Source organism: Sporosarcina sp. P32b, from assembly GCF_002743335.1.
Taxonomy (GTDB): Bacteria; Bacillota; Bacilli; order Bacillales_A; family Planococcaceae; genus Sporosarcina.
Genome location: NZ_PDZB01000005.1, coordinates 114,223 through 162,744, shown reverse-complemented (window position 1 = coordinate 162,744; position 48,522 = coordinate 114,223). Strand labels below are relative to the sequence as shown.

Genomic DNA, 48,522 nt, shown 5'->3' with positions numbered 1-48,522 from the left:
CAAACTCTCCATAAGAGAAATTCGATTAGCTCGAGTTTCATTTGCTGGCATCAATTAAGATACTCATTTTGTTTGTGTCACCGTTAGGTGCACAAACTGTATTTCGTTAACGTTTTGCTGTTCAGTTTTCAAGGATCATTTTCTTTTAAAAATAATGGAGCGGGTAGGGAGAATCGAACTCCCATCATCAGCTTGGAAGGCTGAGGTTTTACCACTAAACTATACCCGCATAAAAGTTGTAATTATATTGTAATGGTGAGAATGTTTGGTGCGGTAAAGAGGATTTGAACCTCCACGGGGTTAACCCCCACTAGGCCCTCAACCTAGCGCGTCTGCCGTTCCGCCACTACCGCTTTGTTTCAGCGACAATTACTAGTATACACCTTCAGTTTAATAAGTCAAGAACTTTCTCGAAAACTTTTTAAAATGAATGGTGAGCCGTACAGGATTCGAACCTGTGACCCTCTGATTAAAAGTCAGATGCTCTACCAACTGAGCTAACGGCTCGTATTAAAATGAAAGGAACAAATCGTTCCAAATACCTTTGATCTCTCTAGTGCGTGTAACACGCAGTAAAAATGGCTGGGGTAGCTGGATTCGAACCAACGAGTGACGGAGTCAAAGTCCGTTGCCTTACCGCTTGGCTATACCCCATCAATGATAACCTACTATCAAATCTTCAGGGATTTGTTCGTTTTATTGAAAGTGACCCCTACGGGATTCGAACCCGTGATACCGCCGTGAAAGGGCGGTGTCTTAACCGCTTGACCAAGGGGCCTTTATTATATTGTCGCTTCAGCAAGTAAATCGTTTGTTGCGCTTGTCTTAGTCGACTTTTACTATTATAGACAGGGTCTTGCCATTCGTCAACCTTTTTAAGCAATCTTTTTAAAATAACTTTTCGATATGCTTTAAAACACTGATGCGACAACCTTTCCACTTGAAATATTCTTTAATGAAATTGCCTTCTTTCACTTCTGTTTGCCTAATTATATAAAAGGCATCCAATCGCTATGATTGAATGCCTTTTATGCCTTACTTCACTTTTGTGATCTCCCCAGCACATTTTCCACAGCGATATTTCGTACAATCCATTCTTCTACGCCTGGGATAATCTAACCCACAAGCTGTACAGCGATATAGATGGATGATTGTACTTTTCGCTCTGCGTTCCGTAAGCGGCTTGCAATGACGGGGGGAATTTGTCTCTTTAAGGAGCTCTTTAAAGTCTGGATCTCCATGTTTATATCCCTTACCTTCTATATGAAGGTGATAGTGGCAGAGTTCATGTTTAATGATCCCGACTAATTCTTCCTCATCATGAAGCTTAATAACTAACGGATTAATCTCTATAAAATGATTGCTTAATTTATAGCGACCACCCGTCGTTCGCAGTCTGCTATTAAAAATCGCTTGATGGACAAACGGCTTATGGAAGATTTCCAATGAGATCTGCTCAACCAGCTGCTGTAAATGTTCTTCTGACATGCTGATTCTCTCCTTTATTTCTTAAGAGGAAGCATAGATAATGCAATACGCCCTTTTTGACGATCGACAGAATCAATCCATACTGTAACAATGTCACCTGATGCAACTACATCTAATGGATGTTTGACATACCCATTTTTCATTTTGGATATGTGTACTAATCCGTCTTCTGAAACGCCAATGTCTACAAATGCACCGAAATCCACTACGTTGCGTACTGTTCCCTGCAGTTCCATTCCTTCATGTACATCTTTGATATCAAGTACATCCGCCTTCAATAAAGGCTGTGGATAATCGTCACGCGGGTCACGATTCGGACGCTGCAATGTCTGTATAATATCTTGCAACGTGATTTCCCCGACGTCTAGCTGCGTAGCAAGTTGTGGAATATCCACGTGTTCTAGAGCAGTCGTCGCTTCTTCTGTGCCGAGCTGGGATTTGTCGAGTTGCAACTCTTTCAATACTGCTTCCGCTACTTTATAACTCTCTGGATGAATGCCCGTCGAGTCAAAACGCTCTTTTGATTCTGGTATGCGCAAGAAGCCAATTGCCTGTTCGTAAGTTTTCGCACCGAGTCTCGGGACCTTTTTCAACTCTGTACGTTTCGTGAACTTACCTGCTTCCTCTCTTGCTTTTACAATGTTCTCCGCCACCGCTTTTGATAGACCAGAAACATACTGTAACAACGAAGATGAAGCAGTATTGACATTAACCCCCACCCGGTTCACCGCAGTTTCTACAACAAATGATAAAGATTCAGTCAGATTCTTTTTCGCTACGTCATGTTGGTATTGTCCTACACCAATAGATTCCGGGTCGATTTTTACGAGTTCAGACAGTGGATCTTGTAGCCTTCTCGCAATAGATACCGCACTTCTTTGCTCTACCTGCAGATCAGGGAACTCTTCTCGCGCTTTTGCAGATGCTGAATATACACTCGCTCCTGCTTCGTTGACAATTACGTAGGAAACAGGTTCGTCCACTTCTTTAATTAGATCAACGATGAACTTTTCTGTTTCACGTGATGCAGTTCCATTACCAATCGCAATAATGGATATCGGGTATTTCTTTAATAGATCCAGTATTACTTTTTTTGATGCTTCTTTCTGTGGTTTCGGTGGGTGAGGATAGATGACAGAGATATCATGAAGCTTTCCCATTTCGTCCACTACTGCCAGTTTACATCCCGTTCTGAATGCCGGATCTACACCTAGTACTGTTCTACCTTTTAACGGTGGTTGTAATAGAAGGCTACGAAGATTTTCCGAAAACACATGAATTGCCTGCGTTTCTGCTTTTTCGGTTAATGTCGTGCGTACTTCTCTTTCTATTGAAGGAGCGATTAATCGTTTAAACGAATCTTCTAACGCTTCTTTTATATACGTTGTAGATGAAGAAGGGTGTCGTTTTAGATACATACGCTCGAGATCCCCAACGATGCGATCTGTTGGGAAACTCACCCCTACACGTAATACATCTTCTTTTTCTCCTCGATTAATAGCTAAAACACGGTGAGGCACTATTTTACTGAGAGGCTCTTCATATTCGTAATAGTTTTCAAAAACTTTCCGTTCATCTTCCGCGCCTTTTTTTAGGACAGCCGTCAGTTTCCCAGAGGCCCATGTGATTTTACGGATTTTCTCACGCATCGTTGCGTCTTCCGATACTCTTTCCGCAATGATGAACTTAGCACCTTCTAATGCATCTTCAATTGTATGGATTTCTTTTTCAAGATTGATATAGGTTTGTGCCGCAGCTTCAATATTCGCTGATGACTGTTGCATTAATTGGTCAGCAAGAGGTTCCAAGCCATTTTCAATCGCAATCATCGCTTTCGTACGTCGTTTTTGTTTATAAGGGCGGTACAAGTCTTCGATTCGTTGCAATACCGTCGCACGCTCAATATCTGCCTTTAACGTGTCATCTAACTTTCCTTGTTCATCGATTAAACGCAAGACTTCTTCTTTCCGTTGTTCAAGCGACTTAATATAATGATAGGCATCTTCAATATCTTTGATCTGCACTTCATCGAGCGAACCTGTTGCTTCTTTTCTGTAACGCGCAATAAAAGGTACAGTGTTGCCTTCTTCCAACAGAGCGATGACACTTGCCGTTTGGCGTTTACTGATTCCCGCTCGGCTTGCTGTTGCTTCCATAAAATCCTTTGACAATTCAACCACCCTTTCTTCTTTCCATATAATAGCATGTTTCCAATGCAGTTTCCTTCTGCAACCATTTGTTTTCAGACACAAAAAAGCCGCTTCAACTTAATGAAGCAGGCTAGCTGCGATGAATGTCGCATCATCAGTATCTTCAATCGTACGTTCCACCTTTTTATACAATTGATAAGGAGTAGAGTTTTCTTGTAAGTACTTTTTAGGACTTCGCAAGTTTACGCCATCAGAATGAAGGAAGAACCGGTCGTTCTTATTATAAGGATATCTTTGTGTACGGGGCGACTGTGGTCGTCCAGAAAGATAACCCATTACCGGTAAAGGATAAATCATCTGACCATTTGATTGCAGAATATAGATACGGATGTTACCAACACAACTATATTCTAGGGTTTGCTGTTCGAAATACACTTTAACAATCCCCACTGCTGCACCACGTTTATGCAACATCTGTTTATTGCAGCGTAGTAACAAATCGTCAGGTGATTCATGATGATACAACTTTAAGACTTGTGGAATTATTTCAGCAGATTCTTTCGCTTCCGTTCCACTACCCAATCCGTCTGCAATCGCACATATGAAATAATCTTCTTCTGAATGAATGTAGTATGCATCCCCAGAATCTTTATTACCTTTTTTGGACTGTTGGTATATATATGCCTCTACATAGTCATTCTCAAAAGTTTCCACTAATTTGCACCACCGCTCGTTAGGATTACTTCTCGTAACTTCTTGATAGCTTTACGTTGCAATCTTGAAACATGCATTTGGGAAATGTCTAGTAATTCCCCAGCTTCTTTCTGGCTCATTTGATCGATATATGTATATTGGATAATCTGACGTTCGCGGTCACTTAAAACGTTCAGTGCATTCAAAACAAGCATGCGCTGATCTGTTTTCTCAAAACCCCCATCAGTCTCACCGATGATATCGAGCAGTGTAATGGTTCCACCTTCTGAATCCGCATCTAGTGTATGGTCAATTGACAGCGCCTGATAACTTCTGCCCATCTCCATCGCTTCAAGCACTAATTCTTCGTCGGTACCAAGATATTCTGCTATTTCATAGACCATTGGCGAACGTTGAAATTCAGTCGTTAACGTTTCAACAGCCGCTTTTATTTTAGGCCCTAACTCTTTGATTCTTCGCGGTACGTGAACAGCCCATGTCTTATCACGCAAGAAGCGTTTAATTTCCCCTATTATTGTCGGTACAGCAAACGCTTCAAAGTTCCGTCCTTGTTCAGGATCATATCTTCGAATCGCTCCTAGTAATCCGAGCATTCCGGCCTGGACGATATCCTCATGGTGAGATTGCCCACGGGAATATTTGCGCGCGATAGAGTGTACCAGTCGCTCATAATGCAGGACTAGTTGTGTTTGCGCATCGTCGTCATTATTCTTTTGATATTCATGTATCCATTTAAGGACTTGTTCTTTTGTCTCGCTGTCACGAGAAGACTGTTGATTTGACATGGTCCTCTCCCCGCTCTCTGCCCAAATATTTGGTCATGAAAACAATGACACCCTCCCCATGGTCAACTTTGACTTCATCCATTAAAGTTTCCATCAAGTAAAGTCCTAAGCCACCTTCTCTAAGTGGTGATTCCTCATTCCAATCTTGATAGGGTCCAATTTTTTTCTTTGTTTCTTCAAAATCAAAACTCTGACCATGATCCGTCACGACAATTTCCAAGCGGTCTTTATAAAGGGCGCATCCTAAAATTACTTCACCCGTTTTTTCATCATTGTACGCGTGTTGCACAGCATTCGTCACCGCTTCACTAGCAGCGATCTTCAAATCTTCAATTTCGTCGTATGTAAATCCAATACGACTCGCAAGACCAGATATAGCTAAACGTGCGACACCTACGTACTGGGCTTTTGCCGGAACTTTTATTTCGATATAATCAAACGCCTGCATTATCTTCGCCACCTTTAGATTGTTCTATCTCCATAATCTCACTGAGGCCCGTGATTTCAAACAATCGGTAAAGGCGTTGGTTTAGTCCTGTAATAACTAATTTCCCATTATACGCTTTCACTTCTTTATAGTATCCGACAAATACGCCTAGGCCTGTACTGTCCATGTAATTTACTTCGGATAGATCTAATTCTACTTCGATTCCTTCTACCAATTCTAATGTAGCCAAATGCTCTTTCAATTTTGGCGCTGTATATATATCAATCTCTCCGATAACTTTAAAGTTATGCACGAGATCTTTATCGACTTGCTCAACTTGTAAATTCATTTCGCCACCCCGATCGTTTTCTCTATTTTCTATGAATGTATAGCGTGATAATACCCACTACACACTCATTGTTTTATACCCAAACAAAATCTTTTTAAACCTTCATTTTGTTTTTTTCAAAATTACAAGTGTGAAATCATCATGCAATTCATAATTCTGCATTTTAGAAAGCTCGCTAAATAAATAGTCAACCATCGCTTGCGCACTTTCCGAACGCACTTCGCGCAATAAGTTTTCTATAACATTCATTTCAATGAAACCCTTATCGGTCCTAGTTTCAGTTACACCATCCGTCATAATCACAACAAAATCATTGTTTTCAAGACGTACTGTCCGTTCTTCATATACCGCTTCTTCTTGAACGCCAAGCAATAGTCCTTTGCTTTCTAGTAAACTGTAAGCGTCTTCTGAATCACGATAAAAAAGAGCCGGCTCATGTCCTGCCGAAGAATAGCGGAATACAGAGTTTTCCGTATCGTATTTTCCGTAAAACATGGAAATAAACATAGAATCAGCAATGCTCTGTTCTACCATTTTATTAATAAAGCTCAACACTTCAAAAGGATCTCGCTTCTCATATCGCAGACTATCCATACCAAATTTCACCATGGACATGTGCATAGCTGCAGACATGCCTTTTCCAATGATATCAGCAACTGCCAAACAAACTTCTTGTTCTGTTTCCTTTAGAAAGTATACATAGTCACCGTTCATTTGCTTCGATGGTCTGGAAATCCAACCTATGTCCAGACCCTCCAACACAGGAGTTGTCGTTTGCAACAAAGTATTTTGTACTCTAACAGCAATATCCATCTCTGTTTGAATAGCTTCTTGTTTGCGGATCAAGCTCTGATGCTCTTTAAGTGCTAAACCGTAATGAATCATCATTTCGATTAAAAAATCGAAAGACACGCTGACGTCGGCAGGTAGATCTTTAATTAACTCTTCAATAGACGTTTTATGAATACTGATGACATCTTCCGGTGCGATACTTTTTTCTATGAAGCTGCGGCTGAATTGCTGTCCCAAATAGAGATCTTCTTCTCCTTTGGAGTGCAGATAATTCTCCAGCATTTGCTTATACTGCTTACCCGCCTCTTGTGGCAATACCCTTCAACTCCTAGTGCAACCATTTAGTTGCTGTAATAGTGGTACCTACGCCCACTTCTGTTTCTACAGTAAAATCATCCATTAATCGTTTGACTCCCGGCATTCCTGCACCCAGTCCTCCTGAAGTCGTATATCCATCTGTCATAACTTTTTGCAAATCAGCAATTCCTGGTCCTTCATCAGAAGCAGTAATTAGTAAACCCACCCGTACACCTACTGTAATAGGCACAATTTCAATACGACCTTTTCCTGCGTAAAGATATATATTTCTTGCCAACTCACTAATGGCAGTCGTAATTCTAGCTTGGTCGACTGTCCCAAAACCCGTACTTTTCGCCTCATTACGGCCTAACTGTCTAGCGGCAACAATATCCCACTCTGTCTTGATCTCTATAGAAGACCTGTGTTCCATGGTCAGGCCTCCAATTCTCTAGTCAATTTCTCTAGCCCATTCTCTAGATCTAATGCAGTTGTCACGTTCTCTAAACGGATACCTAATTCAATTAGTGTGATGGCTACAGATGGTTGAATACCTGTGATGACAACTTTCGCCCCCATTAGACTTGTCATATGAATAACATCCCCAAGCACTTTTGCAATGAATGAATCAATGAAGTCGATTGGTGTCAAATCAATCACAACGCCCCGTGCAGACGTTTTATGCAACTGATTCAATAAATCTTCTTGGAATTGTAATGCCGTCTGATCATCAAGCTCCACTTGAATAGATACAATCAATGTGTCTTTTAGCTTTAGAATCGGAATTCGCATCTTCATACTACTTTTCCTCCTCCACAATTGTCCGACCTGTCATTTCAAGCGCTTTCTGCATACCTCTGCGCAACGTGCTTGTTGTTGAGAAATCTGTAAGGTTAATACCAAGCGTTACAATAGTCTGCGCAATTTCTGGACGAATGCCAACTAGCATACACTTTGCCCCAACTAAACGTACCGCGTCTGCCGCTTGGATAATATGATGGGCAACCATCGTATCGACTACAGGAACACCTGTAATATCAAGTAGCACGACTTCAGCACGCTGCTTAACAACGCCTTCCAATAAATTCTCCATGATCAATTTCGCACGCTCTGTATCGATTGTACCGACCAATGGCATGACAGATATCTTGTCGAATACCGGAATCAATGAAGCCGATAATTCTTGCAATGCAATCTTCTGCAAAATGTCCGTACGCTCCCACTTCGAAGAATATTCTTCTATGATGCTTTCTCTTAACGGATTGATCCAGTTTGAGAAGATAGTAATTCCTTCACGCAAGTTGGACTCTCGCAAAATCCCCGTTTCAAAGAACAGGTCATATACGACCGTAGAAAACGTATCTATAGCCTGATTGATAAATTTAATAGACCATCCAAAATGAATGATTTTCTCCGTGAACTCATTTAATCTTGCCTTGTCCACTTTTTCGCGGTACGAAAGATTAGACGTCATCAGTTCCGTAAATTCCCTACTAGTTGTTGCTACTACAGATGCCGGCATCAATTCCAGAAAACGCTCATCAGCATTCTCTTTCATTCCCTCTACCCAGCGTGCAGTAATTGTGTCTATATTCTCGGCTATACCTTTTCTCATGACTTCGTTCATCGTTATTTGTTCCTCCCTACATCTTCAGTTATCTCCATTGTATCGAATTTCCCTCCAAACTACATGTTTTTAATCATTTTTTCTCAAAAATACTATAAAAAAAACACTATAACCGGTTGGCTATAGTGTTTTAAGCAGCCATTACTTACTGGCGCCGTCTGCAATAAAAGTTATTAGGATATGTATGCTAAAATTTAATAAGCCCGAAGCTTACTTGTAAAGCTTCATCGACTTGTTTCATTAACGCATCGTCTAAGTGTGTTATTTTGTCTGTGAGCCTCGACTTGTCGATTGTGCGGACTTGCTCGAGCAGGATAACTGAATCCCGCTCGAATCCATGCCTGGCCGCTGTAATTTCGACATGTGTCGGCAATTTTGCTTTTTGTATTTGTGCAGTAATGGCTGCCACAATCACTGTGGGGCTGAATCGATTACCGATATCATTTTGGATGATCAGTACCGGTCTGGTCCCACCCTGTTCAGAACCGACTACAGGTGACAAATCTGCAAAAAAGACGTCTCCGCGTTTAATTGCCAACTTTTCATCCTCCGCTGACGCAACGTTCTACGGTATGCTGAGCTTCAAATTCCGCATATAAACATTCTGCCGCTATGTTGAGGTTGATTTGCGACATTTCCACATAACCTCTTTTCATGGCTTCACGTAATAGAGAAGCTTCACCATGTTCGATATGTTTCACATCTGTCATATAAACGAAATCTTCTTGCACTTGCTCCCATTGAAAGATTGCGTCTTCATTTTGCTGTTGCAATCTGGTTGAGGCTATACTAAGTATTCTTTTATCGTTTTTATCCGTACGCAAATCGAGCACCTCCGACAAACCCATCCCTCTATTTCTATATCATTTCTATCTTACCATTTATATTGGAATATGAAAAGACAAGGTTTGAAGTGTTTTGACAAGAAATACTAGTTTCGTCAGTAGAATGTCGAATCAAATGATCGTTGCGTCCTATATTTCGCCAGATAGTTTCGACCTTTTTTACGTATAGACTCTAGGTATCCGTGTAGAAATTGTTACAGCTAGTTCATAGGGTATTGTGTTTAGGCGTTCAGACCATTCCTCTAAAATTATTTCTTCGTTACCCTGTTTTCCAATCAATATTACTTTTTCGCCTTCAGGATATTTACGAGGTAATCGGATCATGCATTGGTCCATGCAAATAGTGCCGACAATTGGTACCCTCCTGCCATCAATTAGTACTTCCTGACCTTTAAGCGAACGCTTCAGCCCATCGGCATAGCCCACCGGTAATGTACCGATCCATTCTCCTTCAACCGCTTGATACGTACCGCCATAGCTAATCTCCTCACCAGCAGCCATCTGTTTCACGTAAGTTAACTCCGTTTCAATCGTCAATGCCCGTTCAAGCTTAAACGGCAACTGCTTTGCGACGGTATGAGACGGTGGTATGCCATATAAACTTATGCCAAAACGGACAGCATCTAAAGCATATTCAGGAAACACCAATGCTCCTGCGCTATTGGACGCATGAACGAGACGCGGTTTTTCTGGTAAACAATTCACTAGGCGCATGAATCGTTCAAACTGTCGACGCGTTGGTTCTTGGTTTTCTTCATCTGCACGTGCAAAATGTGTGAATACACCATCAATAATTAGATCGGACTGTTGAATACACTTCACCAATTGCGTGAACTCTTCTTCAGTCCGTACACCAATTCTACCCATTCCGCTGTCGATTTTTACATGAACCCTGCATTTATTATCAAATGGTTGTTGCGCAATCACTTGATTTACCCATTCCTCACTAGTGACCGTTAGAATAATACGATGCTGTGCCGCTACAGCAGCAAATGATACCGGTGAAATTCCCAGCACGAGAATATCGGCTGTCGGCTGTGTTTTCCTAAGCGTCATAGCTTCATCCGGGGTGGCAACAGCGAACATTTCTGCTCCCGCTTGTAATGCAGCGGAAGCAGCCTGCGCGACTCCATGACCATATCCATCTGACTTAACGACTGCGATCAACTTGGTTTCTTTAGGTAAATAAGAAATGAGGTGTTCTGCATTTTGTTTAATAGCTGCTGTATTAATAATCGCTCGTGTTGGCCGATATTGTGTTTCGTTGAACATTTCCTTCCACCTCGTTATTGGATAGACTGTTGCATGAAATAATTATCTATCCAAAGGCACAGTCTAGTCAATTGATTCAGTCGTTAATTACTTCGATTCTGTTGCCGTCATCGAATTTGCTACTGTAATCAGTTCTTCTTTGCTTAACATGTCAGATGCAACAAAGAACGCCATGCCATTTGCTTCCCAGTGAATAGATTGTTCTGTCAATGCTGCTACTGCAAAACCTAGATCAACCGGGTCACCTTCTATGGATACAGGCATTTCATTCAATGGCTTTTCAGCTGGTTCCTGAATCACAACATATTCCTTATCCCCACTAAATGTCATGATTACGCGCTGGCCATTCTCGATTTCCACGCTTTTCTCTTCTGACAGTGTCGTGCCTTGTAAATTAGCAACCGGATAGTAGGTTTGTTGATTTGCCTTAGCCTGATCTTCCCCATCACCTTCTGTTGCTTCTTCATCAGAATCCGCTTTATCGCCGTCCGCTTTCGGTTTATCCATTTCTACTTTATACTCAGCGACTTTATGCTCTACACCTAGGGCAATTTTATCAAACTTAATGGAGATCTTTTCTTCACCTGTTTCATCGTGGATCGTCACCTTATTTGGTAACAATGTCTTTTTATCGATATGAATTTTCTGAGTTGGTAAAAGTGACTTATGATTATTGCGCGTAGCCGTTTCAAAAACATACTCTTTTTCTTTTTCTTCCATGACCGCTGCCTTGTCTGCTTTAATATCTTCAGCAAGCGTTCCGATTAGATACCCCTGACTATTTTGTGCCGGCCAGTCACTTTGGAATTTGTACGTTTTTCCGAGTGACGGCGTAACTACGAAAACGCCTTCTTCGTTACGAACGATCATTTGTGACTCTTCATTCCCCGATTGCGTCACATTCACTTTGTAAAACTCCGGCTTAGTATGCCATACTTCCACATTGTACACCCGAGGCTCTGAACCTGTTTTGATTTCCATCGAAGCATTTAACTCATAACCTTTTGTTTCATTCCACTTATTACTAAGTTTCTTCATGACATCTTCTTTGGAGGGTTTACCGCATCCTCCTAGTACTAACATAACTGCGACAACTGTTAACAAGATAATTTTCTTCCGCATTCTTTTCATCCTTTCTCCAATCAATTCGGGTAGCTTATCTTATGAGAGGGATGAATCGATTATGCGAGCTTGTTTTAAATTCTATTTACATGCTTTCAGGATTCCAGTAAGACCACTTGTGCAGCAGCTACAGTTTGAGTATGCGTAATGCTAATAAACCCTTGAACCAACTGACTATGGAAGTACAATATAGGACGACCACTTGCTTCCGACATGACTTCAATGTCCAAAAAACTGCAATCTGCTCCGATTCCAGTACCCCGCGCCTTGGAGAATGCCTCTTTGGCAGCGAATCGTCCCGCCAAGTATTCAATTTTACGGTGCCCACTCAGTGTTTCATAAACGCATAGTTCTCTTTCAGACAATATTCGTTCTCTGAATTTAGTGTTACGGCCATCCAAACGGGCTACGCGATCCAATTCCACGATGTCTAATCCAATTCCTTGAATCAAAATGAACAACTCCTTTCCCTTCAAGTTAAATAATATGTATAATCAGTACAGAAGATTGAGGTGAAACCATGTTTATACGAACGGAAAATTTTTCACAATATGTTCGCGCTTATCCTGTCGTGACATTTTTGCTTGCCCTGAATATCGGGATATTTATCTATACATTGATTCCCGGCATTGGTGATCAGCTCTTTTTATTCGGCTTGGGAGATAACTTGCTCATTGCGAACGGAGAGTATTGGCGCTTACTAACCCCCATGTTTTTGCATGGTGGCTTCATGCATCTACTATTTAACATGTTCTCGCTTTTCGTTTTCGGACCAGAGCTTGAGAAAATCGCAGGGAAAGCGCGGTTTATTACAGTGTATATGTTAGCCGGCTTGTTCGGCGATATCGCAACATACTTCATTCAACCCGTCGCTTATACGCACGTCGGTGCAAGTGGTGCGATTTTCGGTGTGTTTGGTGCTTTTGGCGCGCTTGTGTACTACACGAAGCATGCTTTCCCACAGCTGAGACAAGTTATTTTACCGATTATCGTCATTAGTGTTGTGATGACGTTTGTAGGGACGAATATCAACGTGACGGCGCATATTGCAGGGCTGATCACAGGCTTCCTAATTGGATTGAGCTTCTTCAACCCGAAGAACATTGTCAGTTGGCGAAAAAAATAGCGTTATGCAAAGTCAGACTGGGATTATCCTAGTCTGGCTTTTTGAATGGAGAATCGCGTGCAAGGTAACTCAGTAAGGACAATGGGATTTCCACTCCAGCTGAGGGACGCTTTTGAAGCGGCCCCTCCTTCTTCATCTGTTTGTATACTTTCATTTAGACCCAAAAGCCAGACAGGTTTATTTGTCTGGCTTTGTTTGTGATTCTGCGCTTTCTGGATGGAACTCATACCAAGAGAGGAACTTTTCTGCGTCCTCCTGAGGCATATGACGAATAGATGGGGCATCGAGTGTCATTCCAGATTTCACATTGGCCGTAATGGTTGCAACCTTTTTCCTCCGATGGAAGTAATTTTGATCTAACTCCATGGACTGAATACGATTCTTCTCCGTAAATACCGTCTGCCGGCTAATTGTGCGAAAACGCATCGTCAACTGCTTCGGCAAGATGGTATAGGCTGCTGTCTTGTATTGCCAAATACCGTGTAATCCTACCAATGGCAACAGTAGTAACGTCAGCAAGCCGTACGGGAAGAAGTTATACGAAATAACCGCTATCGGAACTAGTGTCACAAGTAATTTAAAACGATAGTAGAAACGTTTTCCTCTTTTGTCAATTCTCTCTGTCGGTTCACTGAAATCTATATTCGGAAATAGCTCCTGCAATGGTTCAATGATGCTGTTTTTCTTCGCAAGCGGGAAAAGTTTGATTCGTGAACCTTCTCCTACTCCCCCTGCACTATTGATGATGACCGCTCCATAACCGAACAGCTGACGGATAGGATTTTCAGTAATCGTGATATTTTGCACACGTTTCAACGGCACAGTAACCCGCTTCTTCTCGAGCAACCCTCGCGTGATGACTAAATCATCTTTTTCACGCATGACTTTGAAATCATAATTCGCAAGGAACGTCATCGCGACGGATAGCAACCAAACAACGAGGAAGCCGAGTGCCACTAAAATCGCGATGACGAAGACACCGATGCGAATGAATGATTTCAGCTCCCCAAACAACCAGTCATATGGAATAAGTTCTTCAATTTGCGATAGGAATACGATCACACCAGATAAAATAACCCCAATTCCACCTGAAGTTGTGGCAAGCATAAGCAAGTTGCCTGTCGTCATAGAGAAAATTACTGGAGCTGGTTGTTGTACCACCTGTACTTCTTCCTCTGGCTCCTTAATCAATTGCCACTCTGTTTGGTCTAATAAAGCCAGTTCCGGCCCTATAATACTTACTTTTTTCGACTGTTTAATTTCTTTTTCAATCTGTTGTGCCGCTTCTTTCGTAATTGCAGTTAATTCGGCTTCTGCATCTTTACCAGAAGACGAACCCGCTGTTTCTATTTTAACTTTAACTAACTGAAACGGTCGGTGAAAAATACCTTCTGTGTAATCTAGACTTTGAATACGGTCGAATGGAATGTAACGCTTCTTTCTGACAAACAAACCCGATTCAATACGTAATTCTTGATCTTCAAACCAGTAATCAAAACGACGCCATTTCACAATTCCCGAAACTAACGTGAATATGATTAGTACACCAAACAAGATCAACGTCCAATACTGGATATACCACGGCGCTGTACTTTCTCCTTTGAAACCATTCACGAAAACCAAGATGACGAACGGCCCAATCAAATCTTTCAAAGCTTTCGCTGTCTCGACGACAGCTGATATCCAATGAAGTTTATAACGTTGCTCAGACATCATCTTTCGCCACCCTTGCAAACGTGGAAATACGGTTGCGCAGTTCATCTGCCTCTTCCGTCACGAGCGCAGGAATGGAATGATTAGTCGCTGCAGTAGAGATTGTGATGGAAGCTAGACCGTACTTACGTAAAATGGGTCCTTCCGCTGTATCCACGTGCTGTACGCGCACCATCGGAATGAGTGTACGATTGACGATGAATAACCCGTGTTGAAGCTCAATTTCCGCTTCACGCACTTCATAACGCCAGCGTTGCCAACGAATTTTCGGGAATAAATAAATTGATAAAAACGCATGCAATAGTACAACTATTGTAACGACGATCATAATCCAAATCGGCCAATCAAAAAAATATGATAAAAAACCTAAACCGATTGCGATTGCCAGTATAATTACGCTTTGAATCGTTCCATATAATCGCCAAACTGTTAATCCTTTTCTGGAGATTTGATTTGAAGGTTGTTGTCTCATAGGCCCACCTCTTTTCGAATTTCTACTCATATATACGCACCAATCATGAAAACGTTTCATTCTAATCGATCATATCATATTCACGACAAAAAAATCCGGGCTGCTATAATGCAGGCCCGGATTTCCCATTTTGTATTCTTATCTTTCTGAACGAGTGCTACTGCTACGTCTTGATGCGCCGTCTCTTCTTGCGCCATCACGAGGTCCGCTACTACGTCTACTTGATCCGCCAGTTGCTGAACCGCCACCGCTTCTGCCGCGTCCACCTTGAGAACGTCCGCCGCCACCGCTACGATTGCCGCCTTTATAGCCGCCACCACCAGAACGTGATGAAGAAGGTCTGCGTGAAGGTAGTGGACGCTCTTCTGAAATACTTACAGGCGTCTCATCAACATCTTTAGTCAATGACTTAAGTGCTGCTGCTACAATTTCTTTTGCATCATGCTTCTCAAGCAATTGTGCTGCTAATCCAGCATAATCCTCTGAGTTTTTCTGCTCAATTGTTTCCACTAATGAATCCACTGCATTTTTCTTCTGTTCAAGCAACGCTTCATCAGAAGTTGGTGGACGTAATGGTGTCATACGCTTCTTAGTCGTTTCCTCAACGATACGAAGGTAACCCATTTCACGTGGCGTTACGAATGTAACTGCAACTCCACTTTTACCAGCACGGCCAGTACGACCGATACGGTGAACATAGCTTTCCGGATCTTGTGGAATATCGAAGTTGTAAACGTGTGTTACGCCTGTGATATCCAAACCACGTGCAGCTACGTCTGTTGCTACGAGTACATCAATTTTATTGTCTTTAAACTGACGCAAAACTGACATACGTTTTGCTTGTGTCAAGTCACCGTGAATTCCTTCAGCAATATAGCCGCGGATACTTAGTGCATGAGCCAACTCATCTACCCGGCGCTTTGTGCGTCCGAATACGATAGCCAATTCAGGCTGTTGAACGTTCAACAATCTTGATAGCACATCGAACTTCTCACGTTCATGAGATTTTACGAAGAACTGCTCAATATTCTCAACAGTCATTTCTTTTGATTTGATTTTTACCATTTCTGGGTTTTTCATGAAAGTTTCTGCAATTTTACGGATTGGAGCAGGCATAGTTGCTGAGAATAGCAACGTCTGACGCTCAGCCGGTACGCTTGCAAGAATTGTGTTGATATCTTCGATGAATCCCATGTTCAACATTTCATCCGCTTCATCCAAAACAAGTGTTTGAACGTGATCAAGCTTCAATGTTTTACGGTTGATATGGTCCAAAATACGTCCCGGTGTACCGACAACAATATTTGGATTATTACGAAGTGCACGGATTTGACGTCCGATTTCTTGTCCGCCATAAACGGAAAGAACTTTCGCACGGCTACCGTAGCCTACTTTATAAATTTCTTCTGATACTTGAATTGCCAATTCACGTGTTGGTGCAATGACCAACGCTTGAACTGCAGTGCTCTTTGGATCCAATTTTTCAATGATTGGAATACCGAATGCTGCCGTTTTACCAGTACCTGTTTGTGCTTGCCCGATTACGTCGCGGCCTTCCATACCAAAAGTGATTGTACCCTCTTGGATTGGTGTTGCCTCTTCAAACCCCATGCGTAGCAAAGCGTTTTGTGTTGTTTCACTAATATTCAATTCTGAAAACTTCGTCAAAATATTCATTCTCCTTTATTTCTCCATTTGACAATTGGTTACATCTGCAAATGAAAGCGCGGCAAATTCGAGCCATGTACTTTGAAAGTTGGGAGCGTTTCCGATATATCCATCTCTGGTTTATAAAAAGAATCTCCTAGAAGGATTCTTGTGGTTGAGAGGGGTCATATCAATTACACCTATCGTAATTGCGTCCAGATTTTTATACAGCACAATGTAAAACCCGTGACATACAAGGAAAGCTCGGTCCTTGCCGAGCGGTGAAAACAGCAAATCATTGCTAGTTTGCCTACTAATCACCGTTTTATTCAAAAAAAAGTACTCTCCGTATAATATAACGGTAGAGTGCCGTGTAAATGTATCCAATTCCTTTCATCATTCTACCATGGCTTACACGAGACTGCAACGAATCCGCTTAAGTTCCATTAATCAGTCTTCGTTCATGAACTTCAGTACTTTCGCAAACCATACATGGCGATCTTCGCTATAACAAATATGGTGTTTCCCATGTTCAGAATAAATCAGATGTTTTTCTTTCGAGCCGAGTTTTTCGTATAGGTAATCTGCCGTGAATGCAGGAACAATACCATCTTGCTTCCCTTGCACGATACAAACAGGGGTTTTGACTTGATGGTGATACGGTCGCACTAAGCGAACGACGCGTAAAAACTCTAGCGCCACACGAACAGGAGTATTTGTCAGCTTATAATTATACAGATGATAGAACGAGTCGGGAGGATAATCTTTGTGTCTTAAGCTCCTCATCATGATCCTCGCGTCTTCCAATAAAATACGCGGACTAATATATTTGGCCGCAGCACTTAATAAGATAAGCTTTTTTAATGGATAGCGTAACGCCAAATACATGGCGATTAAGCCGCCCATGGAGAAGCCGACGACTATGACGTCGTCCACTTCTTTTTGTAGTCTTCTCAATTCTAATTCCGCGACCATCATCCATGATTTGGCTGTGCCCCTCTGTACGCCCCGATCCATTTCATGCCCCGGTAAAACAGGTACTGCTACCTTCCAATCTGTATGATTCTGTAGAAATCTTTTGAATGGGGCGACTTCAAAAGGACCACCAGTGAATCCATGAATGATGAGAACGCCTGTCGTCACAATTTTTCCTCTACGAGCAACTTTATGATCCGTTCTAGCTTCATTCCTCTAGATCCTTTAAACAGCACCACTGTCTGATCCGACAGTTTCGGGCGCAATGCATCTGCTAGTAACTCCGTATCGTTCGCCGTCCACATGATATCTCCTGGATAATCCTTCAATTGCTCCGACAACCACTTCATACGTGGTCCAAATAGCGCGATGCCATTTACGTTCATTTTCTTTAGTTCGTCCGCGAGCTCTTCGTGGTAACGCTGTTCATCGGTACCAAGTTCAAGCATATCGCCTAATACGAGCCACTTGTTTTGTTTGACGGCTGTTTCATCGATAAAACGGAACGCCGCACGCATAGAAGTAGGTGCTGCATTGTAGGCATCATTAATGAGTAATGAACCGTTTTTACCAGCTATAGGTTGCATACGCATATCCGTTAATGTCGTTTCACTTAATGACTCTTCAATTTGTTGTTCCGTTAGATCTAACTCTTTTGCGATCATAATCGCGGCCAGTGCATTCTTTACTTGATGAGAACCATATACAGGAATGGTAAACTGTCCTTCCAGCTTACCGTTTACAGTGAATGAACTACCTTTATCGGTAGATATAATTTGTTGCACAGTCAAATCTGCTTGTTCATAGCCAAATGACACATTGCGCAAACTCGGCTGTTGATGTACTAATTCATTTAATAACGGTTCGTCACCATCATAGAGCAACACACCGCCACTCACGAGACCGTCGATGATTTCAAACTTCGCCTTTGCAATTCCTTCACGAGAACCAAGGTCTTGCATATGCGCCTCACCAATATTCGTTATGACTGCAAACTGTGGTTTAGCAAGCGTTGATAGGAAAGAAATTTCTCCATAGCCGCTCATTCCCATTTCAAGAATCGCAACCTCCGTGTCGTCTTCGACAGCTAATAACGTTAGTGGCAAGCCGAGCTCATTATTGAAGTTTCCTTCCGTTTTTTTAACTTTGCGATAAGGTGACAATACCCCCGCAATCAGATCCTTTGTCGACGTTTTACCATTCGATCCTGTAACTCCGATGATAGTACACGTCAATTCACTTCGATAACTACGGGCCATTTGCTGTAGTGCGAGCTCTGAATCCTCGACGAACAACAGTGGTATATCTGCGGGCGGATTAGGTTCATCTTTCAGCCAAAGTGCAGCGACTGCACCTTGCTCAATTGCCCCATTGACGTATTGATGGCCATTTACTTGTTCTCCTCTAAAAGGGATGAACAAGTCACCTGCTTGCACATTTCGTGAATCAATGCTGACACCTGTAACAAGTTGCTCTGCGATATGCTGCCCTTCCGCCTGAAGCCATTTCTGGATCATTGATAGATTTCGTTTCACGTTACTTCCTCCACTCAGTCCATTGTATATTGCAGTTGTTGTTTTTCTGTATGGCGTTCTATTGCCAATTCAATTAGCTGATCGATCAATTCGGGATAAGTCAATCCAGATTTCTGCCATAGTAACGGGAACATACTTGTCGGTGTGAAGCCAGGTAATGTATTCACTTCATTGATCAATACTTCATCGTCTACCGTGACGAAAAAGTCTGCTCGTACGAGTCCTGAACAGTCTAAAACTTTAAATGCACGGATTGCCATGTCTTTCATATGCTCTGCGACTGCACCGGGCACTTCAGCTGGAATAGATAATTCCGTATTTTGGTCTTTATATTTCGCTTCATAGTCGTAAAAGTCAGCAACCGGACGGATTTCCCCCGCTACCGATACTTTAGGATAATCATTACCAAGAACCGCCATTTCAATCTCACGTGCCATAATTCCTTGTTCCACAATAATTTTGCGGTCAAATTTCAATGCCAACTCAATCGCTTTTTTAAGCGACTCGCGATCATCTGCTTTACTAATGCCAACGCTCGATCCAAGATTCGCAGGTTTAACGAACATTGGATAAGAAAGTTCTTGTTCCGCCTGATCTAATAATTGCTCCGCATGTTCTTTCCACGTACTGCGAATGAAATGGACATATGCAACTTGCGCTAATCCCGCTTGAGCGAATAATTGTTTCATTACAACTTTATCCATACCTGCTGATGAAGCGAGTACTCCGTTACCTGCGTATGGAATATTTAAGACTTCAAATAAACCTTGTACTGTTCCATCTTCCCCGTTCGTTCCGTGAAGAAGTGGCAAAATGACGTCGGGCATATCCCCTTGCAAAAAACTTTCAATATGATCAGGCTTTGGTTGTTCATTTTTCAGACGTAATGTCTCAATATCTGTAACCGGCCCAGTCAACGGACTACCTTTTAACCATTCACCTTGCATCGTTATATAGATTGGTAACACTTCATATTTATCTAAATCAAGCGCCTCTGTTACTGCGCGCGCTGTAGAAAGCGACACTTCATGCTCTGCGGATTTCCCGCCATATACTAAACCTAACCGTCTTTTCATGTAATCTCCTCACATTCCGTAGTTTTCATTCATACAGTTTACCATGAATAGAGCCAATTCATGAATGAAAAACCAACGTTCTTCATTCTTTTTACTTCTCGTAGAAACCAATCATTTCACAACTCGTCTATTAATGGGTGTACTTCTTAAAAAGTTTTGCGATATAATAGGTATTTATAGTAAGAGAATACTAGCTTAAGAAAAGGTGAGTTCATAATTGAAACAAACAAACAGGCTAGGTGAACGATTCGACTGGACACTTGCCTTTATCATTTTGCTTTTCGCGATTGTCAGTTTTTTCGTCATTGGATCCGCTCAAACCTCTGAGCAATATACACAGAACTTCGTTTTAAAACAAGTGAGATGGTATATACTCGGTTCTTTCATCGTAGCGATGGTCATGTACTTTGAACCCGATCAATATAAAAAGTTCGCTTGGTATTTCTATGGCTTTGGTATTTTCTTGTTGGTTTTTCTTATGTTAGCTCCCGGCGGTCCAGGCCAAATTGCCGAAATGCGCTACAGCGCAAAACGATGGTTGCATTTGCCTGTCATTGGGACAATCCAGCCTGCCGAGTTCATTAAGACATTCTTTATTATCGGACTTGCCAAGTTGGTTAGCACGCATAACGAACGCTCGTTAAACAGAACCTATGCGACAGACCTTGTATTACTCGGTAAAATCGCGCTGATGCTTATCGTTCCGTTGTTTCTCATCATGAAGCAACCCGACCTCGGAACTTCACTCGTCTTCATTTCGATTACTGCTGCCATCGTCATTGTTTCGGGAATATCATGGAAAATACTCGTGCCTGTCTTTTCATTTGGAGCGGCAGCAGCAGGAGGCATTCTTTGGATGTCTTTGTTCGCACAAGACATGCTCGACAAATTCGGGTTTTCACCTTATCAGTTCAAACGTGTCTATTCTTGGCTCGATCCGTACTCTTACCCGACTGACGAAGGGTATAACTTGATTACTGCGATGACTGCAATAGGCTCAGGACAACTGACAGGTAAAGGTTTTCTAGAACGCGTTGTGTACATCCCTGAGAATCACACGGACTTTATCTTCAGTGTAATAGGAGAAGAATATGGTTTTATCGGCGCTTGTTTGGTAATCACGCTATATTTCATTTTAATTTACCACTTAACGAAAGTTGCTCTTTCTTTGCATGATCCGTTCAGCGTGTATGTTTGTACGGGCGTCATTGCAATGATCGCGTTCCACGTATTTGAAAATATTGGCATGAATATTCAGCTGTTACCTATTACAGGTATCCCTCTCCCATTCATAAGTTATGGGGGAAGTTCTTTATTTAGTAATATGCTGGCGATCGGCTTAATTTTCAGCATGAAGTTCCATCAGCGAACGTATTTATTCGATGCGGATGACAATGATTAACCGTAAATGAATACTGCCTCCCTTTCCGAGCCTTCACAAATTGTGTAGAATGTATAGGAAAGGGAGGTTTTTTTATGTCAACTTTACCAAATTGTCCAAAATGCCAATCCGAATACACTTATGAGGATGGGAACCTTCTCGTTTGCCCAGAATGTGCATATGAATGGACACCTGGATCGATGGAAGAATCCGATCCATCAGGTATGCCGGAGATCAAGGACGTAAATGGCAATGTGTTGCGGGATGGAGATTCTGTGACAGTCATTAAAGATTTGAAAGTAAAAGGAAGTTCCAACGCTTTGAAGATGGGAACGAAAGTGAAAAGCATTCGCTTAGTCGACGGTGACCATAACATCGATTGTAAGATTGATGGATTTGGCGCAATGCAACTAAAATCGGAGTTTGTGAAGAAAATTTAAAACATAAACTAACGCAAAAAGCTCATCCTCGAATACATTCGGGGATGAGCTTTTTGTATGGTCTGTTAGTTAATTCGCTTGAACGGGTGGTGCTTGTACGGCAGGCGTCAATGCTTGCAACATATCACTTCTGGATTTTGTGAGTTTTGCGGAAACACCAAGCTTCGCCAAATTGGAAATAATTTTCTTGAAATCCATTTCTTTAGCCACTTCTTCCACCTCAACCTTCCTAGTTAGTTATATAGACGTTTGATCGCTCGTGAAGTTCTAGTTTTTATAGAATTTTTTTATTATCTTTATTATAACACTTTAACCACCTTTTAAATCTTTCATTTATGTTACATTTTCACCAATTATGCAAGTTTTAAACCTTAAAATGTAAAATCACATGCTTTGACATACCCCCCATACGTATATTAAAGTACATATATACGAAAGGTGGCAGATATCGAGTGACATTACTTCCTGAAGATCCTTCTCTGGATGAGGTAGAAATTTCTTGCCGCAAGAGTCATCATCCGGAAGAAATTAAGACGAACTTGACTCATCGTCTGAACCGCATCGAAGGTCAAATACGAGGTATTAAAGGTATGGTAGAGCGCGATGTTTATTGTGATGATATTATTACACAACTATCCGCTACACAATCCGCGCTGAACAGTGTGGCGAATGTTTTGTTAGACGGACACTTAAAAGGCTGTGTTAAAAATAGGTTAGCTGAAGGCGACGAAGAAGTGTTAGACGAGTTAGCTAAAACAATAGCTAAATTAATTAGAAAATAGGAGGAATTTTAAATGACTACAACTACATTGAACGTAAAAGGTATGACATGCAATCACTGTGTACAAGCAGTAGAAGGTGCATTAACAGAATTATCCGGAGTGGAACGTGCTTTAGTTGATTTGAAAGCAGAAAACGTAGTCGTACAATTTGATGATTCTGTTGTAACCGTTGATAAAATGACAGAAACCATTGAAGATCAAGGATATGACGTCGAAGCGTAACAAGAAAGGTGACCAGCATCATGAATGAGCAAAAAAAAGAAATTGCTATTACTGGTATGACATGTGTCGCTTGTGCAAATCGCATTGAAAAAGGGTTGCAACGAATGGAAGGTGTTTCGACAGCTACTGTCAATTTTGCTACTGAAAAAGCGGCTGTTACATTTGATTCCGAGCAAGTTGAATTAACAGAAGTGGAAGATCGAATTCGCAAGCTCGGTTATGACGTACTGATGGAAGAAGTGAACCTCAACATTAGCGGTATGACATGTGCCGCTTGTTCCGCACGAATTGAAAAAGTGTTATCGCGTATGCCTGGCATTCAATCCGCCACCGTCAACTTGGCGCTTGAAACAGCTCATGTAAGCTATGATCCTGCCGCTATGGAATTGACAGACATTTTGCAGAAGGTCAAAAAAATTGGTTATGAGGCAGCACCCCGAGCAGAAGAATCGGAAGGTCAAACAGATCATCGACAGAAAGATATCGATGAAAAGACACGCAAGCTGATTATTTCCTCTATCCTTTCATTACCACTCTTGTGGACCATGTTTGCACACTTCTCCTTCACTTCTTGGATGTATGTGCCTGAAATTTTCATGAATCCATATTTTCAGTGGATATTAGCAACACCTGTTCAGTTTTGGATTGGTGCCACGTTCTATAAAGGTGCGTATGCAGCTCTACGTAATGGTAGTGCCAATATGGACGTACTGGTTGTACTCGGTACATCCGCCGCATATTTCTACTCGGTCTATCTGGTTTTGACGGGTTACGCACTGGACCATGGCTTATATTTTGAAACTAGCGCAGTGTTGATTACATTGATTTTACTAGGTAAATTATTCGAGGCGCGTGCAAAAGGACGCTCTTCAGATGCAATCAAAAATCTGATGAAACTGCAACCGCAAGTAGCCATTCTTGAGCGCAACGGAGAAACTGTGGAAATATCCATCCACGAAGTAACACATGGAGATATTTTAGTCATTCGACCAGGAGCTTCTATACCCGTTGACGGCATAGTGCTATCTGGATCTTCCGCAGTGGATGAATCGATGCTAACGGGCGAAAGCTTACCTGTAGAAAAACAAGAAGGCAATGATGTGTTTGCCGCCACCGTGAATGCCAATGGTTCATTACGGATAAAAGCATCGAATGTCGGAAAAGACACGATGATTTCAAATATTATTCGCGTCGTCGAGGAAGCACAAGGTTCAAAAGCACCGATTCAGCGACTAGCTGATCGGATATCCGGAGTGTTTGTCCCTATCGTCGTCGGCATTGCGATTATTACGTTCCTTATATGGTATTTCATAGTAGCACCAGGTAATTTTGAAGCTTCTCTAACAAGCATGATTGCCGTTCTCGTCATCGCGTGTCCTTGTGCACTTGGTCTTGCTACTCCTACTTCCATCATGGCGGGTTCAGGACGTGCAGCGGAAGAAGGCGTGTTGTTTAAAACTGCTGAAGCGATGGAACAAACCCGCTCGATCAATACCATTGTTTTTGATAAAACGGGCACTATTACAAAAGGTCTTCCAGAACTAACAGATTTCCACGTTCGCGATGAAAAACAGCGTATATCTTTACTCTCACTTGCTGCGGCATCTGAAAGTGATTCCGAGCATCCAGTTGCAAAAGCTATTACGTCCCACGGATTGCAGCAGGTTTCTACATTGCCTATTGTGGATTCATTCGAAGCGATTCCCGGTTTCGGAATTCAAACTGTAATTGATGGGAAAAATATTTTGCTAGGAACAAAAAACCTACTGTCTCGCCATAATGTAGAATTTGATTCGACGATTGCGTCTGTAGAACTAATGGAAGGCGACGGCAAGACCGTTATGTTCATGGCGGTAGATGGCGTACATGAAGCAATCATTGCGGTTGCCGATACGATTAAAGATACATCGAAGCAAGCAATTGCTGAACTTCGTGCGATGAACCTTGAAGTCATTATGTTAACTGGAGATCAGCATACGACAGCTCAGGCGATTGCAAACACTGTAGGTATAGATCATGTTATCGCAGGCGTACTACCCGACCGTAAAGCAGAGGTCATCCGCTCCTTACAAGCTGAAGGTAAGCGCGTGGCTATGGTCGGCGATGGTATTAACGATGCACCTGCTCTTGCGGTAGCCGATATTGGTATGGCGATGGGTACCGGAACGGCGGTCGCGATGGAAGCGGCTGACGTGACGCTCATGCATGGTGATTTGTTGCGGGTAGTTGATACGCTGAAAATGAGTGAGTTGACAGTCCGAAATATTAAGCAGAACTTATTCTGGGCGTTGGCGTATAACTCCATCGGCATTCCAATTGCAGCAGTCGGTTTGTTAGCCCCTTGGCTAGCAGGTGCTGCGATGGCGTTTAGTTCGGTTTCAGTCGTGTTGAACGCTTTGCGTTTGCAGCGTGTGAAGCTGCACTAAGAAAAAGTATAGAGCTGTCCCAGGAGTCGTTAATGACTTCTCGGGGCAGTTTTTTCCGTTCTGAAGTTAGTGCCCTATAAAAATATATAGGAAAGCATCAGTAGTTTTCGGCGTGGGGATTTCCGTTACTAGGGAAATGCTTTTTCAACAGTCCCCTGCTGTAGGATCAATCCACTCATAAATATGAACTACCTCTCCCTTGCTGAGACTTGAATGCTCCACTTATTCATCGTACGATGAGAAAGAAACTATTCATTCAGAAAGCGGGTTACATATGAAGAAAACGATCTTATTATTGATGTCCGTCCAGTTTTTCGTTTATCTTGGTTTCGGCATTATCATTCCTATTTTACCTGAAGTCATCCTCGCTGAAGGCTTTTCTGAGGTACATGTCGGTGGCTTGTTGACAATTTATGCTCTATCTTCATTTTTCACAGCACCATTATGGGGTGCACTTTCAGACCGCACCGGTAGAAAGAAACTGATCATGATTGGGTTGCTCGGCTTCAGTGTTAGCTTCTTTTTATTCGCAGCATTCATGCATCACATTGTATGGCTATATGTTTCACGCGTAGTGGGTGGTATCTTCTCAGGCGCGCTGTATACGGCGGTAACTGGTTTTGTCGCTGATATCACGACGGAGGAAAATCGTAATAAGTACATGGGTCTGCTCGGTATGTCAATTGGGCTAGGATTCATCTTTGGTCCAGCAATCGGTGGTATTCTTGGGGACATTCATTTGCAATTGCCATTCATAGCGTCCGGTACTTTAACGTTATTATTAACAGTGTACGCTATGGTTATTCTAAAAGAGCCTGATCGTCATAGCGAAGGTAACAAACGGGCGATTATTCCGAAAGGCGCTTCTACTTTATGGACATATCGTATTCGTTATCTATTTATCACCTCATTTATTATCACCTTTTTACTCGCCGGTGTGGAAGCCACATTCCAGCTCTTCCAAATCGAAAAAATTCAAATTACACCTTTGCAACTAGGATATTTGTTTATGGCGAGCGGTCTCGTAGATGCAGCTATTCAAGGCGGTGTGGTACGACGTGTGAAAAATGGTACCGAAACTTCTTGGATTATCGTTGCGCAGGTCGTTACAGCAATTGGTCTTATACTCATTCCATTTTCCACAAGCTTGCTATGGGCAGGTTTTGCAATGAGCGTATTCACTGCAGGTAACGCACTGGTCCGAACAGTACTCGTATCTCTTACTACTAAAGAGTCAGGTGGTATGTATGGTACCGCGGCAGGTCTCTCATACTCTATGGATAATATGGGCCGAATTATTGGACCGTTATTATTTACGTGGGTATTCACGATGCAGGCAGGTAATATGTACTTTGTTTCTGCCATTATAGCGTTACTATCTATAGGTCTCGTATTTATTTTCCGCAAATCCACACGCTCTTTGCGAAACACAACAGATTCAATTGCTTGATAGTAAGCAGAAGAAAATTCACCTTCCTATATAAATAGGTTATTTATTCGCAACTCCGCTATACTAAAGGAATAGTATATATCCTACGGGAGGAAACATATGACTCAAGTAATTAGTTTGATTATTACAAGCACGTTGATCATTAATATATTTCTCGCGATTGCTTTAATATTTTTAGAGCGCCGGGATCCTACAAGTACTTGGGCATGGCTGCTCGTGCTGTTTTTTATTCCAATTTTAGGGTTCATTATCTATTTATTACTCGGTCGACAATTGCGTCAAAAGCACTTATTTCGCTGGGAAGGTAGGAGCAAGATTGGTATTGAAAAGCTAATTAATTATCAGCTTGAGGCCATAGAAAATGAGACGTTCGAGTTTTTAAAGACCGATACGGAAGAATATGACGATATGATTTATTTGCATTTACGCAATAATCATTCCGTACTGACACAAGATAATGATGTGCAAGTATATACGGATGGCCGCGATAAATTTGACGCATTACTTGAAGACTTGGAACACGCACGTGATCATATCCATATTCAGTATTATATTTTCCGGCTGGACGGTATAGGAAAGCAGATTGAAGAGATTCTAATCAATAAAGCGAAATCAGGTGTAAAAGTACGTATGCTTTTTGATGATATTGGTTCACGTGGTTTGCACGTAAAGAACTTTAATGAATTAATTGAAAGTGGTGGCGAAGTAGCAGCGTTCTTTCCGGCCTTGCTCCCCTTGATCAATCCTCGTTTAAATTACCGGAACCATCGGAAAATCGTCATTATTGACGGGCGGATTGGTTACATCGGTGGCTTTAATGTTGGGGATGAATATTTGGGACTCAGCAAAAAGTTTGGCTACTGGCGCGATACACATCTTCGAATCGAAGGAAGCGCGGTTCATCCATTACAAACCCGCTTTATACTCGATTGGAATCAAGCATCTCCTAAAACAAATCTTCAATACAATGAACGATTCTTCCCAGCGATTCCCCGCAAAGGAGATGTCGGCTTACAGATTGTCTCTAGCGGACCTGATTCCGAATGGGAAGACATTAAAGATGGCTATTTGAAAATGATATTTCAAGCAAAAGACTACATCTATATTCAGACACCTTATTTTATTCCTGATACGAGCATGCTAGATGCGCTTCGGATCGCGTGTCTGTCAGGTGTAGATGTACGGATTATGATCCCTAATAAACCGGATCATATGTTTGTTTACTGGGCGACCTATTCGAATGTCGGTATTTTACTAAAAGCTGGAGCTAGAATATATATTTATGAAAATGGTTTCATCCACGCCAAGCAAATTGTAGTAGATGATCAAGTGTCGTCTGTTGGAACAGCTAATATAGACGTTCGCAGTTTCCGCTTGAATTTCGAAGTGAATGCTTTCATCTATGATCGAAAAAAATCACATGAATTGGCAGAGATTTTTGAAGAAGATATTCAAAACTCAACCGAGCTGACACTAGATGCTTACTTGGGGCGTGAGCGATTGATTAAACTAAAAGAATCCATTTCACGCTTACTCTCCCCCATCTTATAATAAAAAATAGCCGACAGAAGATCACGATCTTCTGTCGGCTATTTTTATGGCACACCTAAATATTCTTCTAAAGTGATGTTTCGTTTAAATATTTGTTCAGCTTTATCTTTTCCAACATAACGATAGTGCCAAGATTCATGCATGTAACCAGTCTTATCTTCTTTTCCTTCAGGGTAGCGAAGGATAAATCCGTATTGATGGGCATTAGCAGCAAGCCACTTAGCTGCTTCTGTATCACCAAAGGAATTCGATGCCCAATGTTTTTCATGATTGACTTCCCCAATATCAAATGCAAGCCCTGTCTGATGCTCTGAATAGCCAGGACGCGCACTATACCGATCAGCCGCTTCTTGCCCATCTCTCTCCACATATCGGTTATATAAGGTGACTTGGTAGTCATACGAACGATACGTACTGAAAGCCTGCAGATTAATGCCAGATGTAACGGCGGATGCAGCTAACTCATCGAATGCCTCTCTTGCTTCCTCGCTTTCTCCAGGTGCATAGTCCTCAGGTAAAGGATATTGTTTATTGGCAAGTAATACACCTTTAATGAGCTTCGGTTCTTTAGGTAACTTCTGTCCTTTTATATAACCAGTGGGGTTAGAAGGTGGCACTGCCTCCCCTTCAGACTCTTTCTCCCGTACTTTCTCTTCTTTCGAATCTTCTTCGATTATTGGTTGTTCTGTCTCTCGAAGCAGTTCCTCACTCGGTACGTCAGAAGACGATGTGTTTTCTTCACTACGTCCTGTCATATCCGTACTATTTGAATCGGCAGGTTCATCTATCTCTTGAAAGTCAGTAGTTGATTCTGATTCATTTTGAATACTTTCAACCGCCTTTTCCATATTCCAACCGTTCGTTCCAATCCATATCACACTACTAATAAGGACAATAAAGAGTAGAAGGATCCCTCCATTTATCCATTTATTTTTCCGCCTACGTTTTCTGGAAGAAAGTTCATCATTTTTATTTCTCATACTATACCCTGCTTTCTTTCTGATTCACTTATCAAATTGCTACTCTCATTGGATGCAATTTATACATTTTTTCAAACTATGTATTCTAGTGTATCACCATTTTTCTTTTTCGTCTGTCTATGCTAGTATTTACGTAACTTAAGATTCAACCAGTATTGTGAGGTCATGCATTTGAATAATCAACGTTGGCTCTCGATGAGTTTCTTCGTATTTTTCTTTACATGGGGTATCTTTTTACCCTATTGGACAGGTTGGTTGACTTCAGCAAAAGGTCTATCAGTTACACAAGCTAGCGTCTTGATGGGTGTAGGTATGATCGCTAGGTCCTTTTCCACATTCTTCCTATTTCCGTACGCTACGCGAAATATGTCACTTCTGCGTGTTATACGTTGGACTACTTTTTTATCCTTTATTCTCACGCTTGCTTATCTCCCGGAAAGTCCTTTTGCGGTTTTGTTTGGTTTAACGGTTTTATTCAGTTCCATATATCCTATCATCCTGCCAAGCGTCGAGAGTGGTGCTTCGTTATTGATGCAAAACGAACGAATACATTATGGCAAGAGCCGCTCATTCGGGTCAATCGGCTATACTGTCGCCTTACTATTAATTGGTACGGTAACGGCAATCTGGAGTGAACAAGCGATTTTATATATGATGATTATCGGCCTCGGTATGGGCTTGATATTTTTCTTTCAACCCGCTCCAGTTGCATTGCAACTTCATCCCGTTGTAGATTCGGCCGCTCAAAAGGGTCAATTTCGGGCTTTGTTTGCCAATAAATCGTTTGTTACAGTTCTATGTATTGCGATTTTACTACAAGGCTCGCATGCTTCTTATTATAACTATGGTTTTATCTTTTTGGATGATATGGGAATCAACGGTTTTTATATCGGGTTGATCCTTAATATCGCCGTGCTGTTTGAAATTATATTTTTTACACAAGCAGATCGGTTGCTTGCAGGAGTCAAGACGTCAACTATTTTCTTAATAGCCGCAACGGGTTCTACCATTCGTTGGATTTCCATCTTCCTCTTTCCTATGACTAGTGTATTTATCGCAACACAGGTTCTCCATTCAGTATCATTCGGCATGGCGCATTTTGCATTCATTCAGTACATATCGACTAACATACCGAATTACCTCATCGCTTCCGCACAAGGCGTCTATGCTGCAGTGGCACTGAGTCTCAGTATTGCCATTCTAACTTTCCCTGCTGGGTATTTATATGACCAATCGCCGCGCTTCGCATTTCTCAGTATGGCTGTTTGTGCCATAGGTGCATTAATTTTAATTTCGGGGACAAAGCAGCATATTTCTCGTAAAATTGAATAAAGGAAAGGCCGCTGATTTAATTGCGGCCTTTCCTTTTATTAAAATAGTAAGACGTACGCTAATGCGCCAAGTGAACCTATCCCAAAAAATAATGCCATCCAAAGCATCCATTTCGCTTCACGCATCAGACCTTGGTTTCTATACATAATAGTTCGTGCAGCATTGGTGAAGGTAAACATGATCAGCATGAACAAAATGGCAAACTCTAAATTTAACTTGATGATAAAATACAGCGCTGCCGCTGCAGAAGCTGTAATTGCCAAGCCCATGATCCATTTCAATTTCATGCGCCTCTTCCTCTCCATTGTTGGAAACAAAAAAAGCTGGTATGCACCAGCTTTCTCTGTACCTTACTTTTCTTCCACGACTGGCGGTTCAACATGTTTAAAGTAAAACTTGCGTCCAAGATATGTTTGGAAGATTAACAGTAATCCTCCGACTGCCCAATATAGCGGCAATGCAGCCATTACAGTATACGAAATGAACATAATCATAATAGGTGACATGTAAATAAATAACTTCATTTGTTTTTGTTGCTGTTCAGGCATCGTCCACAATGAAACGCGTGCTTGGACAAAGTATACAGCTCCGGCTACTAACATCATAATAATATCCGGTTCACCAAGTTTAAACCATAAGAATTCATGATTTTTCACTTCAGGTGGTGCATAAAGAATAGCAAAGTATAAGCCCATAATGATCGGCATTTGAATTACAAGTGGTAAACAGCCCATATTTAACGGATTGACACCATGCTTAGAATACAGTCCCATCATTTCTTGCTGAAGCTTCATTTGCTCTTCTTTATCCTGAGATTCCTTGGATGCTTTCATACGCTTTTGGATATCTTCCATTTCTGGTCGAAGTCCATCCATCTTTACCTTCATCTCTTGTTGAGATTTATAGTTCTTTAACATCAACGGCATCAAAACTACTCGTATTGCTACAGTAATCAGTACGATCGCAAAACCGTAATTACCATTGAACGCTTCCCCAAGATAATGAAGCAGCCAATCCATCGGTCTAACAAATGTACTGTAGAAAATCCCTGTTTTGTTTTCCACACCAGAACAACCGCTCAAAAACACAGCAGTAATTGCTAATAAACTTACGAGCCCTATTCTTTTCTTCAATGGTTTCACCTACGCTATCTCAAACTAAAGAAAAGTATACAGCAAACAGAGGTAAATTTACAGTGAATCACCTTTTTTTATAGTGAAACGAAAGTAATTTCCGTCCAAGTCCTTCCGAAAGCGTCGAGGGGTTAACCCCGTATACTTTTTAAAGACACGTGTGAAATAACTTTGGTTACAGAAATGAAACTTCTCTGCAATATCTGCTATCTTTAGATTAGTAAAACGTAAATAAAACTGGATATCTTCTATTTTGCGGATTGTAATATACTCTACTAACGTAACTGTTGTATGTTCTCGGAATATGCGAGAAAGATGACTAGTACTTACATTGAAATGTTTGGCGATTTCTTCAACGATTAATTGCTTTTCAACGTTTTCATTTATGTACTGAACCACTTCATTGACCGTTTCATGTGTTAGGGAAGGTTTTAGTTTTCCTTTGAGGATATAACAGTAGAACTCGACTAATTCGTCTCCAATTTCGACTAAGTTTTCTCTATGCAAATTGGTTTCGATCATTTCTATACAAGCGGCATTAAATATAAAGGCATTTTCATCATTGAAAATAGATTCTTTTTGTAATCGTCTGGTGATGACGGAAGAGAGGATCACGAAATAATATTTGATGACTCCAAATGAATGTTTCGGTTTATATTCATCCAAAATCTCCTCAATTTCCTTAAGCGTGGAGCGTGCACCATCTTTTTCTAGATTAAAAATTTGTGTAAGTAATTTATTTTCAAGATGAAAAAACAACTCTGCTTGCTCTCTATTTCCCTCTTTCTCAATAATACTGATCAAATCTATATTAGATGCTTCTGTACTCTTGCCAGTCATGAGTTTCACCCCACTCATTCTATATATATGACTATGCAAGGCATATATCTATATGTACATTATTTTACCTTATTCACCAAGATTATCTACCCCTTTTGTATTTAACGCTATATATGTATTAAAGCGCCCCTTAAAAAGGAGCGCTTTTAGTATTTACCTATGATTAGTTTTAGTTGGAATTACTATCTTTTTCTGCTTCCTTCGTTGATTCATCCTTGTTATAAAGTGGCTTATTGTCGCTTGTGTCTTCATTTTTCTTATATAGACCATCTTTTTTCGAAGCCTTTCTATCTGGATCCTGTACTTCTTGATTGTAATAATGAACACTTGTCTGTGCTCCCTCGGATACCATGTTGTTATCTCCTAAGTCTGTTGGATCTGAATGTCCTACCTTTTCAGTCGCTTGGTCAACCAACTTATTGTTATTGACAAATGTGTCTACCTTTTCCTTCAACACTCCTACTGTCTCCATTGCCTTATCGCGATTTTCTTTTTTACTAAAGAAAGCGTAAGCCCCTGCTGCAAGTGTTGCAAATAATAACCCATTTGATTTTTTAGCCATATTTACCATCCTCCGTCGGAATTTAATTGTTAATGAATTTCTACCTACTGCTTAATATACCCTGCAGTCTTACTTTCAAACGTCTACAGTTCGTTTAGTTACTTAACAATTGCGAATTTGGGATACACATGTATTTTTGTTGTTTATTTCTCACTTAACGTATCATCTACAATTTTATCAGTAACACGAGTAGTTCTCGTTTTCATCGCATAGTAGTTTTGCAAAGCCTAATTTGTTATACTATGTAGAAAGAGAACTAGAGGTGAGATCACTATGATTCGTAAAATGACAGTAGAAGACATTCAAGATGTTCAACAGATTGCCCATACGTCTTGGCAACACACATTTCAACAACATATACCTGAAGAAGTGATCGAAGCATATATTGAGCGTACGTATTCTGATTTAATGCTGAAGAAGCAATTGGAAAAGACCATGGTATTACTCGCAATAGATGATCAAGGGAATTCTATTGGGTATTTGAGCTATACTCCGATCGATGTGGACGGTGAGAGTGAATTAACATCTCTTCACATGCTTCCTGAGTATTTGAATAGCGGATATGAGGAAGCATTGTTAAAAGAGGCACTAGGGACGTTACAGGAAGCTAAAAATGTTGATGTGTATGTCGATCAGAATGATATGGCACTTCAAGACTTCTATGCAAAACAAGGGTTTAATTTTGTTGAATCTTTCCCTGAGTTATTTGAAGGTATTTCCGTAAATACACTTCATTATTCATTGCCTATCACGCAACCTGCACATACGTGACAGAGGTGTAAATAAGTTAATAGGATGGGCTGTTTGATCAACATTGCCCGTCTTTCATTTATGATAACCTAACGTATTCTCTTATAATCAAAGCGTCTATCAGACCTAATAATAAAGACCCTTTTCTTAAAGAAAAGGGTCTTTATGTGTCTATAAACATTTAGTTCATCCAGTTAGATTCCGTGGAGACGTATTCATCAGGTGAAGGTCCTGGTGCCATTGATGGCTTCTTTGTGAAACAAAGAATGGCCGCAATGTAAAGTAGGATGGATGGTAAGGATAGAAATCCACCTAACAGACCTGCAATAATGAATAATATACCGGCTGTTTTAGCACTCTTATTGTTCCAGACTTTTACTAGACCGATAATGTTCAATATCAAGCCTATGAATGCTACAACTACCAAAACCCATATGATAGTAGAAAAAGAGCCCATAAACGACATGAACATATCCACTTCTTCAGTGTTTAATACGCCTTCACTCACAATGCCCTCGCGGAATTCATCCATGAATGTCGGATCCGTGCTTGCCATATTCCAAATGAACGCTAGTAAGGCAGTACCTAAAACACTCAGTGTCAATAAAACAGCTGATATGATACCGAGTACGCGCTCTGCTGTACGATTAATCATTCCACATCATCCTCTTCTTCTAATTTGTTTCCCTATTATCTATACGCAAGGAAATGAGAAAAGTCTCAAAAAGTGATGTGGAACATGTAAAAAAACCGTTCCATCATACAACTTATGCTTTTACATCGTTATAATCATCACTTCGTTCGAACGCATTCACTACGTATGAACAGACTGCTTTCATCTTCAATCCTTTTTCACGTGCATTGTCAGCTGCCTGGTCAAGTAATTTTTTTGCGACTCCTTGGCCACGCAACGAATCATCTGTATAGGTATGCGTCATCGTCATGACTCCATTTTCTTCAGTCCACTCGATTTCTGCTTTTACATCGCCTGCTACTTTATATTGATACGCATATTTCGTTCCGCCTAAAACCACAAGCTCAAAGTCCATTCCCTCACGCTGCTCAGCATCCTTGTTTTCACTCATGCATATCTCTCCTTTGTAGTTATACTTCTACCCTATAACGTACCACAATGACAACTTAACTAAACAAAGATTTAAGAGAATCCGCCATATTTCTGAAAAACTCTTTTACCTTTTCCCAGAAACTCGGATCTATATCGCCTAATTTATCTTTAATTTTCGATGCCATATCGGACAGCTGTTCATTAAGCTTAGAGAAATCGATATCCAGTTTCGAAATCCGATCCATTAGGTCAATTAACAATTGACGATCTGCTTCGCTTAACTCTATATTGAATTTCTGCAATTGGTCTTGGACGATCTGCTCTACGTCTTCTTTTGTCGCAGGCTTTTGTTCAGAGATTTGTTTTTTGATTTCTGTCAGCAACTTAGCTACTTCGTCTTGATCGACGCCCGCTTTTTCTGAAAGCTTCGTTGCCAGACTCAATTCATCATTAGCTACATCCGTACGTTCAGTATCGAGAACCTCACCTGACACTTCATACGCTTTGTAGATTCCAACAAGAGCTGAGTGACCCGTTACCTTTTTGGGTGAGGCAACTTCTACAACAGCATCTTCAATACCTGCTGTCAACATAGCAGTAGCGTACATGTCCGCCGTTACTTGTGTGATATTATCCGGAGTCACAATGTTGATAACGAGGCCTTCGCCTTCTTCTTGTCTGGTAATTTTAGCGGATGAATACATTCGGGCATTTCGATCACCGCCAGGAATATATTTGATTAAATCATTGCCGTCCACTGATAATTCTTCCACTTCAGCTTCGTTGGCAACCGTTAGACTTTCTTTAACACTCGCTTTTTCACTATCCGATAAATTTGAACCATATACTACAATCGGAACTCCTAGCTTTTCATTAATGACTTCATCTGCTGATACTGCTGTTGGTGCTATGATCGCTACCATCATCATGAAAGCCAATAGAGAGGCTAATCCTTTTTTCATACAGTCAATCCTCCTTGTTCTATACGTATAGATACGTTGAGGCTCATTAAAAAGTTGCGTTTATTATAATATTAGTGTTGTCCAACCATCTTGTTGTGTAATTCTACGTTCTCTCATCAACGTACCTAGTGCCCGTTTGAAGGCTCCCTTACTCATCTGAAACATCTCATCGATTTCTTCAGGAGTGGATTTATCGGTAAATGGCATTTTACCACCTGATTGTTGTAAGTACGCTAGTATTTGTTCTCCATCTGTTTGTAAACGGTCTTGCTTTCTTGGCAATAAAGAACCGTTCATCGTACCGTCTTCATGAACTTCAATAATACGAACATCCACTTCTTCACCTAATCTTGGCTCTGCTTTACGCTCTGTTTCATGAACGAAGATACGTTGGATATCTTCTGTCAATAAGAATGTGCCGATTGGTAGCAAGCGGTACGCTCTTGCTTTGACATTCTGATTGTACATATCTGTTTCTGCCATTGTATAGTGCTCCTGGATTCTTTCTTCCGTTACTAGACGTCCGAATAAGTTGCCACCTGGATCTGAACGAAGTGTCATATATAGTTCATCACCTGGTTGTGGCCACAGTTCTTTAATTTGCGGGAAGTCAGCTCGATTGATCAGTACTTCAAAGGATGCACCGATATCTACATAAGCCCCTTCACTTCTTTCCAAACGAATGACTTTTGCCCAACCGAATGAATGAACGGTAACTGAAGGAATTTGCGCAGTGCCTGTCAGTTCGCCCCTTCTGTTGATGTAAAGAAAAACTTCGATTGTTGATTGTTCTTGAGCATCCGGAGCTTCGGAAACGTTCATATAGATTTCTTCTCCGGCAGCGTCTAATACAAAGCGTGACCCTTCTTTGCGAAGAATTTTAAGTGTTGCGAGTGTACCTGGTTGTAGTAATGTCATATAAGATAATCCTCTCTAGAGTGCTTTACTTTTTAATTTTTTTATAAATTCAGGATCAGACTCGAGCGTCTCCACCAGATCGGTAATGCGATCCATCGCATTCCAACTTAGGTGATGTTCAATCCCTTCTACGTCTCCGTAGATATTTTTTTCTTCCACACCAATGATACGCAGAAATTGTTCTAGTAATTCATGGCGATGCACAAGTTTTTTACCAAAGCGCAAACCGCGGTCCGTCAATGCCAAACCCCGGTAGCGCTCATAATGCACATAGCCTTCACGATCTAGGCGTTGAGCCATTTTAGTTACAGATGAAGGTAGCACAGAAAGCGCCTCTGCCACGTCGGACACGCGCGCTTCACCTCTCGCTTCTAATTGCAAATAAATTTGTTCAATATAATCTTCCATACTCGGTGTAGCCAAACTATCGCCTCCTCATTTGACTGTCGACATCTACGATTTACTATCTTAAAAGTTTAAGATTTGAAAGGCTGGGTAAAATACTTACATAGCAAATAACAATGAAAAGGAGTTGATTCACTATGGGTCGTATATTATGGCTTGTTATTGTAGTTCTAATAGCATTATGGGTAATTGGTTTAGTAGCAAATATTGGCGGTGGCTTAATCCACACACTTTTAGTAATTGCCGGCATTATCTTTGTCATTCAATTAATAACTGGAAGACGTTCGATATAGTGACGTTTATAGTGCTCCTTCTGTGATCAGGTAACTATCGCATACACACATGTGTTGCGTAAGCCTTGCCCATTCGCAGAAGGAGCATTTTTACGTAAAATTCCTTCTAGTTCAAAACTCGTTCGTTTTGCAACTGCACGACCTTTACTGTGATTCTCATCGCAAACAAATTCTATTCGCGCTGCCGATAGATCTGTAATCGCAAACTCCACAAGCTCTTTGATCGCTTCTGTCATATAGCCTTCGCCTTCAAACTTCGTATCCAGCCAATACTCCACTTCAAATTTACGAATGCTCCAATCGATACGATAGAAACCGGCACAACCAATGAATTCACCCGTTTCTTTCAAAAAGAGATGAAAGTTCAAAGACGTTCTACCGATGAATTCCGAAACGGATTGACGAACATATTCTTCAGTCGATTCAATCGTCATTTCCTTCTGTGCCCATCCAGTCCACTTACGCAACGCAGGAATTGAATTCGATACCGCACCCCAAACATCCATCACATCGTTTAATTCAGGTGCTCGAATATGTAACCGCTCAGATTGCAGCCGCTCTTTGAAACCGGGTATGCTCTTTACATAACGTTCCCGGTCTTCCCAACGCACAGGCGTTGTCGTACCGGCCTCATAATCTTCTCTCGTCATACCGTACGTTACCGCATCATAATACGTATTTTCTTTCGGAAGGAACCAGGCTTGGCGCAAATGCGCTTCTTTTACAAAGCCAGCCCGCTCGAACGCTTTACGCATAGCTGCATTATCGTGGCGCGTATGTCCCTCTATACGAATCTTATGCTCCGGTAATTCGAACACGTATTGTGTAAGTTTTTTTAGCGCCCGCGAACCATAGCCATAACCCCTAAAGTGATCAGCAATTCGCAAGTCAAATAGCGGGACATCCTCTTGTAAGTCATAGACTTTTACGATTCCCACTTTTTCATTTTCATTATTCTCGATCCAGAACGTCTTTACGTCATCAGATGCATAGCCGCCTTCTTCAATCGACTTTTCAAGCAACTCGCGGCCAGGCTGACTACTATCATGGTAAGGCCATGAATTTGTTGTCATAAACTGAATCAGCAAATCTTGTTCTTCTATCGTCCATTCTTGTAAGCGCATTAAAATTCCTCCATCATGCCTGCCTGTATGCAAGCGCCTCACCTGACATTACATCGTTTGCTGTGCTTCAATTGCATGTTCGTATGCAATTTTCACTAAGTCTGCAACATGTTCGTCTGCTAAAGAATAGTATACCATTTTTCCACGTCTTTCTGATTTGGCTAATGAATGATCCCGTAAATAACGTAAATGATGGGAAGCGGTAGCGGATGAAGATTGAATTACTGCCGCTACATCACAGACACACATTTCTGCTTCCAATGTCAGTGAATAAGCAATTCGTAAACGTGTCTCATCAGCCAATGCTTTGAATATTTGTACCATCTCCGTTACATCAGGAAGCTCTTTACGAATTTTGCGAACTACATCTTCGTGCACAACTGTTACTTCACAAGCATCTTGATTTACCACTTTTTCACCCCATTCATTCGCATATAGATTATGGCAATTATATAGATAAGGTGTTAGAAAATCAATTGACTCTTATGTTCATTTGAATCAACTATTACTCCATTTTATCTGTCTTTTGCCCATGGATTTTTTCATATAATTCATCTTCGGTAGAAATATCCGCTAGCTTAACATTCGATCGGTAAGCAGCACGTATAATTACATGCCCAGCCACTGGTGCTGTCAAAAAAACAAAGCCAATACCAAGAAGCAACCGTACACTGATAAAATTTTCGGAGAATAGAAAAAAGACGAACGCGCCGGATAATGTCAATAACACTGCCAATGTCGAACTTTTCGTTGCAGCATGTGATCGAGTATAGACATCCGGTAAGCGGATCAATCCAAAGACACTCAACATACTGGCAACTGCACCTGTCAAAATCAACAAAGCCCCTATAAATTCACCGATCTCGCTTGCGTTCAACTATTTTCCCCCTCTCAATAAATTTGGAAAATGCGATCGTCCCGATAAATGAAAGAATACCGAGGATCAAGATTGCTTCCAAAAATGCTTTTGTATTTAAAATCACTGACACGACGGCAATCGTTGCAATCAAATTCACTCCGATTACATCAAGTGCTACCACGCGATCTGGCAGAGAAGGACCTAGGATAATCCGGATGACTGCCACCAAAATAGTCAGCGCGAATAGTATGACCGATATCGTCAGCATACCTGCTATCATCGTGTCACCTCCATAATCGCTTTCTCGAAATTCTTCAGTTGCTTAATCAATCCATCCCGCGACTCTTCAACGTCCATTGCATGAATATATAACTCATTGCCCTCAGCAGATACTTCCATCACGACCGAGCCCGGTGTTAAAGTAAGCAACATGGACAGCATAGTCACTTCTACATCACTCGTCAAAATAGTTTTGTATTTAAAGATACCTGGTTTAATACGTAGTGTAGGCCGCACGATTTGGGAGATGACCACAATACTCGACTGCGTCAGTTCCCTGATAAAGATTAACAAGAGCTTGCAGGCAGCATATACTCTGCGTAAATAGAAATGCGTATCGAAAAAACGACTCATGACAAAAATAATGCCGAGTCCGACTAAAAAACCCATGAAAAATGTCGTGAATCTCAATTCATCTTCATCCATCAGCGTCATCCATAAAAATGCGATGAATAAATTCAGCAGAAGCTGTAACGGCATGTCGTCTCCCCCTCCCTACTCTAAATCGTCACCCATTACGGCGCGTATATACTCTTCGGGATTAGCTAATGTATTGGCTGCATCCTGAATATAAGGCGACAGCAGTTCTGCACCTATACCTAAGCCAACTACGAGTACCGCAAGTAATACGAGCGGCAAACCAATTTTCTTTTGAAATGGCTTTTGATCATCTTCACTAATTATCGTTTCTCCCCAAAAACTATTAAGGAAAATACGAAGGAGTGAATACAATACACCAATACTCGATAAAAACGACACCGCGAGCAACACGTAAGATCCTGTTTCAATTGCACCTAATCCTATATACACTTTTCCAATAAATCCGCTGAATGGCGGAATTCCGGCAATCGCAAGCATCGTCAAGAAAAATAACCAACCGACGAGCGGATAGTTACGAATTAGACCACTGATTTCATTAAACTTCGAACGTCCCGTCAAATATACGACAGTACCTGCCAATAGAAACAGCAATGCTTTACTAATCATGTCATGAACCAAATAATAGCTCGCACCTTGGAATGCAGTATTCGTAGCAATTGCCAAACCTGTCAACACAAAGCCAACAGAAATAATGACATTATACGAGACAATCTGACGAATATCTGAATATGCAATCGCCCCAAGAGACCCCGCAACCATTGTGACTATGGCTAGCACGCCAATGATTTTATAAATGATTGGATCATGTATAAATATTAATGTAAACATACGATACAGCGCATAAATACCTACCTTCGTCAGTAGCGCACCAAACAGTGCCGCGACCGCAGTAGGGGGTGCCGAATAAGAACCTGGCAACCAGAAATAAAGTAGCAAGCCCGCTTTCAAACTAAAGACAATCATGAAAATAATTGCGATTAGCGTCAGAAGCGGTCCTTGTCCCGTTTCTGCTACACGCACAGCGATATGGGCCATGTTTAACGTACCTAGTACACCGTAAATATACGCGATACCTAATAAGAAGAACCAGGAAGCCAGCACATTGATCAATACATACGTAATACCTTCCTTTAACTGTGTTTTGCGTCCTCCAAGAGTCAGCAACACATAGGAAGCCAGTAACATCACTTCAAAACAAACAAATAGATTAAATAAATCTCCAGTCAGAAACGAGCCGTTAACTCCTGCCATTAAAAACAGGAAGAATGGATAGAAGAACATCGTCTCTGTCTCAAACCCTGTCGTAGCGAATGCATACAGTAAAATAATACTAGAAACGATGCACGCAACTAGCACTAGTAGCATCGCAAATGAATCGCCCACAAATAAGATTCCGTGCGGTGGTAACCAATCTCCAAAATCCAAACGCATGATGCCATTTAGATGAATGTGCTGGAGACAATAGGCAGCCACAGCAGCAGAAGCAATCGTCGTCAGCACACTAAGTACACGTTGCACACGAATATACGGACGTAAAAACACTAAAATAACACCCATTAAAATAGGCAAGATCATAGGCAATACTAATAAATTATTCATCTTGTCGCCCTCGCAATCCAGGTCCACGGCCAGACTCTTGATACACACGGTAAGATAATACGAGTAAAAATGCCGTCACCGCGAAGCTGATGACAATCGCCGTTAGAATCAGCGCTTGCGGCAGGGCGTCTGTATATTCCGCAGCTGTCTCTGTAAGCAAGGGCACATCACCCTTTTTTAATCCACCCATCGTCAATAATAATAAATGAATAGCGTGCGATAAAATGGCTGTCCCTAAAATAATTCGCAACATTTCTTTTGATAAGAGCAAATAAACGCCTACTGCCACTAGCACACCAACCAGAAGGGTAATTAATGTCTCCATTACTCCACATCCTCACTGATTCCCAAAATAATCGTCACGACGACACCGAGGACAGTCAGTGCGACTCCTGCTTCGAAAATCGTCATTGTTCCAAGTTCCGTCTCACCAAAAACCGGTAAATCCACAAGCCATGTCGTCTGTGACAGGAAGGACTCACCAAACAAAATTGATAACATTCCTGTACCTACAGCCAGCAACACACCAAGTGCCGCCACTCGCTTAAAATCAAATGGCGTTCCCCGGTGAACAGTTTCTATGTCATAAACTAAATACAATAATACAAACGCAGAAGAGAGCACAAGGCCGCCAATGAAGCCGCCACCGGGATTATTATGCCCCGACATAAATAGCTCCACACCAAACGTCAAGATGATGAAAAACACAATCTTCGTCACTGTCTGTAAGATCACATCATTTTTCTTCAGTGTGATCCACTCCCTTCTTGCGACGCAGCTTAACTAATGAATAGACGCCAAGGCCTGCGATGAACAATACCAATACTTCAAGCATCGTATCGAATGCACGGAAATCACCTAGTATCGTATTTACTACATTCAAACCGCCTGCAAGTCGAGACGCTGTTTCATAATAGATAGAAATCGACGGATACATAGAATGGCCTTGCACGAGCAAAGCGATAACGGTAACAGCAACCCCGGACGCAACTGCTATCAACCCATTACGTACTCGCATGGAAATCGATTTGTGTTCGTTTTTCCACTCCGGTAAATAATAGAAGCACAGTAAGAACAACACCGTTGTAACCGTCTCAACAATTATTTGCGTTAACGCGAGATCCGGCGCACGGAATACGACAAATAGAATGGCGATTGAATAGCCCAGCACACCGTTAAGAATAATGGCAGTAATCCTGGACTTAGCAAATAAAATCGCTACACTTGAACACATCATAACGAAAATAATAATACCTTCATTAATCTCAATCACGGCATCATTCGAGAAGTCGAAAATAAATTGCTGGAAACCTAGCAATCCTATTCCAACAAGCGCAATGAAAAACAGCATGATATACGCGACGTAATCACGTACCGAACCCGTCATATATGTTTTCGTCACAACAGAAGCTACTCGTTCAATCCGTTGTAATGTAGCGTTATATAAACGATCAAGCGTCCATTGTAAAAACCCTAAACGGTAAATCCCTTTCCAGTAACGCAATAAACCATACAATAAGATTCCCAAGATAATCACACCGATCGTCATGAAGATCGGCATCTCCCAGCCATGCCACACTTGTATTTCTGGTACTAGACCAGGCATCCCTTCAAATTGCGGATATACCGCATTCATTGCTGGACCCAAAATATACGTACCTAGCAGATTCGGGAAGATGAAAATAAGTACGACTAGACTGCCAAGTACCATAGGTGATATCAACATTTGAATCGGTGCTTCATGTGCAGGTCGTTGTCCAGGGGCCGGTGCATGTACTTTGCCGAAAAACGTCTGAAATACTATGATCATACAATAAATGAATGTGAATATACTGCCGATCCACGCAACGATTGGAAACAATACGACCAGCGAATCCATTGATAATAGATTGGCTTCTTTTAATGACAGCATCGCTTCAAAAAATAATTCCTTACTTAAGAAGCCATTGAATGGTGGTAGTCCTGCCATAGAGAAACTGCCAATGAGTGCAATGGTAAATGTGATGGGCATGATCGTTGCCAAGCCACCGAGTCGTTTAATATTACGCGTGCCCAGCTCATGATCTAAAATACCGACGACCATAAATAAGGAACCTTTAAAGGTCGAATGGTTAATCATATGAAATAATGCAGCGAATGTAGCGGCGGTGAATAACGCGATGTGCGCACTTTCAGAAGAAGCGAATGCTAATGAACCAATACCGAGCAAACTCATGATCATACCTAACTGACTCACGGTGGAGAACGCGAGCAACGCCTTCAGATCCGTTTGCTTCACCGCGTTGACAGACCCCCACAACATCGTCAATAACCCTACGCAAGACACGACATAAAACCATGTCGTATCACCTGCGAAAATCGGTGTAAATCGTGCTACTAAATAAATACCCGCTTTTACCATCGTGGCGGAGTGTAAGTAGGCACTAACAGGTGTAGGAGCCTCCATCGCGTCAGGTAGCCAAATATGGAAAGGAAACTGCGCAGATTTGGTGAATGCACCAATCAAAACAAGCAACATCGCGGGGATGAACAGTGAATCTGCTGCAATCACTTCCCGCATAGAAATAAGTTCCTGTAAGTTAAACGTTCCCGTAATTGCGTAAAGCATTAAAAATCCAACTAACATGAAAATACCGCCTGTGACGGTGATCAACATCGATTTCTTCGCTCCGTATCGTGACTGTTTTCGGTGATACCAGAAAGCAATTAGTAGGAAGGAAGAAATACTCGTTAATTCCCAGAACACATACAGAACAATCAGGTTATCGGATAATACAACACCTAGCATAGCCCCCATGAACAACAGTAAATATGTATAAAAGCGACCAATTGCTTCCCGTTCAGAAAGATAGTAGATTGAATATAATACAACCAAACTACCGATTCCTGTAATTAGCAACGCAAAAATCATACTCAGTCCGTCCAAATGCGTGGAAAAATAGACATCTGCAGAAGGTATCCAAGGGAACGTATATAAATAAGACGCCCCATCTGAAAGCGAAGGAACTAGACGAATCAATAAAATAAACAAGAACAACGGAATGGTGATTACAAACCAGCCGATCCGTCTTCCAGTCAAAATTTTGTGTATAAAAGGTACCAAACATGCTGCGATAAAAGGAATGAATATTGCCAGTAAGACGGTGATCAACCTAACACCTCCCGAAATTAATCAATTATACGTGTCGATAGAATACTCAGAGACTCTTGACTGAACACTGTACGTTATGCATAATGGGACTCTAAGCAAAGAGAACAATCTCTACTCGAAAGTATACACTACTTTATCGAAAACTGCATAAAAAGCGCGGTCAGCATACTGTAAGGCCAAGTTCGTAATCCTATATGCAGGATGAGGTTCTCTGGCGGAATTGCAGCGGAAAGCATTCCCCTAAAGTGTGAACCGGTTACAATGAATTTATAGAATTCGAAGAGGTGATGAGTCATTATGGGCAAAATGAAAAGCCGTATGGACGAGGGAATTCTCGTTTGTGTGTATTACGGTCCAAATGGTGAACGTCTCATTAATAGAGGATATAAAATTGCAACAATCATGGACTGTCCGCTTTATATCCTGACAGTCGATCCTGCACCGCTCGATGACTTTGATGTAGAGAAGTCGGAGTATGTAGACCGTTGGAAAGAGATCGCGGAAGAGTTGGATGTCGAAGCATTCATTATCCGCGACGATGAGAAGCGTCCAGCTGCAAAAGTCATCAAAGAAGTAGCTCACCAGTATGGCATTACACAGATCATCATCGGACAGACCGCGCAAAGTCGCTGGGAGGAAATCACAAAAGGTTCTTTCATGAACGTCTTGTTGAGAGAGATTCCTTTTGTTGATTTTCATGTAGTATCGGTTGATCGTGCGATAAAGAGTGAGACAGAAGGATCGTTTGAAAAAGGTGTACGCGCGTATTTGATCCCTGACGGCGACGGCTTCCGGATCAACTTCACGCTTTCGAAGCATTCGCAGTATGAAGGAATCTTCTTTAAAGAAGTTGGGACCGATTTCAACAACGGGGTCTTTAAGTTCATGCAAAATAGCAAGATATGCCAGGTGCAAATAGAGGATGACCAAGTACTCGACCCGAGCAAAGTCCAGTGCAAGATACAAAATTAACATCACAAGAGATGCCCCGGAATGGGCATCTCTTTTTTGCATAGATTTCAGTTCAAGACCTAAGAACATATACAGTTAGAGTGGAGTACGATGGGGTTGGCACGTAGGTGGAGCGACTCCCCCACCCCGTCAACCCATCCCCCTGCCAGAATTTCTCCACAACTTTTTACATTAAAAAGAGCTGTCCCGAGAGGTCATTATAATAATGACTTCACAGACAACTCCTGTTACTTCTGTTATTCAGAAAGTTCTTCCCCTACAATTTTCACTTCCATCTCCAGATCAACGCCGAAATTCTTCTTCACTTCCGCTTTGACCATATCAATCGTCTGAATATAATCTGCCGCCGTGGCATTATTTTTATTGACGATGAACCCCGCATGTTTAGTAGACACTTCTGCTCCACCAAATCCTTTTCCTTGCAAGCCACTGTCCTGAATCAATTTTCCTGCGAAATAGCCTGGTGGACGTTTGAACACACTTCCTGCAGATGGATATTCAAGTGGCTGTTTAGATTCACGTTGGAATGTTAAATCAGCAACCGCCGCATCGATATCACACTGTTCACCTTCAGAGAGCCAGAACTCTGCTGATAGCACATAATAACCTTCTGTAGTAATAATACTTTTACGATATCCTAGTTCCAATTCTTCTTTGGAGAGCTCGAAAATTTTTCCTGTTTCATCCATTACAGTTGCGTGATGAATAATATCTTTGATTTCTCCACCGTACGCTCCTGCGTTCATAGCCATTGCGCCACCAATTGAACCTGGTATTCCGCACGCAAACTCTAGACCGGTTAAACAAGCTGTCGCTGCTTCTCTCGATGCATCAATAATATTCGCACCAGCTTCCGCTATCATTCTATTACCATCAATCTTGATATCATTGAGGTTTGCCATATACATTACAATGCCACGAACGCCACCATCACGAACGACCATATTCGAACCGTTCCCGAGCAATAAAATTGGAATTTCATGATTATACGCATAGCTAACAACCGATTGCACTTCTTCTATAGTGCCAGGCGCCGCGACGACATCCGCTTTACCGCCAAGACGTGTTTTCGTATATTTGTTTAGTGGCTCATCAAGTAATAACCAACCGCTTTTTATATTCTTTTGAAGATCTTCAAACCATCGATGTTTTGACATCTACATCAAGTCCTTTCAGTATACGTGTCTCCAGTTTTACGGAAACAATCTTATCCATCTATTAGTATGCTTGCAAACGGTCCTTTTGACAAGGTTTTTCATTTTGACTTTTGGCGTTTTTTCAATTACAGTTTAGCTACTTAAATATCCACAAGGAGGAGTGAAAGTGAATACATGGAAGGTAGATCCTATCGCGTCCACTGTCGGCTTTTCCGTCCCACACATGATGGTAACAACTGTCACAGGAACGTTTGAAGAGTTTTCAGGAGAATTACAAGGTAACATAGCGGATCTAATGAAAACGAAGATTAGTTTTCGAGTAATCGTTTCTTCCATCCAGACGAAGAATAGAGACCGTGATCTACATCTATGCTCCGGAGACTTTTTTGATGCTGAAATTTTTCCCGAAATGACATTCACTTCCCGAGCAATATACAGCGATACAGACGGTATATATCTACTGTCAGGAAACTTGACTGTTAAAAACACGACAAAAAGAGCCATTTTCTATATCACCCCTCAAGAAGTTACCGTATTCGGCGCTACTTATCTCGTTGAGGGTAAAATCAAACGAAAAGATTTCGGATTAATGTGGAATCGTGCAATCGAAGCTGGCGGGGTAATGGTTGGGGATATAATTGATATCAATATGTCGATTGTAATTTGTAAGGACGCAAGATAACAGAAAGCACCTTTAATTGACGTTCCAGCGGGACCCATTCCACTTACAAAACTAACGTACTGTTGCGGAACAGAAACAAGATCCATCATAAATAAGACTGAAGACAAAACTCCACTTCATTCTTCAGAGTTTTCTTCAGTCATTTAAAACAGTTTACCTATTGTGTTTATTATTTTTTAGATATCACATGCCCCATCATCACATAGCCCGCCTTCATCTGTACCGAGTACTTGCAACTTAGGTTTCGCCATTCCCTCTTCCTTAGCAATCTTTTCAAGCGCTTCAACAAATGCTTCTGTAGGTTGCGCTCCACTTATAGCATATTTACGATTAATTACGAAGAACGGTACACCTTGGACACCAATTTCCTGCGCTTCTTTGATATCGTTTTTTACTTCATCCCCGTAATCATT

General features: G+C 41.4%; 56 protein-coding genes and 5 tRNA genes (1 of these 61 only partly in view). 13 read left to right on the top strand and 48 right to left on the bottom strand.

Going from position 1 to position 48,522, the window contains the following annotated elements:
* Window positions 1-155: 155 nt before the first annotated feature.
* The 20 genes from CSV64_RS06340 to acpS form a co-directional block, all read right to left on the bottom strand.
* Window positions 156-229, bottom strand: a tRNA-Gly gene (locus CSV64_RS06340).
* A gap of 37 nt (window positions 230-266) precedes the next feature.
* A tRNA-Leu gene (locus CSV64_RS06335) sits at window positions 267-353 on the bottom strand.
* Window positions 354-431: 78 nt separating this feature from the next.
* A tRNA-Lys gene (locus CSV64_RS06330) sits at window positions 432-507 on the bottom strand.
* A gap of 72 nt (window positions 508-579) precedes the next feature.
* Window positions 580-654: transfer RNA gene (locus CSV64_RS06325), tRNA-Gln, on the bottom strand.
* 52 nt (window positions 655-706) lie between these two features.
* A tRNA-Glu gene (locus CSV64_RS06320) sits at window positions 707-778 on the bottom strand.
* A 257-nt stretch (window positions 779-1,035) separates the two neighbouring features.
* Window positions 1,036-1,488 (bottom strand): SprT family protein, encoded by a 453-nt coding sequence (locus CSV64_RS06315; protein WP_099633906.1) that lies wholly within the window; start codon window positions 1,486-1,488, stop codon window positions 1,036-1,038.
* Window positions 1,489-1,502: 14 nt separating this feature from the next.
* Entirely contained in the window at window positions 1,503-3,644 is a 2,142-nt protein-coding gene (locus tag CSV64_RS06310; protein ID WP_099633914.1) for a Tex family protein, read from the bottom strand.
* A 111-nt stretch (window positions 3,645-3,755) separates the two neighbouring features.
* On the bottom strand, window positions 3,756-4,352 hold the full coding sequence (locus tag CSV64_RS06305) for a PP2C family serine/threonine-protein phosphatase (protein ID WP_099633905.1): 597 nt from the start codon (window positions 4,350-4,352) through the stop codon (window positions 3,756-3,758).
* A complete protein-coding gene (sigB, locus tag CSV64_RS06300) occupies window positions 4,352-5,137 on the bottom strand; it encodes an RNA polymerase sigma factor SigB (RefSeq protein WP_099633904.1) in 786 nt (261 codons plus the stop codon). The genes CSV64_RS06305 and sigB overlap by 1 nt, the downstream gene beginning before the upstream one ends.
* On the bottom strand, window positions 5,112-5,585 hold the full coding sequence (gene rsbW, locus CSV64_RS06295; RefSeq protein WP_099633903.1) for an anti-sigma B factor RsbW: 474 nt from the start codon (window positions 5,583-5,585) through the stop codon (window positions 5,112-5,114). Before rsbW ends, sigB begins: the two co-directional genes overlap by 26 nt.
* A complete protein-coding gene (locus CSV64_RS06290) occupies window positions 5,572-5,913 on the bottom strand; it encodes an STAS domain-containing protein (protein WP_099633902.1) in 342 nt (113 codons plus the stop codon). Before CSV64_RS06290 ends, rsbW begins: the two co-directional genes overlap by 14 nt.
* A gap of 102 nt (window positions 5,914-6,015) precedes the next feature.
* Complete coding sequence (locus CSV64_RS06285; protein ID WP_199168433.1) at window positions 6,016-7,020, bottom strand: PP2C family protein-serine/threonine phosphatase; 1,005 nt, start codon at window positions 7,018-7,020, stop codon at window positions 6,016-6,018.
* A 13-nt stretch (window positions 7,021-7,033) separates the two neighbouring features.
* Window positions 7,034-7,435, bottom strand: coding sequence for an anti-sigma regulatory factor (locus tag CSV64_RS06280; RefSeq protein ID WP_099633901.1), 402 nt, complete (start codon window positions 7,433-7,435; stop codon window positions 7,034-7,036).
* Window positions 7,436-7,437: 2 nt separating this feature from the next.
* On the bottom strand, window positions 7,438-7,800 hold the full coding sequence (locus tag CSV64_RS06275) for an STAS domain-containing protein (protein WP_083034138.1): 363 nt from the start codon (window positions 7,798-7,800) through the stop codon (window positions 7,438-7,440).
* Window position 7,801: 1 nt separating this feature from the next.
* Entirely contained in the window at window positions 7,802-8,629 is an 828-nt protein-coding gene (locus CSV64_RS06270) for an RsbT co-antagonist protein RsbRA (RefSeq protein ID WP_099633900.1), read from the bottom strand.
* A 187-nt stretch (window positions 8,630-8,816) separates the two neighbouring features.
* Window positions 8,817-9,167, bottom strand: a complete 351-nt coding sequence (locus CSV64_RS06265; RefSeq protein ID WP_029054722.1) for a type II toxin-antitoxin system PemK/MazF family toxin — start codon at window positions 9,165-9,167, stop codon at window positions 8,817-8,819.
* Window positions 9,168-9,171: 4 nt separating this feature from the next.
* Complete coding sequence (locus CSV64_RS17035) at window positions 9,172-9,477, bottom strand: transcriptional regulator (protein WP_099633899.1); 306 nt, start codon at window positions 9,475-9,477, stop codon at window positions 9,172-9,174.
* 156 nt (window positions 9,478-9,633) lie between these two features.
* On the bottom strand, window positions 9,634-10,746 hold the full coding sequence (alr, locus tag CSV64_RS06255; protein WP_099633898.1) for an alanine racemase: 1,113 nt from the start codon (window positions 10,744-10,746) through the stop codon (window positions 9,634-9,636).
* Window positions 10,747-10,833: 87 nt separating this feature from the next.
* On the bottom strand, window positions 10,834-11,868 hold the full coding sequence (locus tag CSV64_RS06250; RefSeq protein WP_099633897.1) for a LolA family protein: 1,035 nt from the start codon (window positions 11,866-11,868) through the stop codon (window positions 10,834-10,836).
* Window positions 11,869-11,963: 95 nt separating this feature from the next.
* Complete coding sequence (gene acpS / locus CSV64_RS06245) at window positions 11,964-12,320, bottom strand: holo-ACP synthase (protein ID WP_099633896.1); 357 nt, start codon at window positions 12,318-12,320, stop codon at window positions 11,964-11,966.
* Window positions 12,321-12,388: 68 nt separating this feature from the next.
* Between acpS and CSV64_RS06240 the strand changes: the two genes are divergently transcribed.
* The gene (locus tag CSV64_RS06240; protein ID WP_099633895.1) at window positions 12,389-12,994 is read left to right on the top strand and encodes a rhomboid family intramembrane serine protease; all 606 of its coding nucleotides are present in this window, start codon (window positions 12,389-12,391) and stop codon (window positions 12,992-12,994) included.
* Between the two features lie 177 nt (window positions 12,995-13,171).
* On the opposite strand, the gene CSV64_RS06235 is transcribed toward CSV64_RS06240, so the two are convergent.
* From CSV64_RS06235 to CSV64_RS06210, 6 genes are all read right to left on the bottom strand, one after another.
* Window positions 13,172-14,707: a PH domain-containing protein gene (locus tag CSV64_RS06235; RefSeq protein WP_099633894.1), complete on the bottom strand. Its 1,536-nt coding sequence runs from the start codon at window positions 14,705-14,707 to the stop codon at window positions 13,172-13,174.
* On the bottom strand, window positions 14,700-15,179 hold the full coding sequence (locus CSV64_RS06230; protein ID WP_099633893.1) for a PH domain-containing protein: 480 nt from the start codon (window positions 15,177-15,179) through the stop codon (window positions 14,700-14,702). The genes CSV64_RS06235 and CSV64_RS06230 overlap by 8 nt, the downstream gene beginning before the upstream one ends.
* A 138-nt stretch (window positions 15,180-15,317) precedes the next feature.
* Complete coding sequence (gene cshA / locus CSV64_RS06225; protein ID WP_099633892.1) at window positions 15,318-16,847, bottom strand: degradosome RNA helicase CshA; 1,530 nt, start codon at window positions 16,845-16,847, stop codon at window positions 15,318-15,320.
* A 429-nt stretch (window positions 16,848-17,276) separates the two neighbouring features.
* A complete protein-coding gene (locus CSV64_RS06220) occupies window positions 17,277-17,969 on the bottom strand; it encodes an alpha/beta hydrolase (protein WP_099633891.1) in 693 nt (230 codons plus the stop codon).
* On the bottom strand, window positions 17,966-19,336 hold the full coding sequence (locus CSV64_RS06215) for a UDP-N-acetylmuramoyl-tripeptide--D-alanyl-D-alanine ligase (protein ID WP_099633890.1): 1,371 nt from the start codon (window positions 19,334-19,336) through the stop codon (window positions 17,966-17,968). Before CSV64_RS06215 ends, CSV64_RS06220 begins: the two co-directional genes overlap by 4 nt.
* Window positions 19,337-19,350: 14 nt before the next feature.
* Window positions 19,351-20,412, bottom strand: a complete 1,062-nt coding sequence (locus tag CSV64_RS06210; protein WP_099633889.1) for a D-alanine--D-alanine ligase — start codon at window positions 20,410-20,412, stop codon at window positions 19,351-19,353.
* Between the two features lie 217 nt (window positions 20,413-20,629).
* Between CSV64_RS06210 and CSV64_RS06205 the strand changes: the two genes are divergently transcribed.
* Entirely contained in the window at window positions 20,630-21,814 is a 1,185-nt protein-coding gene (locus CSV64_RS06205; protein WP_099633888.1) for an FtsW/RodA/SpoVE family cell cycle protein, read from the top strand.
* Between the two features lie 74 nt (window positions 21,815-21,888).
* On the top strand, window positions 21,889-22,233 hold the full coding sequence (locus tag CSV64_RS06200; RefSeq protein ID WP_099633887.1) for a zinc ribbon domain-containing protein YjdM: 345 nt from the start codon (window positions 21,889-21,891) through the stop codon (window positions 22,231-22,233).
* A 69-nt stretch (window positions 22,234-22,302) separates the two neighbouring features.
* Here the strand turns inward: CSV64_RS06200 and CSV64_RS16625 are convergent, their stop codons facing one another.
* Entirely contained in the window at window positions 22,303-22,452 is a 150-nt protein-coding gene (locus tag CSV64_RS16625; RefSeq protein WP_156890545.1) for an Lmo0850 family protein, read from the bottom strand.
* A 233-nt stretch (window positions 22,453-22,685) separates the two neighbouring features.
* On the opposite strand from CSV64_RS16625, the gene CSV64_RS06195 reads away from it, so the two are divergent.
* The 5 genes from CSV64_RS06195 (at window position 22,686) to cls (ending at window position 28,664) form a co-directional block, all read left to right on the top strand.
* A complete protein-coding gene (locus CSV64_RS06195) occupies window positions 22,686-23,015 on the top strand; it encodes a metal-sensitive transcriptional regulator (RefSeq protein ID WP_304442242.1) in 330 nt (109 codons plus the stop codon).
* Window positions 23,016-23,027: 12 nt separating this feature from the next.
* Complete coding sequence (gene copZ / locus CSV64_RS06190; RefSeq protein WP_099633886.1) at window positions 23,028-23,237, top strand: copper chaperone CopZ; 210 nt, start codon at window positions 23,028-23,030, stop codon at window positions 23,235-23,237.
* Between the two features lie 20 nt (window positions 23,238-23,257).
* Window positions 23,258-25,663, top strand: coding sequence for a heavy metal translocating P-type ATPase (locus CSV64_RS06185; RefSeq protein WP_099633885.1), 2,406 nt, complete (start codon window positions 23,258-23,260; stop codon window positions 25,661-25,663).
* Between the two features lie 274 nt (window positions 25,664-25,937).
* Window positions 25,938-27,113 (top strand): MFS transporter, encoded by a 1,176-nt coding sequence (locus CSV64_RS06180; RefSeq protein ID WP_099633884.1) that lies wholly within the window; start codon window positions 25,938-25,940, stop codon window positions 27,111-27,113.
* 99 nt (window positions 27,114-27,212) lie between these two features.
* Window positions 27,213-28,664: a cardiolipin synthase gene (gene cls, locus CSV64_RS06175; protein WP_099633883.1), complete on the top strand. Its 1,452-nt coding sequence runs from the start codon at window positions 27,213-27,215 to the stop codon at window positions 28,662-28,664.
* Between the two features lie 44 nt (window positions 28,665-28,708).
* On the opposite strand, the gene CSV64_RS06170 is transcribed toward cls, so the two are convergent.
* A complete protein-coding gene (locus tag CSV64_RS06170) occupies window positions 28,709-29,644 on the bottom strand; it encodes a M15 family metallopeptidase (protein WP_099633882.1) in 936 nt (311 codons plus the stop codon).
* Window positions 29,645-29,809: 165 nt separating this feature from the next.
* On the opposite strand from CSV64_RS06170, the gene CSV64_RS06165 reads away from it, so the two are divergent.
* Window positions 29,810-30,976 carry an MFS transporter gene (locus tag CSV64_RS06165; RefSeq protein WP_199168431.1) on the top strand — a complete coding sequence of 389 codons (1,167 nt, stop codon included), beginning with the start codon at window positions 29,810-29,812 and terminating at the stop codon, window positions 30,974-30,976.
* Window positions 30,977-31,014: 38 nt separating this feature from the next.
* On the opposite strand, the gene CSV64_RS06160 is transcribed toward CSV64_RS06165, so the two are convergent.
* The 4 genes from CSV64_RS06160 to CSV64_RS06145 all read right to left on the bottom strand — a co-directional run bounded on the left by CSV64_RS06160 (window position 31,015) and on the right by CSV64_RS06145 (window position 33,511).
* Window positions 31,015-31,263: a hypothetical protein gene (locus CSV64_RS06160; protein WP_099633880.1), complete on the bottom strand. Its 249-nt coding sequence runs from the start codon at window positions 31,261-31,263 to the stop codon at window positions 31,015-31,017.
* A gap of 63 nt (window positions 31,264-31,326) precedes the next feature.
* A complete protein-coding gene (gene yidC / locus CSV64_RS06155) occupies window positions 31,327-32,109 on the bottom strand; it encodes a membrane protein insertase YidC (protein ID WP_099633911.1) in 783 nt (260 codons plus the stop codon).
* A 57-nt stretch (window positions 32,110-32,166) separates the two neighbouring features.
* Window positions 32,167-32,949: a helix-turn-helix transcriptional regulator gene (locus CSV64_RS06150; RefSeq protein WP_158233008.1), complete on the bottom strand. Its 783-nt coding sequence runs from the start codon at window positions 32,947-32,949 to the stop codon at window positions 32,167-32,169.
* 169 nt (window positions 32,950-33,118) lie between these two features.
* Window positions 33,119-33,511, bottom strand: a complete 393-nt coding sequence (locus CSV64_RS06145) for a hypothetical protein (RefSeq protein ID WP_233190413.1) — start codon at window positions 33,509-33,511, stop codon at window positions 33,119-33,121.
* 273 nt (window positions 33,512-33,784) lie between these two features.
* On the opposite strand from CSV64_RS06145, the gene CSV64_RS06140 reads away from it, so the two are divergent.
* Complete coding sequence (locus CSV64_RS06140) at window positions 33,785-34,282, top strand: GNAT family N-acetyltransferase (RefSeq protein WP_099633877.1); 498 nt, start codon at window positions 33,785-33,787, stop codon at window positions 34,280-34,282.
* A gap of 160 nt (window positions 34,283-34,442) precedes the next feature.
* Here the strand turns inward: CSV64_RS06140 and CSV64_RS06135 are convergent, their stop codons facing one another.
* From CSV64_RS06135 to mntR, 5 genes are all read right to left on the bottom strand, one after another.
* Window positions 34,443-34,916, bottom strand: a complete 474-nt coding sequence (locus CSV64_RS06135; protein ID WP_099633876.1) for a DUF4064 domain-containing protein — start codon at window positions 34,914-34,916, stop codon at window positions 34,443-34,445.
* Window positions 34,917-35,028: 112 nt separating this feature from the next.
* Window positions 35,029-35,310, bottom strand: coding sequence for a GNAT family N-acetyltransferase (locus tag CSV64_RS06130; protein ID WP_099633910.1), 282 nt, complete (start codon window positions 35,308-35,310; stop codon window positions 35,029-35,031).
* A 91-nt stretch (window positions 35,311-35,401) separates the two neighbouring features.
* A complete protein-coding gene (locus CSV64_RS06125; protein ID WP_099633875.1) occupies window positions 35,402-36,289 on the bottom strand; it encodes a DUF1002 domain-containing protein in 888 nt (295 codons plus the stop codon).
* Between the two features lie 63 nt (window positions 36,290-36,352).
* Window positions 36,353-37,207 carry a CvfB family protein gene (locus CSV64_RS06120; RefSeq protein WP_099633874.1) on the bottom strand — a complete coding sequence of 285 codons (855 nt, stop codon included), beginning with the start codon at window positions 37,205-37,207 and terminating at the stop codon, window positions 36,353-36,355.
* Window positions 37,208-37,222: 15 nt separating this feature from the next.
* Window positions 37,223-37,630 carry a transcriptional regulator MntR gene (gene mntR, locus CSV64_RS06115; RefSeq protein WP_099633873.1) on the bottom strand — a complete coding sequence of 136 codons (408 nt, stop codon included), beginning with the start codon at window positions 37,628-37,630 and terminating at the stop codon, window positions 37,223-37,225.
* Window positions 37,631-37,749: 119 nt separating this feature from the next.
* Between mntR and CSV64_RS16525 the strand changes: the two genes are divergently transcribed.
* Window positions 37,750-37,905: a lmo0937 family membrane protein gene (locus tag CSV64_RS16525; protein WP_143560424.1), complete on the top strand. Its 156-nt coding sequence runs from the start codon at window positions 37,750-37,752 to the stop codon at window positions 37,903-37,905.
* Between the two features lie 26 nt (window positions 37,906-37,931).
* On the opposite strand, the gene CSV64_RS06110 is transcribed toward CSV64_RS16525, so the two are convergent.
* The 9 genes from CSV64_RS06110 to CSV64_RS06070 form a co-directional block, all read right to left on the bottom strand.
* Window positions 37,932-39,029: a GNAT family N-acetyltransferase gene (locus tag CSV64_RS06110; protein WP_099633872.1), complete on the bottom strand. Its 1,098-nt coding sequence runs from the start codon at window positions 39,027-39,029 to the stop codon at window positions 37,932-37,934.
* 48 nt (window positions 39,030-39,077) lie between these two features.
* Complete coding sequence (locus CSV64_RS06105) at window positions 39,078-39,440, bottom strand: ArsR/SmtB family transcription factor (protein WP_099633871.1); 363 nt, start codon at window positions 39,438-39,440, stop codon at window positions 39,078-39,080.
* Between the two features lie 94 nt (window positions 39,441-39,534).
* Window positions 39,535-39,906, bottom strand: coding sequence for a monovalent cation/H(+) antiporter subunit G (gene mnhG / locus CSV64_RS06100; RefSeq protein ID WP_099633870.1), 372 nt, complete (start codon window positions 39,904-39,906; stop codon window positions 39,535-39,537).
* Complete coding sequence (locus tag CSV64_RS06095) at window positions 39,884-40,168, bottom strand: Na(+)/H(+) antiporter subunit F1 (protein ID WP_029054753.1); 285 nt, start codon at window positions 40,166-40,168, stop codon at window positions 39,884-39,886. The genes mnhG and CSV64_RS06095 overlap by 23 nt, the downstream gene beginning before the upstream one ends.
* The gene (locus tag CSV64_RS06090) at window positions 40,165-40,647 is read right to left on the bottom strand and encodes a Na+/H+ antiporter subunit E (protein WP_099633869.1); all 483 of its coding nucleotides are present in this window, start codon (window positions 40,645-40,647) and stop codon (window positions 40,165-40,167) included. The genes CSV64_RS06095 and CSV64_RS06090 overlap by 4 nt, the downstream gene beginning before the upstream one ends.
* Window positions 40,648-40,662: 15 nt before the next feature.
* The gene (locus CSV64_RS06085; protein ID WP_099633868.1) at window positions 40,663-42,147 is read right to left on the bottom strand and encodes a Na+/H+ antiporter subunit D; all 1,485 of its coding nucleotides are present in this window, start codon (window positions 42,145-42,147) and stop codon (window positions 40,663-40,665) included.
* Window positions 42,140-42,472 carry a Na(+)/H(+) antiporter subunit C gene (locus CSV64_RS06080; RefSeq protein ID WP_099633867.1) on the bottom strand — a complete coding sequence of 111 codons (333 nt, stop codon included), beginning with the start codon at window positions 42,470-42,472 and terminating at the stop codon, window positions 42,140-42,142. The genes CSV64_RS06085 and CSV64_RS06080 overlap by 8 nt, the downstream gene beginning before the upstream one ends.
* A complete protein-coding gene (locus CSV64_RS06075) occupies window positions 42,472-42,897 on the bottom strand; it encodes a Na(+)/H(+) antiporter subunit B (RefSeq protein ID WP_099633866.1) in 426 nt (141 codons plus the stop codon). Before CSV64_RS06075 ends, CSV64_RS06080 begins: the two co-directional genes overlap by 1 nt.
* The gene (locus tag CSV64_RS06070) at window positions 42,884-45,298 is read right to left on the bottom strand and encodes a Na+/H+ antiporter subunit A (RefSeq protein ID WP_199168429.1); all 2,415 of its coding nucleotides are present in this window, start codon (window positions 45,296-45,298) and stop codon (window positions 42,884-42,886) included. Before CSV64_RS06070 ends, CSV64_RS06075 begins: the two co-directional genes overlap by 14 nt.
* Before the next feature lie 297 nt (window positions 45,299-45,595).
* Between CSV64_RS06070 and CSV64_RS06065 the strand changes: the two genes are divergently transcribed.
* A complete protein-coding gene (locus CSV64_RS06065; protein ID WP_099633865.1) occupies window positions 45,596-46,270 on the top strand; it encodes an adenine nucleotide alpha hydrolase family protein in 675 nt (224 codons plus the stop codon).
* Between the two features lie 236 nt (window positions 46,271-46,506).
* Here CSV64_RS06065 and murB read toward each other — a convergent pair whose 3' ends face one another.
* A complete protein-coding gene (gene murB, locus CSV64_RS06060; protein ID WP_099633864.1) occupies window positions 46,507-47,427 on the bottom strand; it encodes a UDP-N-acetylmuramate dehydrogenase in 921 nt (306 codons plus the stop codon).
* A gap of 166 nt (window positions 47,428-47,593) precedes the next feature.
* Between murB and CSV64_RS06055 the strand changes: the two genes are divergently transcribed.
* On the top strand, window positions 47,594-48,109 hold the full coding sequence (locus CSV64_RS06055) for a YceI family protein (RefSeq protein ID WP_158233007.1): 516 nt from the start codon (window positions 47,594-47,596) through the stop codon (window positions 48,107-48,109).
* 176 nt (window positions 48,110-48,285) lie between these two features.
* Here CSV64_RS06055 and CSV64_RS06050 read toward each other — a convergent pair whose 3' ends face one another.
* A protein-coding gene (locus tag CSV64_RS06050) for a DsbA family oxidoreductase (RefSeq protein ID WP_099633862.1) crosses the window boundary here: on the bottom strand, window positions 48,286-48,522 show its end. 474 nt of this gene lie beyond the right edge of the window; 237 of the gene's 711 nt are visible here — the last part of the coding sequence; its start codon lies off the right edge, out of view; its stop codon occupies window positions 48,286-48,288.

Coding starts and splice junctions, on each gene's coding strand:
- CSV64_RS06090 (WP_099633869.1), bottom strand. CDS start 40,647: ATGCCGTTACAGCTTCTGCTGAATTTATTCATCGCATTTTTATGGATG.
- CSV64_RS06270 (WP_099633900.1), bottom strand. CDS start 8,629: ATGAACGAAGTCATGAGAAAAGGTATAGCCGAGAATATAGACACAATT.
- copZ (WP_099633886.1), top strand. CDS start 23,028: ATGACTACAACTACATTGAACGTAAAAGGTATGACATGCAATCACTGT.
- CSV64_RS06120 (WP_099633874.1), bottom strand. CDS start 37,207: ATGACATTACTACAACCAGGTACACTCGCAACACTTAAAATTCTTCGC.
- CSV64_RS06315 (WP_099633906.1), bottom strand. CDS start 1,488: ATGTCAGAAGAACATTTACAGCAGCTGGTTGAGCAGATCTCATTGGAA.
- CSV64_RS06200 (WP_099633887.1), top strand. CDS start 21,889: ATGTCAACTTTACCAAATTGTCCAAAATGCCAATCCGAATACACTTAT.
- CSV64_RS06275 (WP_083034138.1), bottom strand. CDS start 7,800: ATGAAGATGCGAATTCCGATTCTAAAGCTAAAAGACACATTGATTGTA.
- CSV64_RS06085 (WP_099633868.1), bottom strand. CDS start 42,147: ATGAATAATTTATTAGTATTGCCTATGATCTTGCCTATTTTAATGGGT.
- CSV64_RS16525 (WP_143560424.1), top strand. CDS start 37,750: ATGGGTCGTATATTATGGCTTGTTATTGTAGTTCTAATAGCATTATGG.
- CSV64_RS06150 (WP_158233008.1), bottom strand. CDS start 32,949: ATGACTGGCAAGAGTACAGAAGCATCTAATATAGATTTGATCAGTATT.
- CSV64_RS06280 (WP_099633901.1), bottom strand. CDS start 7,435: ATGGAACACAGGTCTTCTATAGAGATCAAGACAGAGTGGGATATTGTT.
- cls (WP_099633883.1), top strand. CDS start 27,213: ATGACTCAAGTAATTAGTTTGATTATTACAAGCACGTTGATCATTAAT.
- CSV64_RS06180 (WP_099633884.1), top strand. CDS start 25,938: ATGAAGAAAACGATCTTATTATTGATGTCCGTCCAGTTTTTCGTTTAT.
- CSV64_RS06185 (WP_099633885.1), top strand. CDS start 23,258: ATGAATGAGCAAAAAAAAGAAATTGCTATTACTGGTATGACATGTGTC.
- CSV64_RS06135 (WP_099633876.1), bottom strand. CDS start 34,916: ATGATTAATCGTACAGCAGAGCGCGTACTCGGTATCATATCAGCTGTT.
- CSV64_RS06235 (WP_099633894.1), bottom strand. CDS start 14,707: ATGTCTGAGCAACGTTATAAACTTCATTGGATATCAGCTGTCGTCGAG.
- CSV64_RS06310 (WP_099633914.1), bottom strand. CDS start 3,644: ATGGAAGCAACAGCAAGCCGAGCGGGAATCAGTAAACGCCAAACGGCA.
- CSV64_RS06230 (WP_099633893.1), bottom strand. CDS start 15,179: ATGAGACAACAACCTTCAAATCAAATCTCCAGAAAAGGATTAACAGTT.
- CSV64_RS06140 (WP_099633877.1), top strand. CDS start 33,785: ATGATTCGTAAAATGACAGTAGAAGACATTCAAGATGTTCAACAGATT.
- CSV64_RS06145 (WP_233190413.1), bottom strand. CDS start 33,511: ATGGCTAAAAAATCAAATGGGTTATTATTTGCAACACTTGCAGCAGGG.
- CSV64_RS06110 (WP_099633872.1), bottom strand. CDS start 39,029: ATGCGCTTACAAGAATGGACGATAGAAGAACAAGATTTGCTGATTCAG.
- CSV64_RS06210 (WP_099633889.1), bottom strand. CDS start 20,412: ATGAAAAGACGGTTAGGTTTAGTATATGGCGGGAAATCCGCAGAGCAT.
- CSV64_RS06065 (WP_099633865.1), top strand. CDS start 45,596: ATGGGCAAAATGAAAAGCCGTATGGACGAGGGAATTCTCGTTTGTGTG.
- CSV64_RS06125 (WP_099633875.1), bottom strand. CDS start 36,289: ATGAAAAAAGGATTAGCCTCTCTATTGGCTTTCATGATGATGGTAGCG.
- CSV64_RS06170 (WP_099633882.1), bottom strand. CDS start 29,644: ATGAGAAATAAAAATGATGAACTTTCTTCCAGAAAACGTAGGCGGAAA.
- CSV64_RS17035 (WP_099633899.1), bottom strand. CDS start 9,477: ATGGGTTTGTCGGAGGTGCTCGATTTGCGTACGGATAAAAACGATAAA.
- CSV64_RS06160 (WP_099633880.1), bottom strand. CDS start 31,263: ATGAAATTGAAATGGATCATGGGCTTGGCAATTACAGCTTCTGCAGCG.
- CSV64_RS06130 (WP_099633910.1), bottom strand. CDS start 35,310: ATGGACTTTGAGCTTGTGGTTTTAGGCGGAACGAAATATGCGTATCAA.
- CSV64_RS06165 (WP_199168431.1), top strand. CDS start 29,810: ATGCATTTGAATAATCAACGTTGGCTCTCGATGAGTTTCTTCGTATTT.
- CSV64_RS06240 (WP_099633895.1), top strand. CDS start 12,389: ATGTTTATACGAACGGAAAATTTTTCACAATATGTTCGCGCTTATCCT.
- murB (WP_099633864.1), bottom strand. CDS start 47,427: ATGTCAAAACATCGATGGTTTGAAGATCTTCAAAAGAATATAAAAAGC.
- sigB (WP_099633904.1), bottom strand. CDS start 5,137: ATGTCAAATCAACAGTCTTCTCGTGACAGCGAGACAAAAGAACAAGTC.
- CSV64_RS06080 (WP_099633867.1), bottom strand. CDS start 42,472: ATGGAGACATTAATTACCCTTCTGGTTGGTGTGCTAGTGGCAGTAGGC.
- CSV64_RS06095 (WP_029054753.1), bottom strand. CDS start 40,168: ATGATAGCAGGTATGCTGACGATATCGGTCATACTATTCGCGCTGACT.
- CSV64_RS06250 (WP_099633897.1), bottom strand. CDS start 11,868: ATGCGGAAGAAAATTATCTTGTTAACAGTTGTCGCAGTTATGTTAGTA.
- CSV64_RS06290 (WP_099633902.1), bottom strand. CDS start 5,913: ATGAATTTACAAGTTGAGCAAGTCGATAAAGATCTCGTGCATAACTTT.
- alr (WP_099633898.1), bottom strand. CDS start 10,746: ATGTTCAACGAAACACAATATCGGCCAACACGAGCGATTATTAATACA.
- rsbW (WP_099633903.1), bottom strand. CDS start 5,585: ATGCAGGCGTTTGATTATATCGAAATAAAAGTTCCGGCAAAAGCCCAG.